Below are 57,671 nucleotides of genomic sequence, written 5' to 3' on the forward strand. Positions count from 1 at the left end.
GCGGCGGGGGCGGGAAGGACCGTCGGCTTCGCCGAGTCCTGCACCGGGGGCCTCGCGTCCGGTGCCGTGACGTCCCAGGCCGGATCGTCGGAGGTGCTCATCGGCTCCGTGGTCAGCTACGCCTGTTCGGTCAAGGAGTCCGTCCTCGGGGTCTCGGCGACCACCCTCGCCGAGGCGGGCGCCGTCTCCGAGCGCTGCGTCCGCGAGATGGCTGCGGGGGCCCGGAGGTGCCTCGGCGCCGACGCCTGCGTCTCCATCTCCGGCATCGCCGGCCCCGGCGGCGCGGTCCCGGGCAAGCCCGTGGGCACCGTGTGGCTCTGCCTCTCGGGCCCCGAGGGGGAGAGGGCCATGCTCCNCCACTTCNCTGGCGACCGTGCGGGGGTTCGCCTCAAGGCAGTGGCCTGTGCCCTGGCCATGCACCTCTCGGCACTTGTGGAGGATTGAGGGAGAGGTCACGGCACCACTGCGGGCCGTGCCATGGGGCCACCGTCCCCACCTGCGGCGACGCCGCGCGCGGAGGCCCCTCCGACCGCCGCGGTCGGACAGCGGTCGGAAACCGGTCGGCGCGCCGTCGGGGCCGTCTGGTTCCATGGTGGCGTCGGATTGACATAGAACAGATGTTCTTCTAGCATTCCGGGCAGAAAAGAGACGAGAGGAGCACCATGGCCAAGAAGAAGGAACCCACGAAGACCGTGGCCGAGCGCACCACCGGCGAGGAGCGCGACAAGGTGGTGGACGCCACCACGGCCGAGATCCGCAAGAAGTTCGGCTCCGGCGCCATCATGCGCTTCGGCGACGGCGGCAGCGACCTCGAGGNGGAGGCCATCCCCACGGGCTGCATCGCGCTCGACGCCGCCCTCGGCATCGGCGGCGTGCCCCGCGGCCGCATCGTGGAGATCTACGGCCCCGAGTCCTCGGGCAAGACGACCCTCTCGCTCGAGATCCTGGCGGAGGCCCAGGCCATGGGCGGCGTCGTGGCCTTCATCGATGCCGAGCACGCCCTCGACCCCGGCTACGCCGCCCGCATCGGCGTGGACATCGACGACGTCCTCATCTCCCAGCCCGACACCGGCGAGCAGGCGCTCGAGATCTGCGACATGNTCGTGCGCTCCAGCGCCATCGACGTCATCGTCATCGACTCCGTGGCGNCCCTCGTGCCCCGCGCCGAGATCGAGGGCGAGATCGGCGACACCACGGTGGGCCTCCAGGCCCGCCTCATGAGCCAGGCGCTCCGCAAGCTCGCCGGGTCCCTCGCCAAGTCCAAGACCACCTGCATCTTCATCAACCNNCTCCGCGAGAAGATCGGCGTCATGTTCGGCAGCCCCGAGACCACCACGGGCGGCCGCGCGCTCAAGTTCTTCTCCTCGGTGCGCATGGACATCCGCAAGGTGGATGGCATCAAGAAGGNCGGCGAGCTCGTGGGCAGCCGCGTCCGCGTCAAGGTGGTCAAGAACAAGGTGGCCCCACCCTTCCAGCAGGCCGAGTTCGACATCATGTACGGCACCGGCATCTCCAAGGAGGGCTCCACGCTCGACATGGCGGTGGACTACGAGGTGGTCGACAAGTCCGGCGCCTGGTACACCTACCAGGGCGAGCGGCTCGGCCAGGGCCGCGAGGCCGCCAAGGAGTTCCTGCGCTCCAACCCCGACCTCTTCGACGAGATCGACCACAAGGTCCGCATCGCCTGCGGCCTCGAGTTCNAGGACGAGCTGGCCGACGGCACGCCGGCCGGCGCCCCCGAGGCCTGATGAGGTTCGGCGCGTCGTCGGGGCCGGAAGCCCCCCGCGGCGAGACCGTTGAGCTCGCGGGGGGAGACGGCTCCCTGTGGACCGTCACGTTCCCGCCCAAGGGCGCGGGCTCCGGGTTCTCGGGCCCCGCGCCCAAGGCGCGCCTGCGCCCGGGCGACGGCGGCGACGAGGCCCTGCAGGTGCCCGTCGCCGTCGCCAGGGCCGTGGTCAAGGCCGTCCGCGAGGAACCCTCCGTGACGCTGGGGGAAGGCGGCATGGGCCGTCTCGTGGCCGCCGCCTCCACCACCTGCTGCGCCAAGCGCCTCACGTCCATGGTGGACCGCCGGGACTACTCCTCCAAGGAGGCGGCCGACAGGCTGCTCTGCGCAGGGTACCCACGGGCCGTCGTCGACGACGTCTGCGCCCGGGCCCGGGAGGGGCGCCTGCTCGACGACGTGCGTTTCGCCGAGGCGTTCATCAGGTCGAAGGTCTACTCCGGGTGGGGGCTGCGCCGCATCGAGCAGGAGCTCTCCCGCCGCGGCGTCGACGCCTCCTCGGTGGCCGGCTGGCCCGACGACTTCCTCGAGGGGGAGTCCGAGCTTGACCGCGCCTGGGAGCTCGTCTCGCGCCGCAGCGTGCCGGCGAGGAACCCCTACGAGAAGACGGTCCGCTACCTCGTAGGCCGCGGGTACTCCTACGACGTGGCCAAGCGCTGCGCCGCACGGCTTCTCGAGGACGGCGATGAATAGCGGTGCCCGGTGCCGTGCCGTCCGCGAACCTTTACTTACCCTGCGTCTTCCCGTAAGATACAAGAGCTGTTGAAGCGTCCGTCCCGGTACGCCATGCTGGGATTTTGCATATTCATAGGTTCCTATTTGCACGACAGGTCCTTATTGGAGGCATCCCTGGCCCCGGCCAGAACGGCCGTTTCCTCGGCACCCGCCGCAAGGCGGTCTCTCTGATTACGAGCTTTCCCTGAAGAGACGAGGGGGCACGACATGGATCCTGTCATCACCGTGGTGCTCTGCATCGTCGGGCTAGTCATCGGCGCTGTGGCCGCATGGGTCGTTGCCAACGGCAAGACCAACGCCAGGGTCGTCGAGGCCAACGAGAAGGTCCGCCAGGCCGAGGATACGGCCAGACGCACCGTCGAGGAGGCTGCCCGCACGGCAGAGACCCAGAAGAAAGAGTCGCTTCTCGAGGCCCAGGAGGAGATTCTCAAGCTCCGCCATGCCCAGGAGGCGGAGAACCGCACCCGCAAGGGCGAGCTCCGCGAGATGGAGTCCCGCATCATGCAGCGCGAGGAGTCCCTCGACCGCCGCAACGACTCCCTCGACCGCAAGGAGCACCAGCTCTCCGAGGCCCAGAGCCGCCTCGACCGCCGTCGCAACGAGCTTGAGCAGATGGTGAGCGAGCAGTCCTGCGAGCTCGAGCGCATCGCCGCCCTCACCAAGGAGGAGGCACACGACGAGCTCATCGACCGCGTCCGCAAGGACACCGTGCGCGAGGAGGCCCAGATCCTCCGGGAGTNCGAGCAGCGCGTGAGGGCNCAGGCCGACAAGACCGCCCGCGAGATCGTCTCCACCGCCATCCAGCGCTGCGCCGCCGACCAGGCGGGCGAGATCACGGTCACCTCCGTGCACATCCCGTCCGACGACCTCAAGGGCCGCATCATCGNCCGCGAGGGCCGCAACATCCGCACCTTCGAGCAGGTCTCCGGCGTCTCCCTCGTCATCGACGACACCCCCGAGACCGTGGTGCTCTCCAGNTTCGACNCCGTCNGCCGCGAGACGGCGCGCGTGGCCCTCGAGAACCTCATCGCCGACGGCCGCATCCACCCGGCCCGCATCGAGGAGATGTACGCCAAGGCCGAGAAGCTCGTCCAGCAGCGCGTCGTCGAGGCCGGCGAGCAGGCGGCGTTCGACATGGGCATCCACGACCTGCACCCCGAGATCGTGCGCACCCTCGGAGCGCTTCGCTACCGCACCTCCTACGGCCAGAACGTCCTGCAGCACTCCAAGCAGGTGGCCGAGCTCTGCTCCATCATGGCGGCCGAGATCGGTGCGGACTGCGCCCTCGCCAAGCGCGCCGGCCTCCTGCACGACCTCGGCAAGGCCATCGACCGCGAGGTCGAGGGGCCGCACGCCGTCATCGGCGCCGACCTCGCCCGCAACTACGGCGAGCGTGCCGACGTCGTGCACGCCATCGAGGCGCACCACGCCGACGTCGAGCCCTCCACGGTCCTCGACGTCCTCGTGATGGCCGCCGACGCCATCAGCGCCGCCCGTCCGGGCGCCCGCCGCGAGTCCGCCGAGACCTACATCAAGCGTCTCGAGAAGCTCGAGGAGATCTCCAACGCCCACGAGGGCGTCGAGCGCACCTACGCCATGCAGGCCGGCCGCGAGCTCCATGTCATGGTGGAGCCTGAGAAGATCTCCGACGCCAAGGCCGTCGTACTCGCCCACGACATCGCAAAGCAGATCGAGGACGAGATGGAGTACCCCGGCCAGGTTCGCGTCGTGGTCATCCGCGAGTCCCGCGCCGTCGATGTGGCCAAGTAGCCCATGGGCGACCTCGCGGACTTCGTGTCGGACGTCATCGGCTCCTCGGCCGTGCGGGTCGAGGAGAACCTCGGCGACGGTTTCGTCCGCCTCGTCGTCGACGAGGCGGAACGCCGTCAGGCGCGGCATGACATCCGCTGCGTGGAGGACGTCGTCATAGAGATGCTCCGCAACGCGCGCGACGCCGGTGCGACCCAGGTCTACGTGGCCACGGGTCGCACCGGCACCCAACGGCGCGTGGTCTTGCTCGACGACGGCTGCGGCGTCCCCGCTGCCCTCCAGGAGCAGATCTTCGAGGCACGCGTGACCTCCAAGCTCGACACGGTCCACGAGGACCGGTGGGGCGTCCACGGCCNCGGCATGGCGCTCTTCTCCATCCGCCAGAACGCCGAGGACGCCCACGTCGCCGCCTCCGTGCCCGGCGGAGGCTCGTCGGTCTCGGTCATGTGCTCCTGCGACGACGTCCCCGAGCGCGCCGACCAGTCCACCTGGCCCGCCCTCGCCACCGACGACGAGGGGCGCCAGACCGTGGGCTCCGGGCCCCNCAACATCGCACGGACGTGCTGCGAGTTCGCCCTCGAGGAGCGGGGGAGGGTCCAGGTGTTCCTCGGCTCCGCGGCCGAGGTCGTGGCCACGGTGCGCTCCCGCCTCTCCTCGTCCCTCGACGAGACGGGCATCCTCTTCGTGGACGACCCCTCCTCGCTCCCCGTGCTCGAGCGGCTCTGCGTGGCGGCCGACGCCCGGGAGCTCGTGGAGACCGCCGAGGGTGTGGGGCTCCCCATCTCCGAGCGCACGGCGCACCGCATCCTCTCGGGAGCGATCCGCCCCGTCCGATCCGTGATGGCCAGGCTCACCCACCGCCCCGACGACGGCACCGGCCGCAGGCGACCCGTGGACCTCTCCCGGGACCGTAGGAGTCTCCATATCGACGAGGGTGACGCCGAGGAGTTCTCGCGCCTCATGGAGCGCGCCTTCTCTTTCATCGCGGACCGCTACTACGTCTCCCTCGAGGACGCCCCCACGGTGCGCTCCACCGGGGACCGCCTCGTGGTCACCTTTCCCCTCCTCAAAGAGGATGAGGGGTGACGGAGCCCTCCCCGCCATGCAGGTCANCGGGCGGTTCGGGTACCATTGGCAAAGCGCCGCCTCAACCGCACCACGCATCAACCTCATCCGCAACACTGGAGCAACGGTCATGGANTTCCTNAAAGTNTCGAGCAAGTCGTCCCCGGCCTCGGTGGCAGGGGCCATCGCCGGGATGGTGAAGGACGGCGTGCCCGTCAACCTGCAGGCCGTCGGTGCCGGTGCGGTGAACCAGGCGGTCAAGGCCGTGGCCATCGCGCGCGGCTTCCTCATCCCGTCGGGCTTCGACATCTCCATCGCCCCCACCTTCTCCGACATCCAGATCGACGNCGACTCCCGCACGGCCATCCGCATCGCCGTCTACGTGCACCCGCTCGCCGTGGGGGACGCCGCCGCCTCCCCGGCCCCCGTGCTCAAGCGCTCCCAGGAGCTGGGGGCTTGATGGGGGAGGGCGGCCTCGCCGGCCTCACCTACCACGTGAAGACCTTCGGGTGCCAGATGAACCTCCACGACTCCGAGCGCGTCGCCGGCGTCCTCGACTCCTGCGGGATGCTCGAGGCGCCCACGCCCGAGGAGGCGGACGCCGTCGTCTTCATGACCTGCTGCGTCAGGGAGAAGGCCGACACGCACCTCCAGGGCCAGGCCTCCGCCATGGTGAGCGCGCCCGTTCCGCCGTCCGGCCTCCGCACGGTCTGCGTGGGCGGCTGCATCGCCCAGCGCGAGGGCGACNCCATGCGCTCCNTCATCCCCAACGNGGACGTCGTGTTCGGCACCCAGGCCATCGCCAGTCTGCCGNGGCTNCTCGAGGANTCGCGCGCCGAGGCGGGCTCGTCCCTCAAGGCCGACACCGCGGAGCCCGGCACCGCGTTCTCGAGCGACCTCCCCGACCGCGNGGAGTCACCGTTCCACGCGTGGGTCCCCATCATGACGGGCTGCAACAACTTCTGCAGCTACTGCATCGTCCCCTACGTCCGCGGGCGCGAGCGCAGCCGCGCCATGGAGGACGTCGTGGCCGAGGTGAAGGCCCTCGTGGCGGACGGCGTGCGCGAGGTGTGCCTCCTCGGCCAGAACGTCAACTCCTACGGGCGCGACCGCTACGGCGAGCCCCGGTTCGCCGAGCTCCTCCGGGCCGTGGCCGCCACCGGCGTCGAGCGCATCCGGTTCACGAGCTCGCACCCAAAGGACCTCACCGACGGGACCATCGCCGCCATGGCGGAGCTGCCCGCCGTCATGCCCCAGCTGCACCTCGCCGTGCAGTCGGGCTCCACGGACGTGCTCCGGCGCATGAACCGGAANTCCACCCGGAAGGACTACCTCGACCTCGTGCGCCGCAGCCGTGCCGCCATGCCCGACNTCGCCCTCTCCACCGACATCATCGTCGGCTTCCCCAACGAGACCGAGGAGGACTTCCTCGAGACCCTCTCGCTCGTGAGGGAGGCCGCCTTCTCCAGCGCCTTCACCTTCATCTACTCCAAGCGCGAGGGCACGCCCGCCGCCGCCGTGGACGACCCGACTCCGCGCGACGAGATTCAGGGCCGCTTCGACCGGCTCGCCGCCCTTGTGCAGGAGCAGAGCTGGGACTACAACCGCCGCCAGGTGGGCCGCACCGTGGACGTCCTCGTTGAGGGCCCCTCCAAAAAGGACCCCNGCGTCCTCACCGGCCACAGCCCTGAGAACGTCACCGTGCTCTTCGAGGCCCCCGAGGGCGCGGATTCCGCCGACCTGGTGGNCAAGGTCGTGCCCGTCGAGGTGCTCGACGGCCGCCCGTGGTACCTCCGGGGCACCTGCGCCGNCGACCCGCGATGAGCGGGGGGCTGCCGGGTCCCGTCGCCTGCGTCTGCGGTCCCACGGCGTCGGGCAAGTCGGCCGTGGCGGACCNTGTGGCGAGCTCCNTGGGCTGCCCCGTGGTCTCCGTCGACGCCATGCAGGTCTATCGCTCCATGGACATCGGCACGGCCAAGACGCCGGTCGCCGAACGGCGTGCCGAGCTCCTCATGGTCGACGTCGCCGGGTTNGNCGANNCGNACTNGACCGCCCTCTTCCAGCGCGACGCGCGCCGGTGCGTGGACCGGTCCCTCGAGACGGCCGGCTGCGCCGTGCTCTGCGGGGGCACCGGCCTCTACCTCGACGCCGTCATCGACGAGATGGACTTCCCCTCGGGAGACGCCGCCTCGGGCCCCCGCGCCCGCTACGAGGCCGTCGCCCGCGAGCGGGGCCCCGAGGCCCTCTGGACCCTCCTGCGCGACCGCGACCCCGAGAGCGCCGCGGCGGTGCACCCCAACAACGTCCGCCGGGTGGTGCGCGCCCTCGAGCTCGCCGACCAGGGCAAGTCCTACGCGGAGCGCACCCGCCACCTGAGGCACCGCGACCCCCACTACGCCGCCCGCATCTGGGCCCTCGTGCCCGAGCGCGAGACCCTGTACGCGCGCATCGACCGCCGGGTGGACGAGATGTTCGCGGCCGGCCTCGTGGACGAGGTGCGCGCCCTCGACGAGGCCGGCATCCGCCGCTCCGCCACCGCCTCCNNAGCCATCGGCTACAATGAGGTGCTCGCGGNCCTCGACGGCCTCTGCACCCTNGACGAGGCCCGCGAGCAGGTGAAGCGCTCCACGAGGCGCTACGCCAAGCGTCAGCTCTCGTGGATACGGCGCGACGGCCGCGCCACCGTGGTGCCCATGGGGGAGACCACGGTCGAGGGGGCGGCCGCGCTCGTGACAGACGATCTCAGGCGCTCCGTCGAGGCGGGGCGCTGAAAGGGGGCTCCATGGCCCGGAAGACACCGCAACCCACCGCACTGCCGCGCGAGCGTGCCCTTCTCGTGGGCGTCGACCTCGGACGGGCCGACGAGTGGCCCNAGGAGCGCTCCATGGCCGAGCTCGNCCGCCTCGTGGACACCGACGGCGCCGACGTCGTGGGGACCCTCACGCAGCGGCTCGACCGCCCCGTGCCCAAGACCTTCATCGGCTCGGGCAAGGTGCTGGAGCTCAAGGAGGCCGTGGAGGCGCTCGACGTGGACGTCGTGGTCTTCGACGAGGAGCTCACCCCCTCCCAGCAGGGCAACCTCGAGCGGGCCCTGGGCGAGCCCGTGAAGGTGATCGACCGCACGGCGCTCANCCTCGACATCTTCGGNAGCCACGCCCAGACCCGGGAGGGGAGGCTCCAGGTCCAGCTCGCGCAGCTCAAGTACGTGCTCCCGCGCCTGCGCGGGATGTGGAGCCACCTCATGGGCGAGCAGACCCGCGGAGGCATCGGCAGCCGGTTCGGCCAAGGCGAGTCGCAGCTCGAGGTCGATCGACGGCTCATCCGCGACCGCATCTCCCACCTCCGCGGCGAGATCGAGCGGGTGGCCTCGCGCCGCAGGACCCAGTCCAAGGCCCGCTGGGACTCGGGCATCTACCGCGTCTCCCTCGCCGGCTACACCAACGCCGGCAAGTCGACGCTCCTGAACGCCCTCACGGACTCCGACGTCTACGCCAAGGACGAGCTCTTNGCCACGCTGGACCCCACCACCCGCTCCCTCGACCTCGCCGAGGGCCGCAGGATCACCCTCACCGACACCGTCGGCTTCATCCAGAAGCTCCCGACCACGCTCGTGGAGTCGTTCNGGTCGACCCTCGCCGAGGTGTCCGGCGCCGACCTCGTGATGCTCGTGGTGGACGCCTCCAACCCCGACTGGAGGGCCCAGGAGGAGGCCGTGAGAAGGACGCTCGACGAGATAGGCGCGGGCGACAAGGAGACCCTCCTCTGCCTCAACAAGGTGGACCTGCTGGACCCTGCGGACCGCGAGGCCCTGCGCCTGGCGTTCCCCGACGCCGTCATGGTGTCGGCCAAGGAGGAGACGGGCCTGGGCGCGCTCCTGCACGCTGTGGCGACCAAGGCCTCCGAGGGCGACGTCACCGTGACGGCGCTCGTGCCCTACGACAAGGGCCNGCTCATGAAGATGGNGCACGAGCGCGGGCAGGTGGTNCGCGAGACCTACGNGGACGGCGGCCTGCACGTCACGGCCAAGGTTCCGCCGCGCCTGGCAGGATCGCTGGAGCCNTANCGGNCCGNCGACCCGGCCCCGGACGCCTAGACGCCGAGGANCNCGAGGGCGGCGAGCAGCAGGGGCTGGTGCACCACGTAGATGGGGAGGGCGTGGCGCCCCACCCACTCGAAAGGGGCGCACCGCGCCGCGAGGACCCGGCGCGGGTACCCGCGCGGCGCGAACCAGCGCCCCACGGCCACGCCCACGCCGTACATGAGGGCGAAGGGCACGAGGGGGTAGTAGTCCCCCGACACGAACCCCGGCGACGGCAGGCCGAGCCATGCGAGGCCNGGGTGGGCGTACCAGCCGGCGGGGAGCGTCACCTCCCACGGACCGACGCCCAGCTCCCGCGAGGGGACGCCGAGCGTCAGGAGGAAGAGCGCGAGGAGCGCCGCGGCGCACGNGAGCCCGCGCGGCTCCAGGTGGGCGCGCTCGAGCAGGGCGTCCACGAGCGTGGCGGCGCCTATACAGAATATGATGCCGAAGCTGACGGGGTCGTCCACGGCCGCCAGGGACGTGGCCGCGAAGATGGCGAGCGCCACGGCGAGGTAGCGCAGTGAGCGCGTGAGGTTGTCGTGGGAGAAGCTGCACATCCACCCCGACACGAGGAGGAACGTCCAGCTGATGGACGCCCGCCAGACGTCCTGTAGCGGCGGCGCGAACCACGCGACGTCGACCCCCTCGATGAAGACGAGGTCGTAGCAGAGGTGGAAGAGCACCATCGACACGACGGAGAAGCCGCGCACGGCGTCGAAGAGCCGCACACGGCCGACGGGGCGCTCCCAGGGGCCGGAAGGGGAGGGCGCGGTCACGAGATGGTGCGCAGAAGCGCGGTCACCCGGCCGAGGATGCGGGGGTTCTCTACGTAGATGGGCTCCATGGCGTCGTTCTCCGGCTGGAGCCTGCAGCGGTCCCTCTCGCGGTAGAACGTCTTGACCGTGGCGCCGTCGCCCACGAGGGCCACGACGATCTCGCCGTTCACGGCGTCCGAGGTCTCACGCACCACGAGGTAGTCGCCGTCGAAGATGCCGGCGTTGATCATGGAGTCGCCCTTGACGCGGAGCATGAAGGAGCAGTTGTCGCCCACGATGCCCGTGGGGAGCGTGAAGCTCTCCTCGACGTNNTGCTCGGCCAGGATGGGGACNCCCGCCGCGACGCGGCCCACCAGGGGGAGGCGGAGCGTGGAGGAGTCCATGTCGATGTCCACCTGGGCGAGCGTGGTGCCGCCGTCCTCCACCGCCTGGCGCGACGGCCCGTGGCAGTCCACGAGCTCGATGGTGCGCGACTTGTTGGCGGTCCTCNNGATGAGACCCTTCTGCTCGAGCGTCTGGAGGTGCATGTGGACCGTGCTCGGCGACTTGAGGCCCACGGCGTCGCCGATCTCGCGGACCGAGGGCGGGTAGCCGTGGTCGTGGCAGTACTCCACGAGGTAGTCGTAGATCATCTGCACACGGTGGCTGAGCTTGGGACGGGTCATGGGACCTCCGACGGTCGGTACGGTCGTGGCCACCATCATAGCAAACGGACGTTCGGTCAAAAACATCTGTTCGGGGAACGGCGGGGTCCGCCTTTACAACGCCCNCGTCCTNATACAAACTGTTANAGGCTCCTCTCCATGTGGTGAGGCCGTGGAGTGTCCGTGGAGCCCGCGTGCTATCTNTCGGTGGCCGGGTACCGCCATGCGGTCGCCCCCGCGGCAAGGAAGGGATGCCATGCACTGCCCAACATGCGGCTGCGACGAGTCCAAGGTCGTAGACTCCAGGCCCTCGGAGAGCAACGAGGCCATCAGGAGGCGGCNCGAGTGCGTGAGGTGCGGCACCCGTTTCACCACCTACGAGCGTCGCGAGGAGCTCCCCCTCGTGGTCGTCAAGCGGGACGGCCGGCGCGAGCCCTTCGACCGTCAGAAGGTCATGCGCGGCCTCGTGGCCGCCACCGTTAAGCGCGACCTCGACGTGGCCCAGCTCGACGCCCTCATCGACGGCGTCGAGNACGGCCTGCGCGANCGCGGCGTGTCCGAGGTGGCCAGCGGCGACCTCGGCGAGATGGTGCTCGTGAGGCTCCGCGACATCGACCGCGTCGCCTACGTGCGGTTCGCGTCGGTCTACCGCGACTTCAAGGACATCGATGAGTTCAGCGAGGAGCTTAGGAGGCTCGCCGATGAGTGACACCCCCGTCGTCGTCCCCATCAAGCGCATCGACCCCACGGTCGAGCTCCCGTCCTACGCCTACGAGGGCGACGCCGGGCTCGACCTCCGCTCCAACGAGGACGTCGTCCTTGCGCCCCTCGAGCGCAGGCTCGTCGGCACGGGGCTCGCCGTGGCCATCCCCGAGGGCTACGCCGGCTTCGTCCAGCCCCGCAGCGGTATGGCGCTCAAGCGCGGCCTCTCCATGGCCAACACGCCCGGTCTCATCGACTCCCACTACCGCGGGGAGCTCAAGGTCTGCGCGGTCAACCTCGACCTCGAGACCCCCATCTCCATCGAGCGCGGCGAGCGCATCGCCCAGCTCGTCATCCAGCGCGTGCCCACCGTGTCCCTCGTCGAGGTGGGGGAGCTCGACGAGACGGACCGCGGGGCGGGCGGCTTCGGTTCCAGCGGCGCCTCCTAGGCACCTGGCACATAGGCCGGCGCCGTGAGGGAGCGGCCCGGTGAAGACGAGAGATCGAGAGGACAATCGCATGGAAAAATCCTTCGGGACGACCGGGGGACAGGGTGCCCTTGAGTCTTTCTTCCACATGGGGGAGAGGGGCTCGTCCGTGGGCACCGAGCTTCGGGCAGGCGTCACCACCTTCCTGGCCATGGCCTACATCATCGCCGTCAACCCGGCGCTGCTGTCGGCCGCCGGCATCCCCATGGGCGCCGGCGTCACGGCCACCTGCATCGGCGCGGGTGTCATGACCATCCTCATGGGCATCTTCGCCAACCGCCCCCTGGCCTGCGCGTCGGGCATGGGCATCAACGCCGTCGTCGCGTTCACGCTCACGGGCCTGTGCAACGGCGACTGGCACGCCGCCATGGCCGTCGTGTTCATCGAGGGCATCGTCATCCTCGCCCTCGTGCTCTGCGGCCTGCGCGAGGCCATCATGGACGCCATCCCCGCCTCGCTGCGCCACGCCATCGCCGCCGGCCTGGGCATCTTCATCGCCCTCATCGGCCTCATCAACGGCGCCATCGTCGTCAACGACGAGTCCACGCTCATCACCATGGGTGCCGTCACGGACCCCGCCTACATCGTGGGCATGATCGCCATCTTCTCCACCTTCGTGCTCTACTGCCTGAAGGTGCCGGGCGAGATCCTCATCGGCATCCTCATCGCCGTGGTCGCGGGCATCCCGCTGGGCGTCACCACCATGCCCTCGGGCATCGTATCGCCCCTGGACTTCTCCACCTTCGGCGCGCCCTTCATGGTCGACGAGCAGGGCGTCATGGGCATCGCCAAGGTGGTCATAAGCCCCGTGCTCCTCATGTTCGTGTTCTCCCTCATGATGAGCGACTTCTTCGACACCATGGGCACGGCCTTCGCCGTCGCCAAGCAGGGCGACTTCCTCACGAAGGACGGCAGGGTGGAGGACATCCGCCCGATCCTCGTGGTCGACTCCGCCGCGGCGGCGGCGGNCGGCCTCATGGGCGCCTCGTCCATCACCACGTTCGTGGAGTCCGCCTCCGGCGCCGCGGACGGCGGACGCACCGGCCTCACTTCCGTGACGACCGGCGTGCTCTTCATCGTCGCGGCCTTCTTCTCGCCGCTCATCGCCGTCGTGAGCACCCCGGCCACCGCCGGCGCCCTCGTTCTCGTGGGCTACCTGATGATGGACCAGGTCCAGTTCATCGACTGGACCAGCNNNCTCGACGGCCTGCCCGCGTTCGTCACCGTCATCGGCATCCCGCTGACCTACTCCATCTCCACCGGCATCGGCCTCGGCTTCATCACCTACGTGGTGGTCTCCGTCGCCACCGGCAACGTCAAGAAGGTGAAGCCGCTCATGTGGGTGGCGGCCGCGGCCTTCCTGGTCTCGTTCCTCATCTCATAGCCCCGTCCGAACGCACAGGTCCGGATTCAAGCGGGTCCGGGAAGCACACCGGGCCCGCTTTTCTCANGAAAGGAGAGGTATGGCAAGGCAGAGAGAGGTGATCGGGGTCTCCGACCACGTGCCCGTGGCGCAGGCGATCCCCCTAGGCATCCAGCACATGATGTCGATGTTCGGCTCGACGGTGCTGGTCCCCATCCTCACCGGGCTCCACCCGAGCGTGGCCATCATGTGCNNCGGCATCGGCACGGTGTGCTACCTGCTCATGACCAAGAACAAGATCCCCAGCTACCTGGGCAGCTCGTTCGCGTTCATCAGCCCCATCGTTGCCGTGGGGGCCACCCAGGGCCTCGACGCGGCGCTCTCGGGCATCTTCTGCGCGGGCCTCGTGTTCCTGGCCGTGGCGGGCATCATCAAGCTCGCCGGCACCGCGTGGATCGACCGCATCCTCCCGCCGGTGCTCATCGCGTCCATCATCGTCGTGATTGGCATCGGCCTCTCGGCCACGGCCGTGAACATGGCGCTCAACTCCTCAGGGGACGGCTTCAACGCCGTCGGCACCCTCGTCGCCGGCGTGACGCTGTTCGCCGCCGTGGGCTTCTCGTCCATGAAGGGCCTCATCGGCACCATCCCGGTGCTCCTGGCCATCGTCGTGGGCTACGTCGTCGCCGCGTTCTTCGGCCTCGTCGACTTCGCCCCGGTCATGGACGCGGCCTGGGTGGGTCTGCCCAGCTTCCAGAACCACCCGGTGATCGACCCCGTGGCCATCGCCCTCATCGCGCCTGTGGCCCTCGTGGTGGTTATCGAGCACATCGGCCACCTGCTCGTGGTCTCCGAGGTCGTGGGCGAGGACTTCGNTCCCATGCTCCCGCGGTCCCTCGCCGGCGACGGCATCGCCACGTGCATCGCGGGCCTCATCGGCAGCCCCCCTGCCACCACCTACGCCGAGAACATCGGCGTCATGAGCGTGACCCGCGTCTACGCCACCCAGATCTTCTGGTACGCGGCCGGCTTCGCCTTCATCGTGGGCGGCTTCTGCCCCAAGCTCGAGGCCCTCATCATGAGCATCCCCACCCCCGTCATGGGCGGCGTGAGCCTCCTGCTTTTCGGCCTCATCGCCAGCAACGGCCTGCGCATGCTCGTGACCAACAACATCGACTTCGGCGAGAACCGCAACCTCATGATCGCCGCGGTCACCATCGTCCTCGGCGTGGGCATGGAGTGCGGCGGCTACTCCATCCCCGTGGGCGACTACACCATCCCNGGCATGGCCGCCAGCGCCATCGTGGGCATCCTGCTGAACCTCATCCTCCCCAAGGTCTCCACGCAGGACAGCGCCGAGCCCGAGTACATCGANGAGACCTAGGCGGCTCTGCGCCGCCCGCCCGTGCCGGAGGCCCGTCGTCCCGTCAGGGGGCGGCGGGCCTNCGGCCGTTCACACCGTGCGCGGGAGGGGAAAGGANCGGGCGCCNCCGGGTAGGNATCGGCAGAGAACACGACGCTTCCCNAGGGGNGGAGACGAACCATGGTCTATCACGACCTCACCGTGGTCGGCGGGGGTCCCGCCGGCCTCACCGCCGCCATCTACGCCAACCGTGCCGCCGTCGACGCCGTGACCGTCTAGTCCGGCAGCTGGGGCGGGCAGATCTCGCAGTCCGACCTCGTGGACAACTACCCCGGCATCGAGAACGTCTCGGGCTTCGACCTGAGCATCCGCATGCACGACCACGCCGAGCACCTGGGCGCCGCCTTCGCCCAGGACACCGTCCACGGCCTCGCCTACGACCCCGAGACGCAGCTGTTCCTCGTCGAGGGCGCGTCCGACACCTACCAGTCCCGCGCCGTGGTCCTCGCCACGGGCGGCACCCCGCGCCCTGCGGGCTTCGAGGGCGAGGAGGAGTTCCGCGGCCGCGGCGTCTCCTACTGCGCCANCTGCGACGGCATGTTCTACCGCGACAAGGTCACCTACGTCGTGGGCGGCGGCAANANCGCCTGCGAGGNGGCCGNNTTCCTCTCGCGCATCTGCTCCAAGGTCGTCATGGTCGTGCGCAAGGACCACCTCCGCGCTCAGGCCTCCCTGGTCGAGCGGGTGGAGCTCAACCCCAAGGTCGAGGTCCGCTACCGCTGCGCCATCGCAAAGCTCGAGGGCGACGGNCTGCCCGAGTCCATCACCCTGCGCGACACCGAGACCGGGGAGNTCGAGNNCGTGGNGCACGGCGCCGGCACGTTCGGCGTCTTCGTGTTCATCGGGACCGTGCCCGCCTCGGGGCTCGTCGAGGGGCTCGCCGAGNTCAACGGGAACGGNGAGGTCGTCACCGGCGCCGACATGTCCACCTCCACGCCGGGGCTCTTCGTTGCGGGGGACGTGCGCCAAACGCCCCTGCGCCAGGTCGTGACCGCGGNGGCCGACGGGGCCGTCGCCGCCAACAGCGCGGCCCTGTTCCTGGGCAACCTCGTCATCTAGTCCTAGACTGGGGAGGACAACCATCCCCGTCGAGGTCCTGNCCCTTGAAGCAGATCAACCCCGTGGCGCTGCGGCTCTCCCGACGCCTCCAAGTGCATATGGTCGTCGAGGGCGCCGCGGTGGGCCTCGGCGCCGGGATCGTCGTGGGCCTCTTCCGGCTCGCCCTCAACCTCGCGGACGGCACCATGCGCTCCGTCACCGCGGCGGCGGCCGGGAACCCCTTGGCGGTCGCCGGGTGGGTCGCGGTCATGGTCGTCCTCTGGGCCGCCGTCACCGCCCTCGTGCGCTGGGCGCCCACGAGCTCGGGGTCCGGCATCCCCCAGATCGAGGCCGACGCCCTCGGGCGCCTGCAGATTCCCTGGGCGCGCACCATGGCGGCCAAGTTCTCCGAGGGCGTGCTCTGCGCCCTGGGCGGCCTCTCCCTCGGACGCGAGGGCCCCTCGGTCATGCTCGGCGGCCTCTGCGGCACCGCCGTGGCGCGTGCCGCCGGCTCTACGGAGGGGGAGCGCCGCCTCCTCGTCANCTGCGGCTCGGGAGCCGGCATGGCCGCGGCGTTCCAGGCCCNACTCACCGGCGTCATGTTCGCCGTGGAGGAGGTCCACAAGTCGTTCTCGGCACCGCTCGTCATCGGCACGATGTCGTCCGCGGTGGCCGCCGTCTANATCGTCAACCAGTTCCTCGGCACGGGCCCCNTCATCCCGATCGGCTTCGCCCGGGACCTCCCGCACGTCACCTACGGGATCGTGATGCTCCAGGGGCTGTTCCTCGGGCTGCTNGGCGCCNGCCACAACCGCGGCATGTTCCTCGGCACCCGGCTCTACGGCCGCATCCGGAGGCACGCGCCGGGTACCCGGTACGCCGTGCCGTTCGCCCTGGCCGCCGTCGGGGCCTTCACGGTCCCCGAGCTCCTGGGCGGGGGCGACGCCATCCTCGGGCTCCTCGAGCACGTCTCGGGCCGGCCCACGCTGGCCATCGCGGGGCTGCTTCTGGGGAAGTACCTGCTCACCGACGCCTCGGCGAGCTCCGGCACCCCGGGCGGCACCCTCTACCCGCTCGTTGCCATGGGCGCGCTTGCAGGCGCCCTGTTCGGCCGCGGCGCCGTGGCCGTCTTAGGCATGGACCCGGCCTACGTCNACAACTTCATGCTCCTGGGGATCGCCGGGCTCTTCGCCGGCGTCATCCACGCCCCCGTGACCGGTTGCCTCCTCGTGNTCGAGCTCACCGGCAGCTTCTCGGCGCTGCTGTCGCTCTCCCTCGTCTCCCTCGTGGCCTACGTGGTCGCCAACCTCACCAAGACCGAGGGCTACTACGAGCACCTGCTGCAGCCCCTGGTGGGGGCCCGCTGCGACTGCGGGTCCCCCGTGCACGGGAGGTCGGTGCTCACGGAGGCCGTCTGCGTGGCGTTCGGGTCCCCCGCCGAGGGGAGGCGCCTCGCCGACCTGCCGCTCCCGGCCGGCTGCGTGGCGGCCGTCGTCGAGCGCTGCGGGCGCCGGGTCGTGCCCACCGCCGACCTCACCCTGGAGGCGGCGGACCAGGTGCTCTTCGTCATGGACTCGGACCTCGCCCCCGAGCTCCACGACCGCGTCCGCGACCTTCTCAGGGGGACGGGCGAGCCCGCGCCGCCCGACGCGGGGCCGACGGGAGGGCCCGGCGCCGACGCCGGCTAGAAGGGGGAGCCCGCCTCGTCCATGGCGGCGCGCACGAGGTCGTGGGCACCGGTGCGGAGGCGCCCGGCNAGCGCCTCTCCGAGGGCGGCGGCACCGTCCGGGGAGAGCCCCTCCAGGGACGACACCGCCTGCGGCGCGCCGTCCTCGCCGCGGAAACACAGGTAACGACGACCCTCTTGGCGCCNTGACATGACGCCCCGTGCCGCGGCGCCCCCGGCCGCAAGACCGAACACCATGGCGGTGGCGCTCGCGATGCCGCCGAGCCGGTCGACGGCGAAGACGGGGGCGACCTCGCCGGCCGCGTAGANGCCCGGCACGCGGGTCCAGCCGTCGACGTCGCAGCGGACGCCGCCGTTGGAGGCCTGGTGGAAGAGGGCCAGGGGCATGGGCTCGCCCCACGAGAGGCCGTGGGTCTCCTCGAGCCAGTCCATGTAGGTGGCGACGAACGGCTGGACCTCGCCCTCGGGGCGGTCGACGACGGCCTCGCACGTCCCGCCGACGGCCGCGACCGACTCCTCCACGAGGCGGGACACCCGCTGCCGCGAGTAGGGGCCGTGCCAGGAGTGCGCCTCCAAGGCCTCCCGGGCCCGGGCGGGGGAGACCCCGGCGAGGTCGAAGACGTCCCTGCCGTCCTTGACGAGCCTCGTGAGCCCCCACACCTTCTCGTTGAAGACGGCGGGGCGTCCCTTGGTCAGGATACCGGCCATGACCTGGCCGTATCCGAGGTTTCCGCAGGTGGCGCCCTCGTCTGTGGCCATGACGAGACCGGTCCCGCGGGCAAGGGGGCTCGCGAGGGTGGGGGAGAGGGCCGCGGCGGCACCGCCGGTGGCGAGCACGGTGGCCCCGGCACGCACCACGAGCGGCGACGCCTGCGGCCCGACGAGGGCCAGGACGCCGGCCACCGCGCCGTCCGCGGGGTCGTGGAGCAGGGAGACGACCTCCGCCTGGTGGGCGACGCCGACCTCAGCTTTACATAACTGGTTACGGAGCCCCTGAACCGAGGCGAGGGCATGGAAACCGTGCCAGTCCTGGACCTCGGAGCCGAAGCACGGCACATAGGCGCGGTCGTCCCCGTGGCCCGGCTCGACGTCCTCGATGACGGCGCCCATGGCCCGGAACCGCTCCAGGGCCCCGTGGAACCCGTTGCCGAGGGCACGCACGTAGGCGTCCTGGGCCTTGGAGCCGCCGGGCCCCTGGACGGCGCGGACGAAGGCCTCCACGTCCTCGGGTGCGGGGGTCCGGGGGCCCACCATGCCGAGGCCCCACGTGGTGCCGGCGAAGCTCGAACCCGAGCAGAGGGCCCCTTGGCAGACGAGGGCAACCGAGGCACCGGCCTCGGCGGCAGCGGTGGCGGCGCAGAGCCCGGCGATGCCGGACCCGACGACGCAGACGTCGCAGGAGATGCGGTCCATACAGGCCTCCGTTCACGTGGGACGANCCACGGCGGTTCTGGTGGCACGACCCGGGATTGGGACACACCATGGTAGCAGTCGGTGGCGGCAGCCGGCCGAGGAGACCGCCGGCAGCGGTCCGCCACTCCCCCTCAATCTCGGATAATATATGTTATGTAAAGTAGAGACGGGATCTCCCCATCACCCCACGATCCCCGACGCGTGCAAGCGCCCGCTCGTCGGNACCCATNCNNGAACGCAAGGNTCAACANGAGGTACGCGGCCACGCCGACGGCGGCGCAGAGCGCCAGCGACCGTGTGCGCACCGCGCAGAGCGCCACGANGNCGGCGGACAGGAGCGGCACCGCGCAGGCCGTCGGCCCCTGCGCCCAGAGGTCGGGCCGGAAGAGGTCGTTCGCCACGAGGGCCGCGAATGCCGCCACGGGGATCGTCTCCAAAGCCCTGCGCACACGGGGTGAGAGCTCGCGCGAGCCGAGGACGAACATGGGGACGCACCGGCAGACGAGCATGGTGGCGAGGATGATGGCGTACAGGGACCAGAAGAGCGCGACGTCCACTACGACCCACCGCCCTCGCCGAACCTGGACTCCCCCGCGCCCCCGACGACCATGGCCACGGCGACGCCGGCGGCCGCCCCGGCGACCACGGCCACGCCACCGGCGCCCACGGCCTTGCAGAGGGCCACCACCACGGCGGTGGTGACGGCGCCCACGACCGTGGGGCGCGAGAACTCCTGGGTCAGGAGCAGGCAGATGAAGATGGACGTCATGGCGAAGCTCGCCACGTCGGTGGGCATGGCGAGGGCGTCCCCCACGACGGCGCCGACGGCGTTGGCGGTGGCCCACGAGAGCATGGAAAGGACGTTCACCGCCGTGGCGCAGGCGGCGTCCCACGAGGGGTCGGAGGACAGCCGCTCCATGTTCACGCCGAACGTCTCGTCGGTGACGGTGGCCGCGAACAGCGCCTTGAGGGGCTTGGCGACCGGTGCCATGGCCGGGGCCAAGGCCGCCGAGTACAGGAGCTGCCTCATGTNGACCAGGGAGATCGACGCACCGATGGACCAGGGGCCCTGGCCCGCGAGCCACAGGTTGGGCAGCATGAACTGGCCGGCCCCCGAGTAGTACGTGCACGAGAGCACGAANGCCGCCCACGGCTNCAGGCCCACCTCGGCCTCGAGGATGCCGGCGGGAAGGCCGATGACCACGTATCCGAGCATGACAGGCAGGGCCACCGGAAGCGCCCTTCGGAGGGGCACGGCCACGCTGGCACCCGGCATCACGCGCCCTCCCCTCTCGTTCATAGTTCGTTCAGGTCCCCTATGATAGCGCGCTCCCCTCCCGACAGCCTTCATCAGGGTATGTTCAGTTATTTCAAATCCCGCACAGGGCAGAAGATCGGGGGGCGGGACCCGGGCCGCCGGTCGTAGACTCTGAACGACCCCGTCCTTCCCACCTTAGGAGGCACTTCGATGTACAAGGCAATGCGGGCTCCCTCGATGTACGCCCAGGACCCCGACGTCCTGCTCCACTTCCACGAGATCTGCAAGGGATACGGCAGCAGGTTCCTGTTCGTCTGCANCCGCAGCGGCCNGGCCGCCGTGGAGCCCAAGGTGACCGCCNGCCTCGAGGGTACCGACACCTACGCGAGGTTCGAGACCTTCGGCNGCATNNNGTCNGNGGGCGAGATCGCCCGCATGGAGAAGATCGTCGAGGAGGACTNCATCGACGTCGTCTGCGGCNNNGGCGGNGGCTCCGCCATCGACACCGCCAAGGCATGCGCTTTCCACTGCGGGAAGCCCGTCGCGATCGTCCCCACCGTGGCCGCCACCGACGCCCCGTGCACCGGCCTCTCGGTCATCTACCACGACGACGGCACGTTCGCCGAGTACCTCTTCTATCCCAAGAACCCCGACATCGTGATCGTGGACAGCTCGATCATCGCCGACTCCCCCACCTCGTTCCTCGTGGCGGGCATGGGCGACGCCCTCGGCACCTACTACGAGGCCCGCGCCGCCGCCCGGACCAAGAGCCCCTCCCTCGAGAACACCGGGGTGACCCTGAGTGCCCTCGCCCTCTGCCGCCTCTGCCGCGACACGCTGTTCTCCGACGGCCTGAAAGCCCTCATCGCCGCCGAGAAGGGGCTGCTCGTGCCGAGCCTCGAGGCCGTCATCGAGGCCAACATCTACCTCTCGGGNGTCGGCGCCGATAACGCGGGCCTCTGCGTGGCCCACTCCGTCTACAACGGCACCACGGCCCTCGAGGAGTGCGAGCGCGTGCCCCACGGCAACATCGTGGCCTTCGGCACCGTGGTCCAGCTCGTGCTCGAGAACGCCCCCGACGAGGAGCTCGGCGAGGTGATGGCCTTCATGGAGTCGGTGGGGCTCCCCCTCACCCTCGAGGCCGTCGGCATCACTGACGAGTNCCGCCTCCCGGCGGTCGCCGAGAAGGCCTGCGCCCCCGGCGAGTCCATCCACAACCTGGCCGGCGACGTGACGCCCGAGCAGCTNGTGGCGGCCATGCTCCAAGCCGACGCCCTGGGGCGTTCCTTCCTCGACTAGCCCCGTCAAGCACGCCGCGGCAGGAGAANACGGCCGGTCCCCGCTCCCCGGGGGCCGGCCGTCTCGTTCGGGTGCCCCGTGTGCGGAGGGCTAGTCCACGACGATGAGGGAGAAGACCTCCTGGCCGAAGGTCTCGGCGATGACGTCGCGGGGGTTCAGGTAGGCGAGCTCGAGGGCGAAACCGAAGCCCTCCACCGAGGCGCCGGCCTGCTCCACGAGCTGGGCGCAGGCGACGGCCGTGCCGCCGGTGGCCACGAGGTCGTCGATGACGATGACCTTGTCGTCGGGGGTCAGGGCGTCGGCGTGGATCTGGATCTCGTCGGTGCCGTACTCGAGGGCGTAGCACTGGGAGATGACCTCGCGGGGGAGCTTGCCGGGCTTTCTGGCCGGGACGAAGCCGGCGCCCAGGCGGTAGGCCACGGGTGCGCCCACGAGGAAGCCGCGGGCCTCGGCGCCCACGACCTTGGTGATGCCGCGGCCCAGGAAGTGCTCCGCGAGCTCGTCGATGACGGCCGAGAATCCCTGGGGGTCGGCGATCAGGGGCGTGATGTCCTTGAAGATGACGCCGGGCTCCGGNTAGNCGGGGATGTCGCAGACGAGGTCCTGGTAGTCGAACTTGNTCATGGGGTCTCTCTCCTTGGGCTCGCATGGCTTGTCTGTGTGGGGGTTGGGCGGATCACTGGTCCTTGGGCGCCTGCCTGCGCAGGACGTCGGCGAAGGTGCGGCGTATGAGATCGTCGCGCAGGGAGTCTGTGAGGTGCAGAATCTGCTCGAATGCCTGGGAGTACTGGGCGCGCTGCTCGTCGGTGAACTCCCCCTGGCGGGGCCCGAGGACCGAGAGGGCCNGCTCGAACATCGCGGTCTCGCGGTTGGCGGCGTTCACGTACTGGCGCAGGTTGCGGGGCTCGATACCGAACCGCCGCAGGGCCTCGGCGCAGCGGATGAGGCGAAAGTCGTGCCCGTCCACAAGCTCGCGGCCCTGGGGGCTGCGGCGCAGCGACACGATGCCGTTGTTGGCAAGGTCCCGCACGAACGAGATCGAGACACCGAGGAGCTCCGGGGCCTTCTCGAGGNGGTGGAGCTTCTCGCGGGTCTCCTCGTCGTCGCAGACGGACTCGGGGTAAGCGGCGGGGTCGGTGCCGGCGATGCCCGGCGCCCCCCCGCCGTCGAGCTCCTCCTTGATGACCGAGAGGGGCAGGAACCGGTTCTTCTGGAGGTAGAGGATGGTCTCGAGCCGCTTGACGTCGCGCGAGGAGTACAGCCGGTAGCCGCCCGGTGTGCGGGACGGCGTGAGGAGCCCCTCGTCCTCGAGGTAGCGGACCTTTGAGACCGAGAGATCGGGGTACTGGGCCTGGAGGCGCTTGACCACCTTGCCTATGGTGAGGTAACCGGCGTCTGCCATGGGTTCCTTACGCTCCGGTCTGGATGCGGCTCGTGCTCTGGGTGGTGTGGAAGATCATGCGGAAGGTGCCGATCTGGATGGTGGAGCCGTCCTCGAGCATGGCCCGGTTGACGATGGCGCCGTCCACCCAGGTGCCGTTGAGGGAGCCGAGGTCCTCCACGGTGTCCGCGCCGGGCGCCAGGTGCATCTTGGCGTGGTGGCGCGAGACGGGCATGTCGTTGAGGAACACGGTGTTGGAGGGNTCGCGGCCGATGGTGACCTCAGGAGTGTCCAACACGAAGGTCGTGCCGGTATGGGGCCCCTTGACGATGGAGAGCGTCGGGTTGGCGAGGCGCTGGGCACCCATGAGGTCCGGCACGGTGGCGTCTGTGGACGGCATACGGAAGATGGTCGTGGAATCGGATGCCGCCTGGTTGTTCTGGGAAGCGCCCGGATTGTTCTGCATCGATGCCTCCTGGAGTGTCGGTTGAGACCTCATTGTACCCCCGCGGGACCCTCCGTCACCCGGGCTTCGCCCTATCGGCAGGCCACGCACTCCATCTGGATGGAGGCCCCGTGGGGTAGCGCCGAGACCCCCACCACTGAACGTGCGGGGTACGGCTTCTCGAACCGCTCCGAGCACACCTCGTCGACGGCCTCGAGGTCGTTGAGGTCCGTGAGGAACAGCGTGACCTTGCAGACCGAGTCGATGCCCAGCCCGACGTCGGCGAGGACGGCCTCCACGTTGCGGATCACCTNGACCGTCTGGACGCCGATNGAGGCGTCGCGGAGCACGCCGGACGCCGGGTCGATGGGGAGCTGCCCCGAGACGAACACATAGCGGGCCGCCGAGGCGCCCTGAGAGAAGGTCCCCGAGGGCTGGNGGGCGTCGGGGGTGAAGATCGAGTACATGGCCTACCCTTCCGTCCGTCCGCCCGCGCCGTNGAGGGNGCGGGCACCGNTGAAGTCGCCGCCGGGCCTGAGGAGGCCCTGGAGCCCGAGGTCGGCGGGAAGCCTCCGCCCGATGGGGTCGTCGAGGAAGTCCACGAGGCCCGGCGCCTCCTCGGCGACCCTTCCCCACACGGCGGAGGTGCCCACGGGGGCGACGGACTGGAACGAGAGGAGGCTCCTCCAGAGCACGCGCGCCGAGGCGTCGGGCACCACCACGAGGTAGGGTGCGAACGAGCCGACCTCGGGGCGCATGACCACGGTGTCGATGGCGTCGAGACGCACGTTGGCGAGGGTCCCCGGACCCGGGAGCGACGCGCCCTCTGACAGGTAGTCGCCGAGGACGACCGCGGCCTCCGGACCGGCGAGCATCAGGGTCGTGGAGAGCGGGGCGCCGTGGGAGAACTCCACGGAGGAGTACGGGGCGACGCCCCCGGACTCCACGGCGGCGATACCGCGTATCCACTCCCCGAGGCCCGCGGCGAGCTCCGCCGGGCACCAGACGCAGAACTCCTTGGGGGCGAGCCCGGCCAGGAGCACCGGTGCGGCCACACGGCCGTCGCCCATGAGGGACAGGGCGCCGGCGAGCCGGCCGGGCGCCGGGACGTAGCAGGTGAAGACGGCGGACACGAAGGCGTCCGCGGCGTCGCCGGAGATGCAGGTGGCCACGAGGCCGCCCACGTCCGCCAGGGCACAGCCCTCGCGGAAGGCCGCGGGCNCGCCGGCGNNGTCNCCGTACCAGGCGGCCTCGGGGCGNCCCTGGGCGTCGGGCTCCATGGAGCNGGCGAGNAGGAGGTGCTCGCNCTCCAGCACGTTGCCGGGGACCGCCTCGGGGGTCCCGTTCTCGTCTGCCATGTCATGCCGCCTTTCTCTGAAGGGGAAGCGGGGGCGCCGCCGGGTCCGACGACCAGGCGGCGTCGGGCGAGACCGTGGGGTCCACCACGTAGGCGCAGGCGCCCACGATGCGGTCGCCCTGACGCCAGAGGCAGGCCCCGGCGGGCTCCCCGGGGATGCCGAGCTGGTCGCTGGAGAGGGCGACCCGCGTGTAGGAACACTCGGTGCCGTCAGGCCAGAGGAGGCCGGTGACGGCGGCCTGGGCCCGCACCGACACCGAGAAGCCGAACCGGTAGGCGAACGGCAGCGTCTCGAGCGTTTGGTCGGGGTCCGCGAGGGTCAGCCCCGTCGCGCCGTCGAAGGCCCACTCCATCATGGCCCGCGTGTCCTCGAAGCGCCCCCAGTCGGTGACGCACCCGAGGACGCACGTGTAGAGGGTGAGCCCGTCCTTGCGGGCGGCGCCCAGGAACGTGGTGCCTGCCTCCACCTTGCCCGTCTTGATGCCGATGAGCGGGCTGTAGACGGGCATGAGCTCGTCGGTGGAGTAGAACGTGCGCTGCTCCCCGTTCACCGGCACCGTCACCGAGNGGGTGCGGACCATCCGGGCGATGAAGGGGTAGTGGGTCAGNGCGTAGCNGCCCATGAGGGCGAGGTCGNGGGCGCAGCTCTCGTGGCCGTCCTCCTCGAGGCCATGGGGGTTCTTGAAGGTGGTCCGCGTCATGCCGATCTCGGCGGCCTTCTCGTTCATGAGGTCCGCGAAGGCGCCCTGGGAGCCGGCCACCTTCTCGGCGATGGCATAGCCGACATCGTTGGCCGAGTACACGAGCAGGACCTCGAGCATGTCCTCGAGGGTGGAGGTCTCCCCCACNGCGTAGCCCGCCACCTGGGCCGCCTCCCAGCCGTCCTCGGGATGGGCGGGCATGGCCACCTCGGTGTCCATGGGGAGGCCGGCGTCGAGGGCCACCATGGCCGTCATCACCTTGGTGATGGAGGCCGGGGCGAAGGCGGCGTCNGCGTTCGACTCCGCGAGCACGCGGCCGGTGGAGTCCTCGACGATCCAGGCCTGGGCCTCGGTGACGCCAGGCGCGCCGAGGCCGGTGTCCGCCACGGCGGGCACCGGGGCGAGGAGCACGAGGAGGAGCGCCAGGAGCGCCGCGGGCATGAGGGTCCGAGTCATGACGTGCGGTCCCCCTCCAGCGCCTCGGAGCGGATCTGGAGGCCCTCGACGACGTAGAGCACGCCTGTTATCAGGGAGCAGACAGTACCCGAGTACACGACAAGGATGGCGGGGCAGGCGGCCTGGCCGTTGAGCAGCGGCAGCCACGGCACGTCCACGAGCCCGAACCCCGGGAGCACCGGCATGTCGAGGAGGAGCNANGAGNNNCCGGCCAGGAGCAGGGCCGTGGCCACCTTGCCTATGTAGAGGACGTCGACGGGCCGGCGACGGTAGCGCCGGACCACGGCCATGCCGACGGCGAGCACGATGTCGCGGCCGATGAGAACGACGGGCACCCACACGGGGAGGTCGCCCACGATGCAGAGGCCGAGAACGCCGGTGAACAGGAGGAAGCGGTCCACCGCCGGGTCGAGGAGCTTGCCGAACCACGACACCNTNTGGGTGCGCCGGGCGATCTGGCCGTCCACGAAGTCCGTGAGGGCCGCCACGGCGTAGATGACGAGGCAGAGGACGCGGTCGGCGCCCGTAACGAACAGCCAGAGGAACACGAGGGTAAGCGCGATGCGGCACACCGTGACGGCGTTGGCCACGGTGAGGACGCGGTTGCTGGGGTTGTTCGACGTGCCGAGCGGCGCGGACGGGTCGGCCGCGTGGATCTTCTCTTCCAAATAACTGAGCTTCACTGGACCTCCTTGGTGACAAGGAACCAGTCTAGACCAGCGGGGCGCCGCCCCACGGCGCCCATGGCCCCATTCATACGGTATTGTAAGGCGCCTGATACATACCNTTATGAGCACACGGACGAGACCCACCGGACGAAGGCGGTCCGGGAGCTCCCGGACCCCTTGAGGGTGCGCTCGCACTCGACANCGCCGCGGAGCGNGCGGGANNGCTCGGCGTCGGTGAAGCCGCTGGCCCACCGGGGGTGGTTCTTGTAGCGCCACCTCTGCTGAGACGGGTAGCCGAAGGCCTGGGCCACGGCCTCGGGCGTCCCGCGCCCCTGGGCGATGAGGCTCCGGCAGCACACGAGCTCGCGGAGCCGGTCCACGGCGAACATGTGGAGGAGGATCTCGGGGTCGCCGCGGAACAGGCCGTAGAGCTCGAGGGCGCGCGGGAGGTCCCGCTCCGCCACGGCNTCGGCGAAGGTCCAGGGCTTGGGCTCGACGATGCGCGCCACGGAGTCCCTCACCTCGGCCAGGCCCAGGGAGGCGCCGGCGCCGTAGCGCGACGAGAGCTGGAAGGCCACCTGGCGGAGCATGGGCGTCGGGTCGCCCTTGGCGGNGGCGACGCGGTCAACGACCTCGGCGGCGGCGGCCTGGTNCACCGCCANCCCGAAGNNGNCGCAGAAGCNGGCGAAGAGACCCGGGAGCTCCCAGGNCTTGGGGAGCGAGCACCCGATGACGGTGACGGGCCCCTTCTTCCCGGGCTTGGGGTCCTGTGCCGCCACGGCCTTGTAGAGCCGCGTGTTGCGGGCGAGCCGCTCGGCGGTGAGGAGGAGGACGGTNNGGGGGTTGGGGTCCCCGAGGTACGAGACGACGGCCTCCGACACGTCCTTGGGGAGGTGGTCGNCCCCGTGGACGATGACGAAGCGCTGGTCGTCCCCGAAGGNGAGCTGGTCGAGCGACTGCAGCAGGCCGTCCCGCGTGAGCTTGGCGGGCTCGCGGCACTCGTCGAGGTTGAACTCCCCGAAGGCGGGGTCGAGGTGCCGCTTGAGGCGGGCCACCGCCTCCTCGCGCATCACCTTGTTGTCTCCCACCGCCACGTAGGCGGGCAACAGCTGCTGGGCCACCGGCCCTCCTCTCCCCTGTCGGTCCAGCCTACCACGGCGCGGGGGTCACGCCGCCAGGGCCTCGGGGCGTCCCACCGAGACCCGGACCCCCGTCGAGGTGTCGGCGAACACACGCACCGGGCCGTGCTCGGCGGTGCACAGGAAACGCGACCCGCTCCCCTCCACGAGGGTGACGCACACGGGGTCCGGGTGGCCGTAGGCGTTGCCCGCCCCCGCCGAGGCCACGCAGAGGGACGGCCGGAGCGCACCGAGGCACGCCCGGTCGAGCGACGCCTCGGATCCGTGGTGGCCGAGCTTGAGGACGTCCACGGGCCCCACCGCCGGGACGAACCGCGAGAGCTCGCCCCTCTCGGCGTCGCCGGCGAGAAGGGCGCGGAGCCCTCGGGCGTGGGTGGCGAGTAGGCAGAGCGAGTGGGCGTTCTCCGTTCCGTCCACCGGGCCCTCCGGCCAGAGGGCCTCGAGCCTCCATCCTCCCACCTGAACCGCGTCGCCGGCGGAGACGTCCCGGACCGGGGCGCCNAGTGCGTCGNCCGCGGAGGCTACCCCTTCGCAAAGGGAGGCTCCCACTCCCTCCGCGACGACCAGGCTCCCCACCGCCACGGAGCCGTCCAGCTCCCCGAGCCCGCCGTAGTGGTCGTCGTGCTGGTGGGTGAGCACGACGGCGTCCAGCGACGCGACGCCGCGGGAACGCAGGGACGGCGCAAGGCCGCCCCCGGGCGGCCCGCAGTCGACGAGGACGGCCCGTGGGCCGTCGCGCAGCAGCAGGGCGTCGCCCTGGCCGACGTCCAGCACCTCCAGGGACGGCGGCTCGAGCCAAGGGAGCGCCCCGACGACGAAGGCGGCGGCNAGGACGAGGGCCACACCGCGCCGGAGCGCGGCCGTCCGGGGCCTCGGCCAGAGCGCGAGGAGCGCGGCGGCCGCCGGGACCGAGGCGACGGCGCCCACGGCCCCGGGGACCTCCACCGGCAGGACCGCCCACGGGAACGCGGCGGCCGCCCGACAGATGCCGAGGAGCACCGACGCCGCGCCCGTGGCGGCGAGGTCGGCCACGGCGCCGGCCACCGGGACGGCCGCGAGGGCCACCGCGGCGAGGGACGATGCGAGCAGCACGGGGAACAGCGGCGCCGCGGCCATGGAGCAGAGCGGCCCCGCAAGGCTCAGGGTCCCGAAGGCGGAGGCGGCCATGGGGGCCGAGGCCGCGAAGCACAGGAGCCCCGCCGCGAGGTCCGACACGCAGCGCGAGCGGGCCGACGAGCGGGCGCGCGCAAGCGCCCCAGCGTGTGGGCGGGGGCGCGGGGCCGGGACGACCCGGTCCAGGGCGGCCCTGGCCCACGGGCCGAAGAGAGNGAGGCAGGCGACGCAGGTGCACGAGAGCGAGAACCCCAGGTCCGAGACCGCCGTCGGGTCGAGACAGCAGAGGAGCCAGCCGAAGCACCCCAGGGCCGCGAGGGGGCTCGCCCTCCGGCCCGCCACCTGGGAGGCGGAGGAGGCGAGGGCCATGGCCCAGGCACGGAGGGCCGACGCCGGGACGGCGCACAGCAGCACGANGCACCCGGTGAGGACCCCGGTGACCGCGGTCCGCGCCCAGAGGGGCCTGGCCCGCGACGCGACCCCGCCGAATAGCGCCGCCACCACGGAAAGGTGGGCGCCAGAGACCGCCACGAGGTGCGAGACGCCGGCCGCCGACACCGTGTCGGCGATGCCGGTGGAGCGGAGCGCCCCCCGCCACCCGAGCGCGAGCGCCGCTGCGACGGCGTGGGCCTCCGAGGCGTCGGGGCGGAACCCCTCGAGCAGCGACGCCCTCACCCGGGCGAACGCCCCGAGCGGGCCCGGTGCCGGAGCACGGCCGCGGATGGTCGAGAGCCGCACCGTCCCGAGCAGGCCGCGGCCGCGCATCTCGGCCGCGTACTCCTCGCCCGGCGCCGAGAACGTCCCCACCCCCTCCACGGTCTCCCGGAGGCCGAGCGGCACGTCGCTCCGGAAGCGCACGGTCCCGACCGTGACGCCGCCCAGGGACGCCTCGGCCTCCGAGCTCCACCCNTAGGTGCCCTCGACGGCGTCGGAGACCGTGGTGAGGGAGAGCCTCGAGACGGGCGTCCCCTCGAGGAGGGCGCGGCCCCGCGCCTGGGAGGCGAGCTCGAGCGACCCAGAGACAAGCGCGAGCCCCACGGCGGCCGCGGCGACTGCGGCGCGCCCGACGAGCGCCGGCCGGATCCTGCGCACGGCGGCGAGGGCCGCGGCGCAGGCGGCAGCGAGCAGGGCGGCCTGGCCGGGGCCGGGGACCCACCCGGCCCGGAGCTGAAGGGCCACGCACCCGGCCGCCGCGAGGAAGACGACGAACGCCCATGGTACCTGGGGGCGCTCCGGCCACTCACACACGGATCCGCTCCCGCATCTTGGCGAACTTCTTCTCGCCGATGCCCGAGACCCTCATGACGTCCTCCACAGAGGTGAAGGGGCCGTTGGCCTCGCGGTCCTCGAGGATGGCGGCGGCGGTCGCCTCCCCCACCCCCGGCAGCGTCCGGAGCTCCTCGGCCGTGGCGGTGTTGAGGTTCACGGGGGCGGAGGGGTCGGACGGGACGCCTGCGGACGCCTGCGCCGTGCCGTCGGAGGACGGGGCGGCGGCCTCCTCCCCCTCCCCGGGCACGTGGACCTTCATGGCGTCCTCGACCCGCGCCGCGAGGTTCAGCGAGGAGGTGTCGGCGCCCTCGACGAGGCCGCCCGCCGCCTCCACGGCATCGGCGACGCGGGGGTCGTCCCCCTCGAGGGAGTAGACGCCCGGCGACGCGACGGCCCCGTCGACGTGCACGGTGGGAGGCGCGGCGGCCTCCTCGGGAGCCTGGGCGACCGCATCCCCCGCGCCGCCGTCCCCGCTCCCGGGGTCCTCCGCGGCGGGCGCCTCCGGCCCGGCGTCGCCCCCGCGCTCGATGACGACGTCCCCGGGCACGGACGCGCCCACCGCGAGCCAGCCGACCGCCGCGAGCGCGGCGACACCGGCCGCGACGACCACCCACCGCGGCACACGCCGCCCGGAACCCCTCGTCCCCCTCTGCGCCACGGGCCCTCCCTCAGCCGAATCCCCTGGGAGCCCGAGCCTAGGGGACGGTCCCGACGGGACCCCGACCGGGCCCCGACAAGAGACCGACCGGCGGTGACAGAACCCCTGCTCGGGGACACCGCCGGTCGGTATGGAGGAACGATGGAGAGGGAGGTCAGCCCTCGTCGGGGAGCGGGGCCGGCGCCAAGGCGTCGTGCCGCTCGCGCCAACGCGCCGGGGGCCGGTANGCGCCGCAGGTNTCGAAGTCCACATACTCCACGGTGCGGAGCAGCCCCTCCACCATGGCGTCGTGGTCGAAGAGCCCCCACGCCTCGGCCACCTGGGCCGGCTTGGCGTGGGTCTCGGGCCTCCTCGGCATGAAGAGCGTGCAGCAGTCGGGCGCCGTCTGGGAGCTGATGTCATAGGTGCCGATGGCCTTGGCGCGCTCGATGATCTCCTGCTTGTCGGAGCCGATGAGGGGCCTCAAAACCGGCATGGCCGTCACGACCTCGGACGTAGCCCGGATGTTGTCGAGCGTCTGGGAGGCGACCTGGCCCAAGGACTCGCCGGTGACGAGCGCCTNGGCACCCTCGACGAGGGCGATGCGCTCGGCNACGGCGTACATGAGCCGGCGGTACATGAGGATGCGCAGCGACTGCGGGACGNCGAGCGCGATGTCTCGCTGGCATTGGCCGAAGGGGACGACGTAGAGCCTGCCCACCGCGCCCTCGGGACNGAGGGCNCGCACCAGGNCCTGGCAGAGCCACTCGCNNCCGTCGCTCGTCATGGGGCGACCGGAGAAGTGCACGGGGACCATGGTGGCCCCGCGTCTCCCCATCATCCACGTTGCCACCGGGGAGTCGAAGCCGCTCGAGAACAGCGACACGCACTTGCCGGCGGTGCCCACGGNCAGGCCGCCCACGCCGCGCTCGCTCGCCGCGTAGATGAAGGCGGAGCCCTCGTTGAAGAGCGCCCGGACCTCGACGTCCGGGTCGTGAACGTCCACACTGCGGTCGGGGAAGGCCTCGCAGAGGGCCGAGCCGATCTGGCGGTTGAGCTCGATGGTGTGGAGCGGGTAGTCGGTGTTGCTGCGCTTGGCCTGCACCTTGAAGGAGCCGCACCCGCCGACCTCACCCAGGGCCTCGACGGCTGCGGGCAGGTAGTCGTCGGGGTCCTGGAGGCAGCGGAACGCCAGGGACACGCGGGCCACGCCGGGGACCTGGCGGATGAGGCCCACGGCCTCGAACGGCGCCTCGGGAGACGAGAAGGTGACCATAATATGGCCGGAGATGCGGCGGACGGAGGAGACCTGCAACGAACGGAGGGCCAGCCGGAGGTTGGCCACCAGCTGGTCCTCGAAGGTCTTGCGGTTCTTCCCCTTGAGCCCGATCTCGTGGTAGTGGACCAGGCAGACGCGGGAAGCCATACTAGTTGTTCGTGTCGCCGTCGGCGATCTCGGTGTCGAACTCGGCCACGTTGTAGCCGAGGACGCCGCCGTCGAGCTCGTCCATGGCGATGGAGATGGGGTCCTTGCCGCTCACAACCGTGGTGATGTCGTCGACGTCCTGGATGGCCGTGACGCGGAGGTGCTGGCCGCGCAGCATGCTNTNGATGTCACAGGCGCGCTTGGAGGCGATGGAGCACAGCAGGAAGGGGTTCTCCTCGGTCTTGGCGAGCAGGTCGTCGATGTCGGGCTTGGTGATGGACATGAAACCTCATTCCGATTCAAAGGCCTCGACCGTCGAGAGCAGCTCGGCTGTCGCCCGGTCGAGGTCGTCGTTCACGATGCGTGCGTCGTAGGATGCCGCGAGGGCCGTCTCACCCGCGGCCTGACCCAACCTGAGGGCGATGTCCTCGTCGGACTCGGTGCCGCGGCCCCTGAGCCTGCGCTCGAGCTCCTCCATGGAGGGGGGCTCGATGAAGACGAGGACGGCGTCGTCCATGAGCCGCTTCACGTTGAGGCCGCCCTGGACGTCGATCTCGAGGATGAGCGAGTGGCCCGAGGCCAGCACGCGCTCCACCTCCGAGACGGGCGTGCCGTAGCGGTGGCCGGCGACGTGGGCCCACTCGAGGAACTCGCCGGCCTCGACCATGGCGTCGAACTCGGCGTCGGTCTTGAAGCTGTATGCCACGCCGTCGACCTCGCCGGGACGGGGTGCGCGCGTCGTGGCAGAGACCGTCAGGCCGAGGTCGGGGCGGGCCCGGCGCACGGCCGAGACCAACGTCCCCTTCCCCGCGCCAGACGGTCCCGAGACGACGAAAAGGCGGGCAGCCACGGGTTACTTGGAGAGAATCTCGAGGAGACGCTCACGCTGGCGGGCGCCGAGGCCCTGGACGCGACGCTTGGGGGAGATGTCGAGCTCCTCCATGATCTTGGCGGCCTTGGCCTTGCCGTAGCCGGGCAGCGNCNNGATGAGGGCGCGCACGGGNNTGCGGGTGGCGGCGGAGTCGTCGGAGTTCAAGACTTCCTCGAGGGAGACCTCGCCGTTCTTGATCTTCTCGCGGAGCTCTGCACGGGCGTGACGGGCGGCGGCAGCCTTCTTGAGGTTCTCNGCGCGCTGCTCTTCAGAGAGCTGAGGAAGTGCCATGGATAACTCCTATCGATTGGTCACAGTTCAAGTGTGCAGCCGATAACGAAAAGCGTCGGCAGCACGGTTATTCTGGCAATCTAGCGGCTATTTTGCAAGCCGGCGCGACCCGAGGGATTCAGGACGCCCCCCATTAGCACACAATTCGCACTCAGAGGGGTCCCACGAGGCGGCGTCGACGGCCAGCAAGGGGAAGAACGGGGCGTCGAAGAGACGGTCGGTCTGGCGATCGATGATGGACACGACGCCCACCACCTCACCGCCGGCGGCCTCGACGAGGTCGCAGACCTCCTTGACGGACCCGCCGGTGGTCACGACGTCCTCGCATACCAGCACCTTCGCGCCCTCGGGCACCTCGAAGGAGCGGCGGAGGCACATCCTGCCCTCCTGGCGCTCGGTGAAGATGAAGTCGACGCCGAGGGCGTAGCCCATGGCGAAGCCGAAGGTGATGCCGCCCACGGCCGGGGANGCCACGAGGTCGACGGCGGAGCGCACGTCCTCAGGGAGCCGCTCGACGGCCTCCCTGGCGAGCTCCACCGTGGTCGTGGGGCTCTCCATGACGCGCGCGCACTGGATGTAGGTGTCGGAGTGGCGCCCGCTCGTGAGCACGAAGTGGCCGTGGCGCACGGCCCCGGTCTCCTCGAGGATTCCCATGATGGCGGCGTCGTCCAGACGCTTGTCCATTTTCCTGGTCCTTTCTGTCAGTCGAGGGCCGCGGCGGCCTCGTCCACGACGGCCCGGGCGGNCGCTACCGGGTCGTCGGCGCCGGTGATGGGGCGGCCCACCACGATGCGGCTCGCCCCCCGGGCGATCGCCTCGGCGGGCGTGGCCACACGGGACTGGTCGCCGAGGTCGGAGCCGGCAGGCCGCACACCGGGGCACACGATCCGGGCGGCCGGCCCGAGGAGGGCCCGCATGGCGGAGGCCTCGTTGGGCGAGCACACGATGCCGTCGGCGCCGTTGGCGCAGGCGAGGCTCGCCAGGCGAGCCACCTCGCGGTCGNCGGGGCCCGCGAGCCCCANGGAGTNGGCGCAGGCCTGGTCCATGGAGGTCAGCACGGTGATGGCGACGATGTCGCAGGACGAGGTGCGGCCCACCGACGACGCCCCCTCGCGGGCGGCGGCCACCATGGCGGCGCCGCCGAGGCCGTGGATCGAGAGCATGTCGGCGCCGCAGGAGACGGCGCTCCGGGCCGCCCCGCGCACCTGATGGGGGATGTCGAAGAGCTTGAGGTCGNGGAAGACCTTGAAACCGAGGCCGCGCAGGTAGTCCACGATGTCCGGCCCGCAGGCGTAGAAGAGGGTCATGCCAACCTTCACCCAGCCCACGGTGCCGGCGAGCTCGCGGCCGAGGCGCAGGGCCTCGGAGCGCGAGCAGTCGAGGGCGACGATNACGCGGTCCCTGGCGTCTGCACTCACTGGCATTCGAAGGCTCCGATCAGCTCGTTGACGTCGTCCACGCCCTGGGAGGCGACCCACTCCTCGAGCTCGGCGAGGATGCGCGGCGCGCACTCGGGGTCGAAGAGGTTGGCGGAGCCCACGGAGACGGCGGTGGCGCCGGCGAGGATGAACTCGGCCGCGTCCTCCCCGGAGGCGACGCCGCCCACGCCGTTGATGGGGATGTCGACGGCCTGGGCCACCTCCCACACCATGCGCACGGCGATGTTGTGGAGCACGGGGCNCGAGAGGCCGCCCGTGGGACGCGACAGCTTGGAGCGGCGCGTATGAACGTCGATGGCCATGGCCGGGATGGAGTTGATGACCGAGAGGGCGTCGGCGCCCTCGGCCTCGAGGGCGCGGGCGACGTCGACCACCCGGGCCGGGGCCATCTTCACGAGGAGGGGCCGCGAGGTGCGGGGCCGCACGGCCCGGACGACCTCGGCCGCCCCCTCGGGCGTGGAGCCCATGGCGCAGCCGCCGGCGGCNATGTTGGNGCACGAGATGTTNATCTCNAGGCCGGCCGCCCAGGGGGCGAGCTCCTCGAAGAGCTCGACGGCGGCCACGTACTCGTCGACCGAGTGGNCGGCCACCTGACAGATGACCTGGCACCCCTTCTCGGAANGGCCGGCGAGGTACTCCCCCGCCTCGGCCACGAGGCCGCGGACGCCGGGGTTCTGCAGGCCGNCGGAGTTCATGACGCCGGAGGTGACGTCGGACATGCGGGGCGCCGGGTTTCCGGGCCACGGCTCGGCGGCGCATCCCTTNGTGGTGATGGCGCCGAGGNTGGACACGTCGTAGAACCCCTCGAACTGCCAACCGAAGCCGTAGGTGCCGGCGGCGGTGTTGACGGGGTTGCTCATCTGGATGCCGCCGAGGTCGACGGCCATGTTGGGGGCGCTCACCAGACCACCTCCGTGGCATCGAAGACCGGGCCGCCCATGCAGGCGCCCACATTGCCGTGGTCCGTGGGCACCACGCAGGTGGCGCACGCACCGAAGCCGCAGGTCATCATCCGCTCCATGGAGACCTGGCACGCGACGGACCACTCCGCGCAGAGCTCCGCGACCCCCCTCATCATCGGCTCGGGGCCGCAGGTGAGGACAAGGTCGTACTTCTCGGTGGGAAGGGCGCTCTCCACCACGTCCACCGTGGTACCCTTGGCGCCGGCCGTGCCGTCGTCGGTCACCACGATGACGTTGCCGGCGCCGGAGGCCACGAGGCGGTCGACGCCCCAGACGGCCGAACCGGTGCGGGCCCCCACCACCACGTCGTAGTCCNNGCNCTCNNGCCCNNTGNAGACGGCCGCCGAGAGGATGGGGGTGATGCCGCAGCCGCCGGCGACCATGAGGCACCGGTGGGTTGCGGCGTCGATCGACCATCCGTGGCCGCCCGGGCCGAGCACGGTGGTCTCGGCCCCCGGCGCCATGGCGGCCAGGGCCCGGGTCCNCGGCCCCTGGACGGCGTAGACGGTCTCCACCGTGCCGGCGTCGTAGTCGATGGCGGAGAAGGAGAGCGGCACGCGGGCGGTCTGCTTGGGCTCGCCGGGGACGGCGATGCTGAAGAACTGGCCGCTGGAGAGCGACGCGGCCAGGCGCGGCGCNCGGAAGACCAGCCTCCACAGGCNCGAGGCGACTGGCACNTTGGACACCACGACGGCGTCGTGGACCCGTGCCGGCGAGGGGGTGGGCATGAACGGGGCTCCTTTCTGAAAGGCGGGCTGCTGATGGTCAGTCTATGCCATCAGCGAACGAGGCCCGCCTCCAGANCGCGCTTACCGCCAANCACCACGTCGGACGCGGCCCCCTTGAGGTGCAGGCNGAGNAACGCNGAGTTCTTGGACTTGCTCTCGAAGTACTCGGGGGTGACGGTGACGGCGGCCTCGGGGTCGATGAGGGTGAGGTCCGCGGCGGCGCCGGCCTCCACGGCCACGGGCGCGAGGCGCAGGATGCGGCGGGGCGCCACGGCCAGCACCTCGACGAGGCGCTGCCAGGTGACGGTGCCGCGGTCCACGAGGTAGGTGAGCATGAGCGGGAGCGTGGTCTCGAGCCCGACGGTGCCGAAGTAGGCGATCTCGAACTCGCAGTCCTTCTCGTGGGCGGCGTGGGGGGCGTGGTCGGACACGACGCAGTCGATGGAGCCGTCGGCGAGGCCGGCCACGAGGGCCTCGGCGTCGTCGCGGGTGCGCAGCGGCGGGTTGACCTTGAGGTTGGTGTTGTAGGAGTCGGTGATGTTCTCCTCGGTGAGGAAGAGGTGGTGCGGGGTGACCTCGCAGGTCACGGGCAGGCCCTCCGCCTTGGCGGCGCGAACGAGGTCGAGGGAGCGGGCCGTGGAGATGTGGGCCACGTGGAGCGGGCAGCCGGTGAGGCGGCAGAGCTCGATGTCGCGCATGACCTCGAGCTCCTCGCCCAGNGCCGGCCAGCCGAACATGCCGAGGCGGGTGCTGGNGCGCCCCTCGTTGACGACGCCGTTGGCGGTGAGCGACTCGTCCTCGCAGTGGGCGATGACGGCGCGGTCGAACTGGCTCACGTACTCCATGCAGGTGCGCATCATGCCGGCGGACTGGACGCCGTGGCCGTCGTCGGAGAAGCCGCACGCGCCCTCCATGACCATGTCGCCGATCTCGGCCAGGGACTCGCCGTCCTCGCCGCGGGTGAGCGCGCCGATGGNGTGGACGCGGGTGAGGCCGGCGTCGGCGCCGCGGTCGATCTGGTAGCGCACGGCCGTGCCGGTGTCGGTCACCGGGTCGGTGTTGGGCATCGTGGCCACGTCGGTGAAGCCGCCGTGGGTCGCGGCGCNCACACCGGACGCGATGTCCTCCTTGTACTCGAAACCGGGGTCGCGGAAGTGCACGTGCATGTCAACCAGGCCGGGGACGAGCACCTTGCCGGCGCAGTCCACGACCTCGCAGCCCTCGGGGGCGTCCNCGGCCTCGGACACCTCGGCGATGAGCCCGCCGTCGACCAGCACGTCCATGACCCCGTCGATCCCCACCTGGGGGTCGATGACGCGGGCACCCTTAAGCAACATCATTGTCGTCTCCTCCGAGCAGCAGGTACATGGCGGCCATGCGGGTGCAGACACCGGCATTGACCTGGTTCAGGATCTTGGAGTTGGGGGCGTCGGCCACCTCGGGCATGATCTCCATGCCGCGGTTCATGGGGCCGGGGTGGCACACGATGGCGCCCTCCTTCATGCGGGCGTGCCGCGCGAGGTCGAGGCCGTAGAGGCGGTTGTACTCGCGGCGGCTCGGGATGGCGGCGCCGCCCATGCGCTCCAGCTGGACGCGGAGCATGTAGACGACGTCCATCTCCTCGATGACCTCGTCGAGGGAGCTCGTCTGCTCGACGCCGTAGTAAGCGGGGTCGACGACCTGGAACGTGGGCGGGCCCACGAGGGTGACCTCGGCGCCCATGGTCTTGAGGGCGGGCACGAGGGAGCCGCACACGCGGCNGTGGAGCAGGTCGCCNACGATGGCGACCTTGAGGCCGTCGAGGTGGCCGAAGTGCTCGCGGATGGTGTAGAGGTCGAGCATGGCCTGGGTGGGGTGCTGGTGCTTGCNGTCGCCGGCATTGATGACGCGGGCGTCGGTGTTCTCGGTGATGAGGTGCGGGGTGCCGGCGAACTTGGCGCNGCAGANGANCATGTCGNCGTTCATGGCGTCGATGGTCTGGATGGTGTCGGCCAGGGACTCGCCCTTGACCACCGAGGAGGTGGAGCCGCCCATGTTGAGGGCGTCGGCGGAGAGGCGCTTCTCGGCCAGCTCGAAGGAGCTGCGGGTGCGCGTGGAGGGCTCGAGGAAGAGGTTCACGATGGTGCGGCCGCGCAGGGCCGGGACTTTCTTGATGGATCGGCTGTTGACCTCGTCGAAGGAGCGGGCGACATCGAGGATCTGCGTGATGTCGTCGGCGGTGAGAGAGGTCGTGTCGATCAGGTTGCGAACGGAAAGCATCAGGCCGCACCTCCGGGCTTCTTCTCGGTCTCCACGTCCCAGATCTCCACGGCCACGTGGTCGTCGAGGGGCTCCAGGCACACGCGCACGTCCTCGTCGCGGGAGGAGGGCACGTTCTTGCACACGTAGTCGGCGCGAATGGGCAGCTCGCGGTGGCCGCGGTCGACCATCACAGCGAGCTGGATGGTGGCCGGGCGGCCGAAGTCCATGAGCGCGTCGAGGGCCGAGCGCACCGTGCGCCCGGTGTAGAGGACGTCGTCGACGAGGATGATGTCCTTGCCGTCGACGTTGAAGGGGATCTCGGTCTTGTGGAGCACCGGCGCGAGGCGCCTCGTGACGTCGTCTCGGTAGAAGCTGATGTCCAGGAGGCCCACCTGCGGGCGGGTGCCCTCGATGGCCTCGATCTGATCGGCGAGCTTGCGCGCGATCGTGGCGCCGNGGCGCACGATGCCGACGAGGGCGATGGTGTCGGCCCCCTCGTTACGCTCGAGGATCTCATGGGCGATGCGCGTGATCGCGCGGTCCATGGTGGCCTCGTCCATGATGGTGGCCTTGGGCTTCGTCTGCTCCATCTGGCTCCTTTCACAAAAAAGACGCTCCGGCCGATGCGGCAGGGCGTCCGTGCGAAGGCGGGCCAGATGTGGCCTTGATATGTTCTATCGCCTTGACGGCATCCCGTACCGCTCTTAAAGGTCTTGGACACTGTACCCGAAGGCAAGGAAAAGAACAAGGGAGTTTCCCACATCCCCGAAAGATCACGGCTGCGCGCGCGACCACGACTCGGGGCCGAAGCTCTTGAGGTAGCCGATGAGGTGGCCCAGGCGCAGGGCCTTCTTGGGATTGGGGTCCACGAGGGCCTGGTGGATGAGGCCGTCGAGAAAGCCGTCGGGCTGCCCTGGCCCCGCCACGACGGTCTCGAAGAGCGGGTCCTCCCTCACCTTCCCCAGCCAGGCGATGCGCTCACCCTTGGGAACGTCGCTCATCTGCTCGGTGATGCGGGCGACCTCGTCCATGATGGCACGGCCGTAGACGNCGCNGAGGGCCCGGCGGCTNTCGGGGGTGTCGAGGCCGTGCTCCTGCTGGTGGAGCTGGAGGGCGGCCACGCGGCGCTCGCTCNCGAGGAAGGTGCCCTCGGTGAAGGTGAGGTTCCGCTCGGCGCGGATGTGCTTCTCGAAACGGTAGGCNCNTCGGTCCACCACGACGACCTTGCGGGCGCGCTCCATCATCTCGAGCNCGAAGAAGAAGTCCTCCGAGTAGTGGCGACGCCCCACCTCGAACCGGGCCTCCCCCACCATGGAGCGGCGNAAGAACTTGGTGAACACGAAGTCGATGAGCCTGCCCACGCCCAACGGCAGCATGAGGCGGTCGACCTCGTCGCCCTCGTAGACGCCGGCTGGCGCGCGAAGCTCCTCGGAGAAGGCGACGTTGCCNCGGTGGTTGAAGTAGTCCTCGACGACCCCCTCGACCACGACGTCGGGGTCCTCCGCCGCGACGGCCTCCGCGGCCACCGAGAGGTAGTCGGGCTCCGGGTGGTCCTCGGCGTCGGGGAAGGCCACGTAGCGCCCTCGGGCGAGGTCGAGACCGCGGTTGCGCGACGCGGCGAGGCCCAGGTTGGCGTTGTTGTGGACCATGCGGATCCGGGGGTCCCGGCCCGCTGCCCTGAGGGCGCGGAGCACAGAGCGGTCCTCCGCCGCGTCGTCGACGATGATGAGCTCCCAGTCGTCGAACTGCTGCGCGCGAAGGGCCTCGACCGCCTCCCCCACGTAGGACTCGACGTCGAAGAGGCACATCACCAGTGAGAAGAGCGGGGCGGCGTCCATGGGCCTCCTCGGCGGGGGTCGGGGTCAGGGAGAGGGGCGCCGCGCCGGCTGTCGCAGCGCGGCGCCCCTCTCCCATGGTAGCTAGAGCACGTGCACGTCGTCACGGGTGAAGTCGACGAACGCGCTCTCCCCCACCTCGTAGACCTTGTGGTTCTTGGGGTTGAAGTCGGTCACCTTGACGACGGTGCCCCCGACCTTGACGTGGNAGTTGTGGTAGTTGCCCATGAAGCGCGAGAGGACGACCTCGCAGGGCAGGACGCCCTCGTCGGCCACCTTGGCGGCCTCGGGGCGCAGCACGAGGGTGCAGGCGTCGCCGTCGCCCAGATGCTCGATGTTGGCGATGGGCACGCGGTGCCCCTCGACCTCGGCCACGCCGTGCTGGCCGTCGTGCTCCACGATGGCGCCGTGGAGGAAGTTGGACTCGCCGATGAAGTCGGCGACGAACTCGTTCGCGGGGCGGTAGTAGACCGTATGCGGGTCGCCCATCTGCTCCACGACGCCCTTCTTCATGATGATGATGTTGTCAGAGAGCGCCATGGCCTCGGACTGGTCGTGGGTGACGTAGACGGCCGTGATGCCGGCCTCCTGCTGGATGCGGCGAATCTCGTTGCGCATGTCCACACGCAGCTTGGCGTCGAGGTTGGAGAGCGGCTCGTCGAAGAGCAGGACGCCGGGCTCCAGGACCAGGGCGCGCGCCAGGGCCACACGCTGCTGCTGGCCGCCGGAGAGCTGGTTGGTCATGCGGTCCTCCATGCCCTCGAGGCCCACGAGCCCGAGGATGTTGACCACCTTCTTGCGGATCTCGTCCTTGGGGACCTTGCGCAGCTTGAGGCCGTAGGCCACGTTGTCGAAGATGTTGTAGTGCGGCAGCAGGGCGTAGCTCTGGAACACCATGGCGGTGTCGCGCCTGTTGGGGGTGAGCTCGTTGATGGGCTCGCCGCCGAGGTAGATCTCGCCCTCGTTGGGGGACTCGAAGCCGGCGATCATGCGGAGGATCGTNGTCTTGCCGCAGCCCGACGGGCCGAGCAGCGTGACGAACTCTCCGGGCTCGATGGACAGGCTCACGTCGTGCACGGCGTAGAAGTCCTTGCCGGTCTTGGGGTCCTGGTAGATCTTGGAGATGTGGTCGAGGCGAACGCCCTTCTTCTCTTTTGCCATGGNCTAGAGCTCCTCCACTTGGCGGCTGTCTTCGAGGTAGTCCTTCTTGATGGTCTCGGGGAGTTCGTCGTCTGTCGCCTTGGCNTAGCGGCTCGTTNCGAAGTGCCTGATGGCGANGTTCATCAGCAGCACNGAGCCGTAGGTGATGGCGATGAGGATCGTCGCGAACGCGCACGCGATGCCGTAGGCGCCCTTCTCGGCGAACTCGTTGATCTGCACCGTGATGAGCAGTACCGACGGCGTGACGAGCAGGATGATGGCCGAGATGGCGGTGATGGAGCGCACGAAGGCCGTCACGAGGCCGGAGAGGAACGACTCCTTGATGAGCGGCAGGGTCACGGTGCGGAACACGGTGAAACTGTCGGCGCCCATGTCGTAGGCCGACTCCTCGATGGACTTGTCGATCAGGCGCAGGGCCGAGATGCCCGAGCGCGTGCCGGTGGGCAGGGAGCGGANGATGAACACGATGACGAGGATGGCGGCCGTGCCGTAGAGGCCCTGCATAACGCCGGTGCCGAAGATGCNGCCGGAGAAGCCGCGGATGTAGCCGACGCCGAGGACGGTGCCGGGGACGGCCATGGCGAGCATGGAGACCGCCTCGATGAAGCCCTTGGTCTTGAAGTCGCGCTTCACCACGAGGTACGAGATGATCATGGACAGGATGGCCGTGACGGGCGCCGCGATCAGCGACAGGGCGAAGGAGTCCACGAAGGCGTCGAGGCCGTGGTAGTGCGTGAAGAGCTGGATGAACCACTTCGGTGTGAGCGTGAAGTCGTAGCCCCAGGTGTTGAACAGGGCGCCGAACGGCACGCAGAGGTACATGACCACGACGAACACGGCCATGGCGCTGCAGAGGACCGTGAGGGGCACGGTGACGGAGCGGTCGGCGATGAGCATGCGCCCGCGGCTCGCCTTGCCGGAGAGGGTGGCCGTGCTCTTGGCCTCCAGGACGTACTTCTGCACGGCGAACATCACGAGGGTGATGCAGAGGAGCACGACGGCCATGGCCGCGGCGCCCTGCTTGTCGTAGGCACCGGTGATCTGTAGGTAGATGGTGGTGGCCAGCGTGTCGTAGGAACCGCCGATGATCATGGGGTTGGCGAAGTCGGCGATGGACTCGATGAAGGTGACGAGGAACGCGTTGCCGAGGCCCGGGGCGATGAGGGGCAACGTGACGCTCGTGAAGACCTTCCAGCGGCTGGCGCCCATGTCGCGGGCCGCCTCCTCGAGGGAGGGGTCGATGTTCATGAGCAGGCCCTTGAGCATCATGTAACACACGGGGAAGAACGTCAGCGACTGGACGACGAAGATGCCCCAGAAGCCGTAGACGCTGTTGTCGTAGATGCCCAGCAGGTAGCGGGTGATGATGCCCGACTTGCCGAACAGCATGATGATGGAGAGCGAGAGCACGAACGGCGGGCTCACCACGGGGAGCATGGACACGAGCGAGAAGAGCCCGCGCATGAACCTCGTCTTGAGCTGCACGTAGACCTCCACATAGGCGAACAGGAGGCCGNCGAGGGCGCTCACGACACCCACGAGGAAGCCAACGGAAAGCGTGTTGGTGATGGCCGTCGTGAACGAGGGCATCTGGAAGATGCGCGCGAACACGTCGAGCGTGAAGCCGCCGCCGGAGATGAACGAGTCAACCAGCAGCATGGCGAGCGGGTNGAGGATGAACAGGGTGAGGAACGCGATGAGCACCACGATGGTGGTGATGAGGATGGGGTCGCCCAGCAGTTTCTTGCGGTCGAGCGCCTTTCCTTGGTCTTGGGCCATGGGCACCTGCCATTCAGGATTTATCATGCAGTCTGCATTCAGCAAAAGAGGTACCGGGCGAGCCTGGGGCCGCCCGGTACCTTGCGATGTCGAACTCTAGATGGGAACCGACAGCGGTTGCCGAGCCGGATGGGGCGAGGGGCTACTCGGTCTGGAAGCGCTCGGCGTCGCCGCCGCCGAGGGCCGTCATGACCTCCTCGACGTAGCGCTCGGTGTTGTTCTGGGCGTCCTCGAAGTCGTACTCCATGACGTTGTCCGGGTCGAGGCCGTACTCGGTGGCGATCTNGGGCTGCTTGGCGTTGTCNAGCACCAGGAACTGGTAGGCCTTGGCCTCGGCGGCACGCTCGACGCAGTCGGGCGAGAGAGCGTACTCGATCCAGAGCTTCGCGGCGTTGGGGTGCTTGCAGCCCTTGAAGATAGCCGTGGCGCCGACCTCGTAGGAGGCTCCGGAGGACGGGATCACGAGGCCGATGTTGCCGTAGCCGTTGTCCACGATCTGCATGATGCCGTCATGCAGGAAGCCGATGCCCACGGTGCACTCGCCGGTGCCAACGTTCTTNGAGGGACCGGAGCCCGACTTGGTGTAGACGTGGATGTTCTTGTCGAGGTCCACGAGGTACTTGATGCCCTCGTCGTGGCCCTTCTTCTGAATCATGGTGTTGATGACGAGCTTGGCCGTACCGGCGGTGTTGTAGTTGGACAGCCAGATGAGGTCCTTGTACTTGGGGTCGAGCAGGTCGTCCCAATCCTTGGGCTCGTCGATCTTGAGGCGCTCGAGCTCGTCCTTGTTGACCATGAAGCCCAGGATGCCCTTGTAGATGCCGTACCACTGGCCGTCAGGGTCGCGGTAGGTGTCGGAGATGAGATGGCTGGCGTTCTGGGCCTCGTAGGGCTCGAGCAGGCCCTTGGTGACCGCCACGTTGTAGGGGTCGGTGGTGCCGCCGAACCAGACGTNGGCGGAGGGGTTGCCGTTCTCCTCCTCGATCTTGGCCTGAACCTCGCCCGTAGACAGGCGCTGGAACTGGACGTCGAGGCCGAAGAGCTCCTTGAAGTGGTCGACGCAGGCCTGGACGTGCTCCTCCTCGCAGGAGCCGTAGACGATGAGCTCGCCCTCCTCCTTGGCGGCGTCGATGAGCTCCTGGGGGNCGTTGACGNTGTTCTCGCTGGTGTCGGCCTCGGCCTGACCCGTGTCGCCGCCGCTGCAGCCGACGAGGCNGAGCCCGGCCGCCGCGATGGCGGAGCCACCGATGAAACCCCTGCGTGAGATGTTGCGCATTTCGGTTCCTTCCCTAGAAGACCACGTTGACGCGCGCCGCTGGACGGCGTTTGGTATGTCTTCTTTTTTAGGGCCGAACCAAGTATTTCAGTTTGGGAAAACAGAGGGACTTCCCCCGACGGCGTCAATGACTCGGTGAGGAGATAGGCAGTGGACTAATTCAGCTCCGTGTGCTAATCCCCGGCAGCCTCGTGGTCCATGCGGCCGAGCAGGCGGTCCAGGGCCCTGGCGTCGAGGCGCACCGCGCCGGCCGCCAGGGCGGCGAGGTAGCGGCCGTCGGTGGCCGCACGCAGCCACGGGTGTTCGACNCCGAGCCAGGCCCTGAACGAGCGGGCGCGGGCGCGGCCCCGCCTGCGGTCGCGGTCGTAGACGAGCATCACGTTGTAGTGCGTGTTCACGAGGAGGCGGGCGCGGAGCCTGAGGTACTCGGCGGCCTCGGGCGTCGTCGACGGGTNGGCGAGGCGCCCCTCCACGANCCGGCACACCTCCCTCACCACGCGGTCGTGGTCGTCGAAGCGCCGCACGTACCCCTCGGCGGCGACGCTCTGGGACGCGTTGCCCACGAGGTACCGGTAGACCTCGATGTCGAGCAGGGTGACGGTCTCCGCGCGGGCCGTGGCCTCCACGACGAGCTGCGTGTCGACGTAGAACGTGTGCTCCAGGAGCCTCACGCCNCAGGCGCGGAGGAAGTCCGTGCGCNCCGACACGGTGTGGATCGAGACGCAGTTGGTGCGGGCGGCCTCGGCCGACACCGAGGCGAAGGGCACCTCGCGACCGGNGGGCATACCCGCCGGCAGGGGCCTGAGCTCGGTGGACCCGGTCCCCATGTGGACGTCGCGGCGCACGTCGACCACGATGTCCGNCGAGATGNCGGGCAGGAGGTCGAGCTCGGCGGCCAGGCCGTCGGGATCCACCCAGTCGTCGGCGTCCACCACGCGGAAGTAGCGGCCCCGGGCCGCATCGAGACCGGCATTCACCGCGGAGCCGTGGCCGCCGTTCTCCTTGGAGACGAGGCGGAAGACGNCTGGGTGCGCCTCCACGAAGCGCCTCGCGACATCGGCGGTGCCGTCGGTGGAGCCGTCGTCCACGACGACGACCTCGAGGGCCGCCGTCAGCCGGGGGTCCGAGAGGCTCTCGAGGCCCCGGGCGATGAGCCCCTCCACGTTGTAGCTGGGCATGGCTATGGTGAGCTGCTTCTCCACGTCGCCCCTCCCTACCGCTTCTGCTGGATCCGCCCGAAGGCCCCGGAGGCCGCGCCCCTCGCCACGCCCACGGCGTGTCCGAGGGCGAGGGCCAGGCCGACGTCCCGCGTGCGGAGCACCGAGAGCGCCGCGTTGGTGGCCAGGCTCTCGTCGGAGTAGGCCACGGGCACGAGGCGGTCGAACAGCGGGTCCGAGAAGACCTGCGACACCCAGTCCCTGCGCCCGGCGGCGTCGAGGCTCGAGCGCGGGTCGCAGGCCCGCATGAGCGCGGACACGATGTAGCGGCCGTACAGCACGCCCACGAGGCGGCGCGTCTCCGTGCCGTCGAGGCCGTGCTCGCAGAGGTAGCGGTAGAGCCTGGCCACACGGCGGCGGTGGATGTCGTAGTAGGTGTCGTCCCATCGCGACGTGAGCGACCCGCTCGGCCGCTTGAAGTAGCGGTACGCGGCGCACGGGACCACGGCCACGCGGCGGGCCCGCTCGAACATCTCGATGGAGAAGAAGAAGTCCTCGGAGAGGCTCGTGCCCTCCTCGAAGCGCAGGTCCCCCACGAGGTCCATGCGAAAGAACTTGCAGTTGACGTAGCCGACGAGGGTCTTGACCTCGAGGGGGAGCACGGCGCGGGCCACGGCCGGGCCCTCGAGGCGCGCCCCGTCGGGAACGATGGGCCGCTCCCGCTCGACGGCGCCGTCGGCGCGCTCGTAGACCTCGGTCAGACCCTCGACGACGANGTCGGGGTCGAAGGCGGCCACGGCGTCCGCGGCGGCGCNNAGGAAGTCGCGNCCCACGGTGTCGTCCGGGTCCGGGAAGGCNACGTAGCACCCCCGGGCGGCCNCGAGGCCGGTGTTGCGGGCGCCGGAGAGCCCGCGGNTCTCCCCGTGGCGCACCACGCGCACGCGGGGGTCGTCCCCCGCGGCGGCCAGGGCCGCGTCGAGGGAGCCGTCCGGCGAGGCGTCGTCGACGAGGACGAGCTCGAAGTCGTCGAACGGCTGGGCGAGCACCGCCGTCACGGCGCGGGCCACGGTGGCCTCCACGCCGTAGAGGCACATGACGAGCGAGAAGAGGGGCCTCTCCCCCGCCGCCGCCATCAGGAGCTCCCGANTGCCTTGTNGGCGTNGCAGACCTCCTGGCACGGGCCGATCATGCGCTGCTGGCCCTTCTCGATCCAACAGACGCGGTCGCAGATGCGCTCCACGAGCTCGATGGAGTGGCTCACGAGGAGCACGGTAACGTTGTTGGACTCCACGAGCTCCTGGATGCGGCGCTCGCACTTCTGCTGGAAGAGGAAATCCCCCACGGAGAGGGTCTCGTCGACGATGAGGATGTCGGGCTCCGTGATCGTGGCGATGGCGAAGGCGATGCGGGCCACCATGCCGCTGGAGTAGTTCTTGAGCGGCATGTCCATGAAGTCGCGAAGCTCGGCGAAGTCGACGATCTCGTCGAGGTGGGAGTCGATGAACTCGCGGGTGTAGCCGAGGAGCGCGCCGTTGAGGTAGATGTTCTCGCGGGCCGTGAGGTCCATGTCGAAGCCCGCGCCGAGCTCGATAAGCGGGGCGATGGAGCCCGTCACGGCCACGTGGCCCTCGCTGGCCTCGAGGACCCCGGCGATGACCTTGAGCATGGTGGACTTGCCCGAGCCGTTGGTGCCCACGAGGCCGAAGGCCTCACCCTTGCGCACCTGGAAGCTGATGTGGTTGAGGGCGCGGAACTCCTTGAAGAACAGCTCGCGGCGGACGAGGGAGATGAAGTACTCCTTAAGGGAGTTGAGCTGCTCGGAGGCCATGTTGAAGACCACCGAGACGTCGTCGACGTCGATGCAGACGGGCGCATCCGCGACGATGTCGGCGTGGTCGTCGCCGAACAGGTGGTCGAAGCCCTCGGAGGGCGTTTGGGTGGCGTTCAAGGCTGCTCCTAGATGTACAGGATGAACTTGTGCTCGTTCTTACGGAACACGAGGTACCCAACGGCCAGGGCGATGAGGGCCATGACGAGGCACGCCGCGTTGGCCCGGAGGCTCGGGGCCTGCTGGTAGAGCAGGAAGGTCCTGAAGTAGTCGATGTACTGGTACATGGGGTTGAAACGCATGAGGTGCTGGAGGTACTCCGGCAGGATGTCCATGGTGTAGAAGATGGGTGTGAGATAGGTCCACGCCGTGAGGACGACCGACCAGAGGTGGATGACGTCGCGGAAGAACACGGCGAGCGTGGCCAGGAAGAGTCCGAGGCCGATGCAGAAGAGCAGGATGTAGGTCAGGAACGGGACGATGAACAGGATGTTCCAGGAAAGCGGGATCCGCGCCCACACCATGACGAAGGCAACGGCGATGAGCGAGAGGCCGAAGTTCACGAGGGAGAACAGCACCTTCTGCACGGGGAAGACGATGCGGTTGATCTTCACCTTCTTGAGCAGCGGCGCGGCGTTGATGATGGACCACATGCCGTCGTTGGTGGCCGCGCTCATGAGGCTGAAGGTGATGTTGCCGATGATGAGGTAGACGGNGTAGATCTCGGGCGGCATGTTGTCGCCGCGCATGAAGTGCGTGAACACGACGCTCATGACGACCATNATGAGCAGTGGGTTGAGGACCNACCACGCCACGCCGAGGACGCTCCGGCGGTACTTGAGCTTGAAGTCCTTGCTCACCAGCTCGCGTAGGATGGACCAGTCGCGTTTGATGCCCGTGTTCCACGTGGCGACGGCCTTGGCGCCGTCCGTGGAGACCTTGGTCTGCTTTGACACGCTACTCCTTCGGGGAAGGTGGGAAACCGCAGCTCAAAGGCCCGAATGGACCTCTGCGTGCGAGAATGACTCTAACACAGGTTCACAGGGGGCCACACAAGCCATAGAGGCACGGTTCCGCACCATGAAAAAAGGCCCCTCGCGGGACCTTGGAGATATCTGGCTCCTCGGGTAGGGCTCGAACCTACAACAGCGCGGTTAACAGCCGCGTGCTCTACCATTGAGCTACCGAGGAATCGGGTGCGCCTTGGCACGAGCAAAGAATATACGCGCACTCCGCCGCGGGCGCAAGGGCGAATCCGGAAAAACCGGGCGCGAAAACGATCCGTAACGGGAGACGCCCCGGCACCTCCCGCCTTNTGGGACGCGAGGTGCCGGGGCGCACGATGCGNAGATGGTTCCCACCTGCGGTTTTTCCGGACCTTACTCCTCCATGTAGTCCTTGAGCTTGCCGGAGCGGCTGGGGTGGCGGAGCTTGGCCAGGGTCTTGGACTCGATCTGACGGATGCGTTCTCTGGTGACGCCGAACTCGCGGCCCACCTCCTCGAGGGTCCGGGGATGACCGTCCTCGAGGCCGAAGCGCAGCTTGATGACCTTGCGCTCGCGGNCCGCGAGGCCGTCGAGCACCTGCTCGAGCTGCTCACGGAGCATGGAGTCGCTGGCCGCCTCGGGGGGCGCCACGGCGCCGGCGTCCTCGATGAAGTCGCCGAGCTGGGAGTCCTCCTCCTCGCCGATGGGGGTCTCNAGGGAGACGGGCTCCTGGCTGATCTTCTGGATCTCGCGCACGCGCTCCGCGCTCATGCCCATCTCGGCGCCGATCTCTTCCGGGGTGGGGTCGCGGCCGAGGTCCTGGAGCAGGGTGCGCTGGATGCGCACGAGCTTGTTGATGGTCTCGACCATGTGCACCGGGATACGGATGGTGCGGGCCTGGTCGGCGATGGCGCGGGTGATGGCCTGGCGGATCCACCAGGTGGCGTAGGTGGAGAACTTGAAGCCCTTGGTGTAGTCGAACTTCTCGACGGCGCGGATGAGGCCGAGGTTGCCCTCCTGGATCAGGTCGAGGAAGAGCATGCCGCGGCCCACGTAGCGCTTGGCGATGGAGACGACGAGACGCAGGTTGGCGCTGATGAGCTGCTGCTTGGCCTCGAGCCCCATCTGCNCGATGCGCATGAGGCGGCGCTGCTCGGCGCGGGTGAGGTCGAGCTCGCCGGCCGAGAAGGCCTCGAGCTTCTCGGTGGCCTCGGTGCCGGCCTCGATCTTCATGGCCAGGTGCACCTCGTCGGCGGCGGAGAGGAGGTCGACCTTGCCGATCTCCTTGAGGTACATGCGCACCGGGTCGCCGGTGAGCATGATGGCCGAGGAGTNGGTGCNGCGCTTCTTGGTGCGGCGCTTGCGCTTGGCCGGGGCCTTGGGCTCCTTCACGGCCACGGGCTTGGCGTCGTCGTCGACGGGCGAGTCGTCATCCTCGTCGTCGTGGACCTTGTCGATGTCGGAGTCGATGTCCTCGTCGTCGAGGTCTTCCTCCACCACAACGCCGTCGGGCACGGTCTCGGCCTCGGAGACGATCTCGACGCCGCCGGAGCGGAGCGCCGTGTAGAGGTCGTTGAGCTCGGCATCGTCGACGTCGATGTCGCTCAGGGCCACCTGGATGTCGTCCTCGGAGACGCTGCCGCCCGATTTCTTGGAGGCCTTCACCAGGCCTGCACGGACCGACTCGAGCTCGTCGGAGAGAACGGGGCTTTTCTGGGATTTCTTGGCTGCCAATGGTCTCCCTTCGCATGGGCATACTGTGCAATAGTCTACCCGAACGCCTGAGTGACNACGGGAACTACNAGCTAGTGGCTGCCGGCGAGGGACTCCTTGAGGGCGGCCTCGCGGGCCCCGAGGTCCACGACCTCCTGCATGAGGGAGCGCACGTCGTCGTCGGGGCCCGGCGAGGCGAGGCGCGCCTGGAGGGCGCGGGACCTCCTCCTCAGCGAGAAGAGCTCCACGTTGTCCACGAGGAAGGCGGCCTTGGACTCCGCGGGGGCGCTCGACACGACGTCGATGGAGGCGCCGGAGAGCAGCGCCGGCGCCTCGGGGACGGCCTCGGTGGCCGCCCGGGCGGCGTCGGCGGGCGTGCTCCCGGGCGGCAGCCCGAGGACGGCCCACGCCACGGCCTCGTGGCGTGGGTCGGACCACGTGGTCGAGGCGATGCGGGCGGCCTGCTCGCCGAACGCGCCGGGATGGGCGACCATGGCGCCGAGGAGCTCGCGCTCCGCCCGGGCCTCGAGGTCCGAGGCGGGATCGCGCACAGGCTCCCCCCAGCTCGACCAGGGTCCCTCCCCCGCCCCGGGTTCCGGCTCGGGCTCGTAGACGTCCCGGTAGCGGTCGTACGCGTCGGGGGGCGCGGCCGGGGCCTGCGCCTGCCTCCGGCCGCGGGCGCCGTCGTCGTCCTGGGGGACCTCGGCGGCCCGGATGCGGCGCAGGGCCTCCTCGGGGCTCGTCCCCAGGGCGTCGGCCACGCGCCGGGCGTAGCCGTCGATGAGGATGGAGTCCTTGAGCGGGGCGAGGATGGAGGCCACGTCCTCCATGGCGCGCACGCGCCGCCCGGGGCCCATGGACCCGGCGCCGTCGAGGTGGCGCTCGAGCACGACGTCGATGAGCGGCCGGGCCTCGGCCAGGCGGTCGCGCAGGGCGTCGGCGCCGTGGGCGGCCACGTACTCCGCGGGGTCGGCGTCGTCGGGCAGCGTGACGCAGAGGAGGTCGGCCTCGGTCTTGTCCACGAACCGCACGGTCTTGTCCGCCGCCCGCTGGCCGGCGGCGTCGCCGTCGAGCATGACTACGACGCGCTTGGGCTTGAGGCGGTTGATGAGCTTGATGTGGTCGAGCGTGAGGGCGGTGCCCAGGACGGCGGCCACGTTGGTGAAGCCTGCCTCGTGGAGCGCGATGGTGTCGGTGTAGCCCTCGACGACGACGAGCTCCCCCGTGGCCACCGCCGACTCCTTGGCGCGGTCGAAGGCGAAGAGGTGCTTGGACTTGTGCCACACGGGCGAGTCCTTGGAGTTGATGTACTTGGGCTTGGCGTCGCCCATGATGCGGCCGCCCATGCCGATGGCGCGGNCNGNCTNGTCGTGGATGGGGAACATCACGCGGTCGTAGAAGCGGTCGGCCAGGCGCCCCGACCGCTGGACGGCGAGGTCGGCGGCCAGCATCTCCTGGGAGGTGAACCCGAGCGAGCCGAGATGGCGCACGAGCTCGCCGTGGCNGGGGGCGTAGCCGAGGCCCCACCGCCGGCACACGGCCGAGCCCATGCCGCGGCCGGCGCAGTAGGCGCGGGCGGCGTCCTGGGCCTTGCCGCGGACGCGCAGGAGCTGGTTGGCGTAGAAGTCCTCGGCCGCCTGGAGGCAGAGGTGCAGCCGGTTCCGGGCCGGACCCCTCCGGGCCTGGCCCGTCTCGTGGAGCTCGATGCCCGCACGGTCGGCCAGGTACCGGATGGAGTCAGGGAAGTCGAGTCCCTCGCGCTTCTGGACGTAGTTGAAGACGTCACCGCCCTCGCCGCAACCGAAGCAGTACCAGAAGCCGGTGTCCGCCTTGACGTGAAACGACGGCGACTTCTCGTGGTGGAAGGGGCAGCAGCCCCAGAAGTCCCCCGACGAGCGCTCGCGCAGCTGGACGGTCTCCCCCACCAGGGACACGAAATCGGTGGCCTCGCGCACGCGCTCGCGCTCGTCGTCGCCGATCATGCCCCTCCTTNCCGGGNGTCCNNTCAGCGGGGGCNNTCCAACCTAACCNNCNCCTCCCCGAGGCGGCGGNGCACCTGCTCGATGTTGCCGAGGACGACGGACCTGAGGTCCCCGACGTCCCCGAACCTCCGCGACGCCCTGAGCTCCTCGGTGAGCATGACCTCTACGGCGGCGCCGTAGAGGTCGCCGGAGAAGCCCACGAGCGCGCACTCGAGTAAGGGGCCGGAGGCGCCCTCCCCGCCGTCGGCGAAGGTGGGCGGCAGCCCGGCGTTGACGGCGGCAGGCCACGCGAGGCCGTCGACGACGACGTAGCCGCCGAAGACGCCCGAGGCCGGAGCCACCGACCCCGCGGGGCACACCACGTTGGCCGTGGGGAAGCCGAAGGACGTGCCCTCGCCCCGGCCGTGGACGACCGTCCCGTGGGAGAAATGATACCGCGTGAGGAGCCTGCGGGCCTCCTGCACGTCGCCCGCGGCCACGTCCCGCCGGATGCGGGTGGCGCTCACCGGCGAGCCGTCGAGGGCCAGGAGCCGGTGGCCGAAGACGTCGACGCCGGCCCCCGCGCCCCACGCCGCGAGGCGGGCGACGGTGCCCTCGCCGCCGGCCCCGAGCCTGAAGCCCTCGCCGACGTGCACCGAGGCGAGGCCGAGGGTCGCGGCGAGCCCGTCCATGAAACGACGGTAGTCGAGCGAGGCCACGGCGGCCGTGAAGTCGAGGACGAGGATTCCGTCGACGCCGGTGGACCAGAGCATACGGAGGCGGTCGTCGCGGGAGAGGAGCGCAGGCTGGGGCTCCGGCCCGAGGATGCCGGAGGGGTCCGGGTCGAACGTGACGGCCACGAGCGGCAGCCCTCGGGANGCGGCGTCCCGCCGGGCGCGGTCCAGGAGCTGGCGGTGGCCGGCGTGCATGCCGTCGAAGGCTCCGATGGCCGCGACGCACGGAGAGCCGGGGCACCCGTGGAGCACGCCGCCGTCGACGGGGACGCCCCGGGGCACGACGACGCCCCACGCGAGGGAGCGGGCGAGCTCGCCGGCGTCAGCGGAGCCCACCGCGCACCCCCTCTACGCCCTTGACGAGGTTCATCTTGGAGGCGAGGGAGCGGCCCCGGCGCTCCCACACGCCGTGGAGACGTCCGCCGTGCACGAGGGCGACCTCTTCGGCGTCGGTGGCGGCGGCCAGCCGCCTCCCGCACGCCGCGTCGGCGAGCTCCCGGTCGGAGAGCTCGCGCACCGGGAGGCCGAGGACCGCCGCGGGGTCGAGCGCCCGCGCACGGACGGCGTCGACGCCGCCGGCAGCGAGCTCCTCGAGGGTGAGGCAGTCGGCGAGGCCCACGGGGCCGGACGCCGTGCGGCGCAGGGAGCAGACGTGGGCCCAGCAGCCTACGTCGCGGCCGAGGTCGCGCGCTATGGAGCGGATGTAGCANCCCTTGGAGACNTCGAGGGAGACGTCCCAGGAGACCACGCCGTCGTAGAGGGAGGTGCCGAGCAGCTCGGCCCGGAGGATGGAGACGGGCCTGGGGTCGAGCTCCACGGCCTCCCCCGCCCGCGCCGCGGCGTAGGAGCGCCGGCCGTCCTTGGACACGGCGGAGAAGGCCGGCGGCACCTGCATGGCGTCGCCGGGCATGGAGGCCACGACCGCGGCGGCCACCACGGGGTCGGCGAGGCGTGCCGGCGCCTTGGCCACGCGGACCGGCGCCCCCTCGGCGTCGTCGGTCGTGGTCTCGCAGCCGAACCGGAACGTGGACTTGTAGGCCTTGGTCGCAAGCGTAAGGATGCCGAGGAGGCGCGTGGCCTGCCCGACGCCCAGGACGAGGACGCCCGAGGCGTCGGGGTCCAGGGTCCCGCCGTGGCCCACCCTGCGCTCGTGGAGGGCGCGGCGGCAGGCGTCCACGACGTCGTGGCTCGTCATGCCCCGGGGCTTGTCCACGGCGAACAGGCAGTCCACCGCGCTCTCCCGGCGCCTCACCGGGCGCCCCCGCAGGGCGGGCAGCCCGAGACGACCTCCCTGAGGAGCGGGAACACCTGGGCGAACACGTCGTCGATGGTGCCGTCGGCGGAGAAGCCGGCGGCCGCACNGNGCCCGCCGCCGCCCATGGCCCTCGCCACGGCGGAGACGTCCACGTCGCCCTTGGCCCGCAGGTTGCCGCGCACGACGCCCGGGGTCGGCGACTCCTTGAGGAAGAGCGCGGCCTCGGCGCCCCGGATGGAGCGCACGCTGTCGATGAGGCCGTCGCACTCGTCGTCCTCGGCCCCGGTGTGGNCGAGGTCGGCCCGGGTGGCGTAGCTGTAGGCGATGCGACCGCAGTCGAGGGTGACGATGCGGCCCATGACGANGGACTCGAGGTGGAGGTACGGGAGCCTGAAGCTCTGGTAGACATTGNGGGAGACCCACGACGGGTCGGCGCCGGCGTCCACGAGGAGCGACGCCNCCTTGAACGCCTCGGGGTCGGCGTTCTGGTACTGGAACCGGCCGGTGTCGGTCTGCACGGCGCAGAAGAGGTCGTTGGCCATGGCGGGCGTGAGCTCCACGCCCGCGAAGAGCGCGAACTCCGTCACGAGGACACCGGTCGCCGCGGCCTCCGTCCGTGTGAGGTGCGGCGTGCCGAAGGGCTCGTCGGCCGGGTGGTGGTCGATGNCGGCGACGGCCCGCGATNGCTCCATGACCGCCCGGGCGTGGTTGAGCCGGGAGGGCGTGGGGAGGTCGANGGCGATGAAGAGGTCGGGGTCGCCCCTGTAGGCCGAGGCGGCCACGAACGTGTCGGAGCCCGGCAGGAACCGGTAGGTCGAGGGCACGGGGCCGTCGTCGGCCAGCAGGCAGGTGACCTCCCGACCCTCGCCCCAGCGGNCGCGGACGACCTCGNCCATGGCGAGCACGGACCCCACGGCGTCGCCGTCGGGCCTCGTGTGTGCGCAGAGGACGATGGTCCGGGCCCCCNCGACGAGGGCCGCGATCGAGGCGAAGTCCCTGCGCTGGGCCTCGCCGATGGCGATTGGACAGGCCATGGCCAAGCCTCAGCCCCTCTCGTCGCCGGGCTCGCCCGCGCCCTCGGGCGCCACGGGGTAGCCGTCCTCGTCCTTCTCCACGGAAAGGGTGGGCGGCACGTTCTCGAGGGCGCGGGTGATGCGCTCGGCCTCGTCGGTGGAGGTGTCGATGCGAAAGTCAAGCTCGGGCGTCACGCGCCAGCCGAGCGCGCGGCCCAGGAGTGAGCGGATGCGGCCGCGGGCGCGGGTGAGGGCCGCGAGGACGTCCTCGTAGCGGTCCGCGTCGCAGGAGNCGTAGGCGCGCAGGAAGCTCTTGTCGATGGAGACCTCGCAGCCCGTGAGGGTCAGCTGCTGGAGCGCGGGGTCGCTCACGTCGAACAGGAGGATGTGGGCGAGCTTCTCGCGCGCCTGCTCGTTGATGCGCCGGGAGTTCTTGTTCTGTTTCATNGTCAGNCTCCTTGAGGGTCGATGCGCGGGGCCCCGCCAGTGGCAAGGGGCCCCGCGCANCGGTCCCGGGCGATACGGCCGGCGGCAGCCTACTCGGTGCGGGCCACCTGGACGATCTTGTAGCCCTCGATGAGGTCGCCGGGATGGATGTCCTGGTAGTTCTCGAGGCCGATGCCGCACTCGTAACCGGCCTTGACGCTCTTGACNTCGTCCTTGTAGCGGCGCAGNGAGGCCATNTTGCCGTCGAAGACCACGATGCCGTTGCGGGTGAGGCGCACGGAGTCGTCGCGCGAGATCTCGCCCTCGGTCACCATGCAGCCGGCGGCGATGCCGACCTTGGGCACCTTGAAGGTGTCACGGACCTCGGCGACGCCGGTCTGGACCTCCTCCTCCGTGGGCTTGAGCATGCCCACACGGGCGGCGTCGATGTCCTCGATGGCCTTATAGATGACCTGGTAGCACTTGATCTGGACATTGTCGCGCTCGGCCGCGGCGCGGGCCTTGGCCTCCGGGCGCACGCCGAAGCCGATGATGATGGCGTTGGAGGCGTCGGCGAGGATGACGTCGGTCTCGGAGATGGCACCCACGGCGCTGTGGATGATGTTGATGCGGACCTCGGACTGGTCCATCTTGCCCAAGGCGTCGGAGAGGGCCTCGATGGAGCCCTGGACGTCGGCCTTGACCACGAGGTTGAGCTCCTTGACCTCGGCGTCCTCCATGGTGTCGAAGAGGTTCTCGAGGGTGACGTGCTTGACCTTGTTCTGCTCCTCGATACGGGCCTTGAGGGAGCGGGACTCGGCGAGGTCGCGGGCGTCGCGCTCGTCCTGGAAGACGCGGAACTCGTCGCCGGCGGCGGGCACCGAGGACAGGCCCAGGATCTCCACCGGGTCGGACGGGCCGGCCTCGGTGACGGGCTGGCCGTTCTGGCCGAGCATGGCGCGGACGCGGCCGTAGCTCATGCCGGCGACCAGGGCGTCGCCCACGTGGAGNGTGCCGCGGTTGACCAGCAGCGTGGCCACCGAGCCNCGGCCGCGGTCGAGCTTGGCCTCGAGGACGTAGCCGGAGGCGAAGGNGTTGGGGTTGGCCTTGAGCTCGAGGACGTCGGCTNGGAGCNGGANGGTCTNGAGCAGCTCGTCGATGCCCATGTTCTTCTTGGCGGAGATGTTGACGANCATGNTCTCGCCGCNCCACTCCTCGGGGATGACGCCGTACTCGGTGAGCTCCNGGNGCACGCGNTCGGGGTTGGCGTCGTCGCGGTCGATCNTGTTGACGGCCACGACGATGGGCACGCCGGCGGCCTTGGCGTGGTTGATCGACTCGATGGTCTGGGGCATGACGCCGTCGTCGGCGGCCACGACCAGGACCACGATGTCGGTCACCNTGGCGCCGNNGGCGNGCATGGCGGTGAAGGTCTCATGGCCGGGGGTGTCGACGAAGGTGATGGTGCGGCCGTTGATCTTCACCTGGGAGGCGCCGATGTGCTGGGTGATGCCGCCGGCCTCGCCCTCGGCCACGCCGGTGTGGCGGATGGCGTCGAGGNTGGAGGTCTTGCCGTGGTCGACGTGGCCCATGACGGTGACCACGGGGGCGCGCGGCAGGAGGTCGGCCGGGTCGTCGTAGAACGTGAAGGAGTTCTCCTCCTCCTTGGTCATGACCTTGACCTCGCGGCCCAGGTCGTCGGCCACGAGCTCGATGAGCTCGTCGGANATCGACTGGGTCATGGTGAGCGGGGTGCCGAGCAGGAAGAGGCGCTTGACGATGTCGGAGGCCGGGATGTCGAGGAGGTCGGCGAGCTCGGCCACGGTGGCGCCCTGCGGCACCTTCACGACGTCGAGCTTGGAGATGTCCTGGTCGTTGGCCAGGGCCTCCTGGATGGC

The 57,671-nt window shown here is 70.2% G+C and carries 55 protein-coding genes, 1 tRNA gene and 2 pseudogenes (1 of these 58 running past the window's edge); 16 read left to right on the forward strand and 42 right to left on the reverse strand.

Going from position 1 to position 57,671, the window contains the following annotated elements; genetic code table 11:
* The 9 genes and pseudogenes from JX283_RS00560 to hflX form a co-directional block, all read left to right on the forward strand.
* A partial coding sequence (locus JX283_RS00560) for a CinA family protein (RefSeq protein ID WP_204828853.1) occupies positions 1–444 on the forward strand: 444 nt, incomplete at its 5' end.
* A 218-nt stretch (positions 445–662) separates the two neighbouring features.
* On the forward strand, positions 663–1,748 hold the full coding sequence (gene recA / locus JX283_RS00565; RefSeq protein WP_204828854.1) for a recombinase RecA: 1,086 nt from the start codon (positions 663–665) through the stop codon (positions 1,746–1,748).
* Positions 1,748–2,476 (forward strand): regulatory protein RecX, encoded by a 729-nt coding sequence (locus tag JX283_RS00570; RefSeq protein WP_204407007.1) that lies wholly within the window; start codon positions 1,748–1,750, stop codon positions 2,474–2,476. Before recA ends, JX283_RS00570 begins: the two co-directional genes overlap by 1 nt.
* Positions 2,477–2,725: 249 nt before the next feature.
* The gene (gene rny / locus JX283_RS00575; RefSeq protein WP_204828855.1) at positions 2,726–4,288 is read left to right on the forward strand and encodes a ribonuclease Y; all 1,563 of its coding nucleotides are present in this window, start codon (positions 2,726–2,728) and stop codon (positions 4,286–4,288) included.
* Positions 4,289–4,291: 3 nt separating this feature from the next.
* Entirely contained in the window at positions 4,292–5,374 is a 1,083-nt protein-coding gene (locus JX283_RS00580) for an ATP-binding protein (protein WP_204828856.1), read from the forward strand.
* 109 nt (positions 5,375–5,483) lie between these two features.
* Complete coding sequence (locus JX283_RS00585) at positions 5,484–5,813, forward strand: stage V sporulation protein S (RefSeq protein ID WP_204828857.1); 330 nt, start codon at positions 5,484–5,486, stop codon at positions 5,811–5,813.
* Positions 5,813–7,177 (forward strand): tRNA (N6-isopentenyl adenosine(37)-C2)-methylthiotransferase MiaB, encoded by a 1,365-nt coding sequence (miaB, locus tag JX283_RS00590; protein ID WP_204828858.1) that lies wholly within the window; start codon positions 5,813–5,815, stop codon positions 7,175–7,177. The genes JX283_RS00585 and miaB overlap by 1 nt, the downstream gene beginning before the upstream one ends.
* Positions 7,174–8,124 (forward strand): annotated as a pseudogene (gene miaA / locus JX283_RS00595) (tRNA (adenosine(37)-N6)-dimethylallyltransferase MiaA). Before miaB ends, miaA begins: the two are co-directional and overlap by 4 nt.
* An 11-nt stretch (positions 8,125–8,135) precedes the next feature.
* Entirely contained in the window at positions 8,136–9,446 is a 1,311-nt protein-coding gene (hflX, locus tag JX283_RS00600) for a GTPase HflX (protein ID WP_204828859.1), read from the forward strand.
* On the opposite strand, the gene JX283_RS00605 is transcribed toward hflX, so the two are convergent.
* Both JX283_RS00605 and lexA read right to left on the reverse strand, forming a co-directional pair.
* Positions 9,443–10,210, reverse strand: a complete 768-nt coding sequence (locus tag JX283_RS00605) for a heparan-alpha-glucosaminide N-acetyltransferase (protein ID WP_204828860.1) — start codon at positions 10,208–10,210, stop codon at positions 9,443–9,445. The genes hflX and JX283_RS00605 overlap by 4 nt on opposite strands.
* On the reverse strand, positions 10,207–10,875 hold the full coding sequence (gene lexA / locus JX283_RS00610; RefSeq protein ID WP_204828861.1) for a transcriptional repressor LexA: 669 nt from the start codon (positions 10,873–10,875) through the stop codon (positions 10,207–10,209). Before lexA ends, JX283_RS00605 begins: the two co-directional genes overlap by 4 nt.
* Before the next feature lie 235 nt (positions 10,876–11,110).
* Between lexA and nrdR the strand changes: the two genes are divergently transcribed.
* The 6 genes from nrdR (at position 11,111) to JX283_RS00640 (ending at position 17,556) form a co-directional block, all read left to right on the forward strand.
* Positions 11,111–11,563: a transcriptional regulator NrdR gene (gene nrdR, locus JX283_RS00615; RefSeq protein WP_204828862.1), complete on the forward strand. Its 453-nt coding sequence runs from the start codon at positions 11,111–11,113 to the stop codon at positions 11,561–11,563.
* The gene (gene dut / locus JX283_RS00620) at positions 11,556–12,005 is read left to right on the forward strand and encodes a dUTP diphosphatase (RefSeq protein ID WP_204407678.1); all 450 of its coding nucleotides are present in this window, start codon (positions 11,556–11,558) and stop codon (positions 12,003–12,005) included. Before nrdR ends, dut begins: the two co-directional genes overlap by 8 nt.
* 70 nt (positions 12,006–12,075) lie before the next feature.
* On the forward strand, positions 12,076–13,428 hold the full coding sequence (locus JX283_RS00625) for an NCS2 family permease (RefSeq protein ID WP_204828863.1): 1,353 nt from the start codon (positions 12,076–12,078) through the stop codon (positions 13,426–13,428).
* Between the two features lie 79 nt (positions 13,429–13,507).
* Positions 13,508–14,791, forward strand: coding sequence for a uracil-xanthine permease family protein (locus JX283_RS00630; RefSeq protein WP_204828864.1), 1,284 nt, complete (start codon positions 13,508–13,510; stop codon positions 14,789–14,791).
* Positions 14,792–15,088: 297 nt separating this feature from the next.
* Entirely contained in the window at positions 15,089–15,889 is an 801-nt protein-coding gene (locus JX283_RS00635; protein WP_239652395.1) for an NAD(P)/FAD-dependent oxidoreductase, read from the forward strand.
* A gap of 44 nt (positions 15,890–15,933) precedes the next feature.
* Positions 15,934–17,556 (forward strand): ClC family H(+)/Cl(-) exchange transporter, encoded by a 1,623-nt coding sequence (locus JX283_RS00640; RefSeq protein WP_204828865.1) that lies wholly within the window; start codon positions 15,934–15,936, stop codon positions 17,554–17,556.
* Here JX283_RS00640 and JX283_RS00645 read toward each other — a convergent pair.
* The 3 genes from JX283_RS00645 to JX283_RS00655 all read right to left on the reverse strand — a co-directional run bounded on the left by JX283_RS00645 (position 17,553) and on the right by JX283_RS00655 (position 20,244).
* A complete protein-coding gene (locus tag JX283_RS00645; RefSeq protein ID WP_204828866.1) occupies positions 17,553–18,968 on the reverse strand; it encodes an FAD-dependent oxidoreductase in 1,416 nt (471 codons plus the stop codon). The two genes, JX283_RS00640 and JX283_RS00645, sit on opposite strands and share 4 nt — an antisense overlap.
* A gap of 131 nt (positions 18,969–19,099) precedes the next feature.
* Positions 19,100–19,525, reverse strand: coding sequence for an AzlD domain-containing protein (locus JX283_RS08700; protein WP_204828867.1), 426 nt, complete (start codon positions 19,523–19,525; stop codon positions 19,100–19,102).
* Positions 19,525–20,244, reverse strand: a complete 720-nt coding sequence (locus JX283_RS00655) for an AzlC family ABC transporter permease (protein WP_239652397.1) — start codon at positions 20,242–20,244, stop codon at positions 19,525–19,527. Before JX283_RS00655 ends, JX283_RS08700 begins: the two co-directional genes overlap by 1 nt.
* 192 nt (positions 20,245–20,436) lie before the next feature.
* Between JX283_RS00655 and JX283_RS00660 the strand changes: the two genes are divergently transcribed.
* Complete coding sequence (locus JX283_RS00660; RefSeq protein WP_204828869.1) at positions 20,437–21,525, forward strand: glycerol dehydrogenase; 1,089 nt, start codon at positions 20,437–20,439, stop codon at positions 21,523–21,525.
* Between the two features lie 90 nt (positions 21,526–21,615).
* On the opposite strand, the gene JX283_RS00665 is transcribed toward JX283_RS00660, so the two are convergent.
* From JX283_RS00665 to infB, 37 genes and pseudogenes are all read right to left on the reverse strand, one after another.
* On the reverse strand, positions 21,616–22,149 hold the full coding sequence (locus JX283_RS00665) for an adenine phosphoribosyltransferase (RefSeq protein ID WP_204828870.1): 534 nt from the start codon (positions 22,147–22,149) through the stop codon (positions 21,616–21,618).
* Positions 22,150–22,201: 52 nt separating this feature from the next.
* Positions 22,202–22,927, reverse strand: a complete 726-nt coding sequence (locus JX283_RS00670; RefSeq protein ID WP_204828871.1) for a MerR family transcriptional regulator — start codon at positions 22,925–22,927, stop codon at positions 22,202–22,204.
* A gap of 7 nt (positions 22,928–22,934) precedes the next feature.
* Positions 22,935–23,372 (reverse strand): FHA domain-containing protein, encoded by a 438-nt coding sequence (locus tag JX283_RS00675; RefSeq protein ID WP_204828872.1) that lies wholly within the window; start codon positions 23,370–23,372, stop codon positions 22,935–22,937.
* Between the two features lie 71 nt (positions 23,373–23,443).
* On the reverse strand, positions 23,444–23,818 hold the full coding sequence (locus tag JX283_RS00680; protein ID WP_204828873.1) for a RidA family protein: 375 nt from the start codon (positions 23,816–23,818) through the stop codon (positions 23,444–23,446).
* Positions 23,819–23,821: 3 nt separating this feature from the next.
* The gene (locus JX283_RS00685) at positions 23,822–24,709 is read right to left on the reverse strand and encodes a hypothetical protein (protein WP_204828874.1); all 888 of its coding nucleotides are present in this window, start codon (positions 24,707–24,709) and stop codon (positions 23,822–23,824) included.
* Between the two features lies 1 nt (position 24,710).
* A complete protein-coding gene (locus tag JX283_RS00690; protein WP_204828875.1) occupies positions 24,711–25,865 on the reverse strand; it encodes a D-alanyl-D-alanine carboxypeptidase family protein in 1,155 nt (384 codons plus the stop codon).
* Positions 25,862–26,548 carry a CDP-alcohol phosphatidyltransferase family protein gene (locus tag JX283_RS00695; protein WP_239652396.1) on the reverse strand — a complete coding sequence of 229 codons (687 nt, stop codon included), beginning with the start codon at positions 26,546–26,548 and terminating at the stop codon, positions 25,862–25,864. The genes JX283_RS00690 and JX283_RS00695 overlap by 4 nt, the downstream gene beginning before the upstream one ends.
* Before the next feature lie 104 nt (positions 26,549–26,652).
* Positions 26,653–27,654, reverse strand: a complete 1,002-nt coding sequence (gene holA, locus JX283_RS08705) for a DNA polymerase III subunit delta (protein WP_370583380.1) — start codon at positions 27,652–27,654, stop codon at positions 26,653–26,655.
* 45 nt (positions 27,655–27,699) lie between these two features.
* A complete protein-coding gene (locus JX283_RS00700) occupies positions 27,700–30,033 on the reverse strand; it encodes a ComEC/Rec2 family competence protein (protein ID WP_204828876.1) in 2,334 nt (777 codons plus the stop codon).
* Positions 30,026–30,712: a helix-hairpin-helix domain-containing protein gene (locus tag JX283_RS00705; RefSeq protein WP_135977383.1), complete on the reverse strand. Its 687-nt coding sequence runs from the start codon at positions 30,710–30,712 to the stop codon at positions 30,026–30,028. The genes JX283_RS00700 and JX283_RS00705 overlap by 8 nt, the downstream gene beginning before the upstream one ends.
* 154 nt (positions 30,713–30,866) lie before the next feature.
* Positions 30,867–32,117 (reverse strand): tRNA uracil 4-sulfurtransferase ThiI, encoded by a 1,251-nt coding sequence (gene thiI / locus JX283_RS00710; RefSeq protein WP_204828877.1) that lies wholly within the window; start codon positions 32,115–32,117, stop codon positions 30,867–30,869.
* A 1-nt stretch (position 32,118) separates the two neighbouring features.
* A complete protein-coding gene (locus JX283_RS00715) occupies positions 32,119–32,400 on the reverse strand; it encodes a DNA-directed RNA polymerase subunit omega (RefSeq protein ID WP_204828878.1) in 282 nt (93 codons plus the stop codon).
* A gap of 6 nt (positions 32,401–32,406) precedes the next feature.
* Positions 32,407–32,967, reverse strand: a complete 561-nt coding sequence (gene gmk / locus JX283_RS00720; protein ID WP_135977380.1) for a guanylate kinase — start codon at positions 32,965–32,967, stop codon at positions 32,407–32,409.
* A 3-nt stretch (positions 32,968–32,970) separates the two neighbouring features.
* Complete coding sequence (gene mihF / locus JX283_RS00725; protein ID WP_204828879.1) at positions 32,971–33,279, reverse strand: integration host factor, actinobacterial type; 309 nt, start codon at positions 33,277–33,279, stop codon at positions 32,971–32,973.
* 87 nt (positions 33,280–33,366) lie between these two features.
* A complete protein-coding gene (gene pyrE / locus JX283_RS00730; protein WP_135977378.1) occupies positions 33,367–33,963 on the reverse strand; it encodes an orotate phosphoribosyltransferase in 597 nt (198 codons plus the stop codon).
* A 17-nt stretch (positions 33,964–33,980) separates the two neighbouring features.
* Positions 33,981–34,703, reverse strand: coding sequence for an orotidine-5'-phosphate decarboxylase (gene pyrF / locus JX283_RS00735; RefSeq protein ID WP_204828880.1), 723 nt, complete (start codon positions 34,701–34,703; stop codon positions 33,981–33,983).
* Positions 34,694–35,623, reverse strand: coding sequence for a dihydroorotate dehydrogenase (locus JX283_RS00740; RefSeq protein ID WP_370583382.1), 930 nt, complete (start codon positions 35,621–35,623; stop codon positions 34,694–34,696). Before JX283_RS00740 ends, pyrF begins: the two co-directional genes overlap by 10 nt.
* The gene (locus JX283_RS00745; protein WP_204828881.1) at positions 35,617–36,408 is read right to left on the reverse strand and encodes a dihydroorotate dehydrogenase electron transfer subunit; all 792 of its coding nucleotides are present in this window, start codon (positions 36,406–36,408) and stop codon (positions 35,617–35,619) included. Before JX283_RS00745 ends, JX283_RS00740 begins: the two co-directional genes overlap by 7 nt.
* A 50-nt stretch (positions 36,409–36,458) precedes the next feature.
* On the reverse strand, positions 36,459–37,748 hold the full coding sequence (locus JX283_RS00750; protein WP_204828882.1) for a dihydroorotase: 1,290 nt from the start codon (positions 37,746–37,748) through the stop codon (positions 36,459–36,461).
* Positions 37,735–38,667: an aspartate carbamoyltransferase catalytic subunit gene (locus JX283_RS00755; RefSeq protein WP_204828883.1), complete on the reverse strand. Its 933-nt coding sequence runs from the start codon at positions 38,665–38,667 to the stop codon at positions 37,735–37,737. Before JX283_RS00755 ends, JX283_RS00750 begins: the two co-directional genes overlap by 14 nt.
* Positions 38,667–39,239, reverse strand: a complete 573-nt coding sequence (pyrR, locus tag JX283_RS00760; protein ID WP_204828884.1) for a bifunctional pyr operon transcriptional regulator/uracil phosphoribosyltransferase PyrR — start codon at positions 39,237–39,239, stop codon at positions 38,667–38,669. Before pyrR ends, JX283_RS00755 begins: the two co-directional genes overlap by 1 nt.
* Positions 39,240–39,422: 183 nt before the next feature.
* On the reverse strand, positions 39,423–40,487 hold the full coding sequence (locus tag JX283_RS00765) for a glycosyltransferase family 2 protein (protein ID WP_204828885.1): 1,065 nt from the start codon (positions 40,485–40,487) through the stop codon (positions 39,423–39,425).
* An 81-nt stretch (positions 40,488–40,568) separates the two neighbouring features.
* Entirely contained in the window at positions 40,569–41,645 is a 1,077-nt protein-coding gene (locus JX283_RS00770; RefSeq protein WP_204828886.1) for an ABC transporter ATP-binding protein, read from the reverse strand.
* A gap of 3 nt (positions 41,646–41,648) precedes the next feature.
* Positions 41,649–43,424: an iron ABC transporter permease gene (locus tag JX283_RS00775; protein WP_204828887.1), complete on the reverse strand. Its 1,776-nt coding sequence runs from the start codon at positions 43,422–43,424 to the stop codon at positions 41,649–41,651.
* A 142-nt stretch (positions 43,425–43,566) separates the two neighbouring features.
* Complete coding sequence (locus JX283_RS00780; protein WP_204828888.1) at positions 43,567–44,700, reverse strand: extracellular solute-binding protein; 1,134 nt, start codon at positions 44,698–44,700, stop codon at positions 43,567–43,569.
* 173 nt (positions 44,701–44,873) lie between these two features.
* Positions 44,874–45,902, reverse strand: a complete 1,029-nt coding sequence (locus JX283_RS00785; RefSeq protein ID WP_204828889.1) for a glycosyltransferase family 2 protein — start codon at positions 45,900–45,902, stop codon at positions 44,874–44,876.
* A gap of 11 nt (positions 45,903–45,913) precedes the next feature.
* Positions 45,914–46,990 (reverse strand): glycosyltransferase family 2 protein, encoded by a 1,077-nt coding sequence (locus JX283_RS00790; RefSeq protein ID WP_204828890.1) that lies wholly within the window; start codon positions 46,988–46,990, stop codon positions 45,914–45,916.
* The gene (locus tag JX283_RS00795; protein ID WP_370583381.1) at positions 46,990–47,805 is read right to left on the reverse strand and encodes an ABC transporter ATP-binding protein; all 816 of its coding nucleotides are present in this window, start codon (positions 47,803–47,805) and stop codon (positions 46,990–46,992) included. The genes JX283_RS00790 and JX283_RS00795 overlap by 1 nt, the downstream gene beginning before the upstream one ends.
* Before the next feature lie 8 nt (positions 47,806–47,813).
* Positions 47,814–48,641, reverse strand: coding sequence for an ABC transporter permease (locus tag JX283_RS00800; RefSeq protein WP_204828891.1), 828 nt, complete (start codon positions 48,639–48,641; stop codon positions 47,814–47,816).
* Positions 48,642–48,801: 160 nt separating this feature from the next.
* Positions 48,802–48,876: transfer RNA gene (locus tag JX283_RS00805), tRNA-Asn, on the reverse strand.
* Between the two features lie 188 nt (positions 48,877–49,064).
* A complete protein-coding gene (gene rpoD / locus JX283_RS00810; protein ID WP_204828892.1) occupies positions 49,065–50,405 on the reverse strand; it encodes an RNA polymerase sigma factor RpoD in 1,341 nt (446 codons plus the stop codon).
* A 71-nt stretch (positions 50,406–50,476) separates the two neighbouring features.
* Complete coding sequence (dnaG, locus tag JX283_RS00815) at positions 50,477–52,366, reverse strand: DNA primase (protein WP_204828893.1); 1,890 nt, start codon at positions 52,364–52,366, stop codon at positions 50,477–50,479.
* A gap of 23 nt (positions 52,367–52,389) precedes the next feature.
* On the reverse strand, positions 52,390–53,415 hold the full coding sequence (locus tag JX283_RS00820) for a riboflavin kinase (RefSeq protein ID WP_204828894.1): 1,026 nt from the start codon (positions 53,413–53,415) through the stop codon (positions 52,390–52,392).
* Positions 53,402–54,331 (reverse strand): tRNA pseudouridine(55) synthase TruB, encoded by a 930-nt coding sequence (truB, locus tag JX283_RS00825; protein ID WP_204828895.1) that lies wholly within the window; start codon positions 54,329–54,331, stop codon positions 53,402–53,404. Before truB ends, JX283_RS00820 begins: the two co-directional genes overlap by 14 nt.
* On the reverse strand, positions 54,328–55,368 hold the full coding sequence (locus tag JX283_RS00830; RefSeq protein ID WP_204828896.1) for a bifunctional oligoribonuclease/PAP phosphatase NrnA: 1,041 nt from the start codon (positions 55,366–55,368) through the stop codon (positions 54,328–54,330). Before JX283_RS00830 ends, truB begins: the two co-directional genes overlap by 4 nt.
* Before the next feature lie 9 nt (positions 55,369–55,377).
* Positions 55,378–55,794 (reverse strand): 30S ribosome-binding factor RbfA, encoded by a 417-nt coding sequence (rbfA, locus tag JX283_RS00835; RefSeq protein WP_204828897.1) that lies wholly within the window; start codon positions 55,792–55,794, stop codon positions 55,378–55,380.
* An 89-nt stretch (positions 55,795–55,883) separates the two neighbouring features.
* Positions 55,884–57,671 (reverse strand): annotated as a pseudogene (gene infB / locus JX283_RS00840) (translation initiation factor IF-2); it runs 843 nt beyond the window's last position.

Origin of the sequence: Olsenella sp. CU969, assembly GCF_905219715.1 — a bacterium.
GTDB lineage: Bacteria > Actinomycetota > Coriobacteriia > Coriobacteriales > Atopobiaceae > Granulimonas > Granulimonas faecalis.

Coding starts and splice junctions, on each gene's coding strand:
- JX283_RS00570 (WP_204407007.1), top strand. CDS start 1,748: ATGAGGTTCGGCGCGTCGTCGGGGCCGGAAGCCCCCCGCGGCGAGACC.
- dut (WP_204407678.1), top strand. CDS start 11,556: ATGAGTGACACCCCCGTCGTCGTCCCCATCAAGCGCATCGACCCCACG.